This is a genomic window from Streptomyces sp. NPDC004609, assembly GCF_042873655.1.
GTDB lineage: Bacteria > Actinomycetota > Actinomycetes > Streptomycetales > Streptomycetaceae > Streptomyces.
The window spans coordinates 230687-287671 of sequence record NZ_JBIALS010000001.1; the positions used below are offsets into that span (position 1 = coordinate 230687).

Below are 56985 nucleotides of genomic sequence, written 5' to 3' on the forward strand. Positions count from 1 at the left end.
CACACGGCCGTGCAGAACGAGCTGTGGGTGCTCCAGCAGTACGCCCAGTCCCTGCGGAATCACGGCGCGAACGCTCTCTGAGCAGCGCCTTCGCCACCAGGGCGGACTCCGCCGTCCCGTACCGTGGCCAGCCGGCGACGGCGGTCGGCGCGGGCTCGCGACGACCTCCCGACCCGGACGCGCCCCCTCCGCCCCGCCCGAGCACGTCACCGCCCGACCCGCATACGCGTCCGCCGTCCGCCGTCCGCCCAGGGTCCGCCGTCCGCGCCGGGCGGGTGCTCCCGTTCCCTGGCGCGTCACCGCCCCGCCCCGGGCCGGGCACCTCCGGGCGTCCCGGAGCCGGGAGTTCTGTCCGGGGCGAGCCAGGCAGGAGGAATCCCGGCCGACGCGTACATCTGCGCGAGGGTAACCAGCCGGTCACGGACCGGACTCAAAAAAACACCGCACGCCCCTCGTGGTGGAGATGTGTCGTACCCCACACTGGGGGCGGTGCCTGAGTCCTCGGAGCGCGGCCGGTCCACCCACAGTGGGCCTCTCACCCCCGCGGATCCGTTCATCGTGTACGGGACGGACAGCGGCCCGGCCGCCCCCGTCCCGCTGCCGCACGCCCCCGAACCGGCAGCGATCACCCTGGAGGTCGCCCCCGTGCAGACCCAGACCCTGTCCGAGACCCTGACGGAACCCCCGCTCACCGCCGGTGCGCCGCACGAGCCCGAGGCCCCGGCGGGCGTCCCCGCACAAAGCATGCCGCCCCACCACCCCGAAGCCGTCCCCGAGCGTTCGCCCCGGGCCGTCCCCGACCCTCTGCCCGAAGCGGTGCCGGAGCATCTCGTCGAGGACGCGGCGGAACCCCCGGAACCCGCGCCCGCCACCCGCGGCGAGGGCGGCGGGCCGTCGTCCGACCTCTTCCGCCAGTATCTGCGCGAGATCGGCAGAATCCCCCTGCTCACGGCCGTCGAGGAAGTGGAACTGGCCCGCCGGGTCGAGGCCGGGCTCTTCGCCGAGGAGAAGCTCGGCAACACCCCCGACATCAACAACTCCCAGCTCGCCGTCGACCTCGACCGGCTCGTCGTCCTGGGCCGGATGGCCAAGCGCCGGCTGATCGAGGCCAACCTCCGGCTCGTGGTGTCCGTCGCGAAGCGCTACGTCGGCCGCGGGCTGACCATGCTGGACCTCGTGCAGGAGGGCAATCTCGGCCTGATCAGGGCGGTCGAGAAGTTCGACTACGCGCGCGGCTACAAGTTCTCGACGTACGCGACCTGGTGGATCCGCCAGGCCATGTCCCGCGCCCTCGCGGACCAGGCGCGCACGATCCGCGTCCCCGTCCATGTCGTCGAGCTGATCAACCGTGTCGTACGGGTGCAGCGCAGGATGCTCCAGGAACGCGGGTACGAACCGACTCCCGACGAGGTCGCGGCACAGCTCGATCTGCAGCCGGAGCGGGTCAGCGAGGTCCTGCGGCTCGCCCAGGAGCCGGTGTCGCTGCACGCCCCGGTCGGGGAGGAGGACGATGTCGCGCTCGGCGACCTCATAGAGGACGGCGACGCGACGTCCCCCGTCGAGTCCGCGGCCTTCCTGCTGCTGCGGGAGCACCTGGAGGCGGTCCTCTCCACCCTCGGCGAGCGCGAACGCAAGGTGGTCCAGCTGCGGTACGGGCTGGTCGACGGCAGGCCGCGCACCCTGGAGGAGATCGGCCGGATCTTCGGCGTGACCCGCGAACGCATCCGCCAGATCGAGTCCAAGACCCTCAACAAGCTGCGCGACCACGCCTTCGCGGACCAGCTGCGCGGCTATCTCGACTGATCCCGGCCGGGAGGGCCCACGCCGGGACCCCGTGCCCGGAAGGCCGGGAAGATCCGGAAGGCCCGGGGGACCGGGACGTGCGGACCGGGATCGGAGCCCGGAAACCCGTGCGGGGCCCGGGCAGCCCGTCCCACGCCGGGACCCGACCCCAACCCCGACCCCCGCATCGCGACCCTCGCCGGAGCCCGGAGCCCGGAGCCCGGAGCCCGGAGCCCGGAGCCCGGAGCCCGGAGCCCGGAGCCCGGAGCCCGGAAACGCCGTGCGGGGGCAGGGGCAGACCGCAGCCCGGAGACCGCCGCTCCCGGCCGGAGGTCAGTCCACCTCCACCACCGCCTGGGCGAACTGCGCCGAGTACAGCCGCGCGTACGCGCCCCCCGCCGCCAGCAGCTCGTCGTGCGTGCCCTGTTCGACGATCGCGCCGTTCTCCATCACCAGGATCACATCCGCGTCCCGGATGGTGGAGAGCCGGTGCGCGATGACGAAGCTCGTCCGACCGTGGGCGAGCCGCGCCATCGCCTTCTGGATCAGCACCTCGGTGCGGGTGTCGACCGAGCTGGTCGCCTCGTCCAGAACCAGGATCACCGGGTCGGACAGAAACGCCCGCGCGATGGTGATCAGCTGCTTCTCGCCCGCGCTGACGCCCGAGCCCTCGTCGTCGATCACGGTGTCGTAGCCGTCGGGCAGCGTCCGGATGAACCGGTCCGCGTGCGCGGCCCGCGCCGCCTCCTCGATCTCCTCGCGCGTGACCTCACGGGCGGCCCCGTACGCGATGTTCTCCGCGATCGTGCCGCCGAACAGCCAGGTGTCCTGGAGCACCATGCCGATGCCGGAGCGCAGTTCCTCCCTCGGCATCTTCGCGATGTCGACCCCGTCCAGACTGATCCGGCCGCCCGTGACCTCGTAGAACCGCATCAGCAGATTGACCAGCGTCGTCTTGCCCGCACCCGTCGGACCGACGATGGCGACCGTGTGGCCGGGCTCCACCGACAGGGACAGATCCTCGATGAGCGGCTTCTCCGGGTCGTAGCGGAACGCGACCTTCTCCAGCGAGACCTGTCCGACCGGCCGGCCCACCGGGCCCGTCGACGGGGCGTCCGCCTCCTGCTCCTGCGCGTCCAGGAGTTCGAAGACCCGCTCCGCGGAGGCGACGCCCGACTGCACCAGATTCGCCATCGAGGCGACCTGGGTCAGCGGCATGGAGAACTGCCGGGAGTACTGGATGAACGCCTGCACATCGCCGATCGACAGCGAACCCGACGCGACCCGCAGCCCGCCGACGACCGCCACCAGCACATAGTTCAGGTTCGAGACGAAGAACATCAGCGGCTGCATGATCCCGCTGTTGAACTGCGCTTTGAATCCCGCCTCGTACAGGGCCTCGTTCTGCTCGGCGAAGCCCTGCGCGGACTCCTCCTGCCGCCCGAAGACCTTCACCAGCGCATGGCCGGTGTACATCTCCTCGACATGGGCGTTCAGCTTGCCGGTCGACTTCCACTGCTGGACGAAGTGGGGCTGCGAGCGCTTGCCGACCTTCGTCGCCACGACGACCGACAGCGGGACCGTCACCAGCGCGACCAGCGCCAGCAGCGGGGAGATCCAGAACATCATCGCGAGCACACCCACGATGGTCAGCAGCGAGTTGATCAGCTGGCCCATCGTCTGCTGGAGGGTCTGCGCGATGTTGTCGATGTCATTGGTGACCCGGCTGAGGACCTCGCCGCGCTTGGCCCGGTCGAAGTACGACAGCGGCAGCCGCGACAGCTTGGCCTGCACGTCCTCGCGCATCCGGTACACGGCCCGGTTGATCACCTTGATCGACAGCCGGGAGGCGACCAGGGCCAGCACCCCGGAGACCACGAACAGGGCGAGCGCCAGCAGCAGCACCTCGCCGACGGCCGTGAAGTCGATGCCCCGGCCGGGGGCGAAGCCGACGCCCGAGAGCATGTCGGCGAGCCCGTCGTCCCCCTCGGCCCGCAGTCTCTCGATCGTCTGGGCCTTGCTCGCGCCCTCGGGCATGTTCCGGCCGACGACCCCGGCGAAGACCAGGTCGGTTGCCCGCCCCAGCACCATCGGCCCGACCACCGAGAACGCCACGCTCAGCACACCGGCCGCGAGCATCAGCCACAGCAGGCTCCGGTCCGGGGCCAGCTGCCTCAGCAGCCGTTTGCCCGAGCCCTTGAAGTCCATGGACCGCTCGACAGGGCCCATCATCATGCGTCCGCCCGGCCCGCTCATGCGGCCTCCGCCTCCGTCAGCTGCGAGAGCACGATCTCGCGGTAGGTCTCATTGCCCGCCATCAGCTCGTGGTGGGTCCCCGAGCCCACGACCCGCCCCTCGTCCAGGACCACGATCCGGTCGGCGTCGCGGATGGTGGACACCCGCTGGGCGACGATCACGACGGTCGCCTCGGCCGTCTCGTCGGACAGCGCCGCGCGCAGCGCCGCGTCCGTGGCGTAGTCGAGAGCCGAGAAGGAGTCGTCGAAGAGATAGATCTCCGGCCGCTGCACCAGCGTCCGCGCGATCGCGAGCCGCTGCCGCTGCCCACCGGAGACATTCGTTCCGCCCTGGGCGACGGGGGCGTCGAGCCCGCCCTCCAGCTCCCGTACGAAGTCGGCGGCCTGCGCCACCTCCAGCGCCTGCCACAGTTCCTCGTCGCTGGCGCCGGGCTTGCCGTACCGCAGATTCGTGGCCACCGTGCCGGAGAAGAGAAACGGCTTCTGGGGCACGAGCCCGACTGTCCGCGCCATCAGCGCCGGATCGAGGTCGCGCACGTCCACCCCGTTGACGAGCACCTCGCCGTCCGTGGCGTCGAACAGCCGCGGTACGAGTCCGAGCAGCGTGGACTTGCCGCTTCCGGTGGAGCCGATGATCGCGGTGGTCTCACCGGGGCGCGCCACCAGAGTGATACCGCGGAGTACGGACTCCTCGGCCCCCGGGTATCGGAACTCTGCGTTCCGTACCTCCAGGTGCCCATGGCGCTTCAGTTCCCGTACCGGCGCGAGCGGCGGCACCACGCTCGAATCCGTCGCCAGGACCTCCTCGATCCGCTCGGCGCAGACCTCGGCGCGCGGCACCATCATGAACATGAAGGTGGCCATCATCACGGCCATCACGATCTGCATCAGATACGCGAGGAACGCGGTCAGCGCGCCGATCTGGATGGCGCCGCTGTCGACCCGGTGCGCGCCGAACCAGATCACGACGACCGACGAGACATTGACGACCGTCAGCACGGTCGGGAACATCAGGGCCATCAGCCGCCCTGTGGCCATCGACACATCGGTCAGCCCGGTGTTGGCCTCACGGAAACGACCCTGCTCATACTCGTCGCGTACGAAGGCGCGGATGACGCGGTTGCCGGTGATCTGCTCCCGCAGCACCCGGTTCACGGTGTCGAGCCGCTCCTGCATGGTCCGGAACAGCGGACGCATCCTGATGACGATCACCGTCACCGCGATCCCGAGCACCGGTACGACGGCCAGCAGCACCGCGGAGAGCTTCACGTCCTGGCCGAGCGCCATGATGATGCCGCCGAAGCACATGATCGGCGCGGAGACCATCAGGGTGAACGCCATGAGGACCAGCATCTGCACCTGCTGGACGTCATTGGTGGTCCGGGTGATCAGGGACGGCGCGCCGAAGTGTCCGACCTCCCGTGCCGAGAAGCTCTGCACCCGGTCGAAGACGGCCGCGCGGACATCACGGCCGAGGGCGGCGGCGGTGCGGGCGCCGTAGTAGACGGCACCGATGTTGCAGATGACCTGCACCACACTGACGGCGATCATGACCGCGCCGAGCCGGAGGATGTAGCCCGTGTCCCCCTTGACCACGCCGTCGTCGATGATGTCGGCGTTGAGGGTGGGCAGATAGAGGGTGGCGCTGGTCTGGAGCAGTTGCAGCGTCACCAGCAGGGCGATGGGTTTTTTGTACGGACTCAGGTAGGTCCGCAGCAGTCGTATCAGCACGCGCTGTCTCTCGGGGTCGGCGAGGTCGGGGGCCGGGGGGCTTGCGAGCAGCATGCGGGCTCGACCTCGCTGAGAGGTCAAGCCCGCTTGAGGTCGATCCCGATCCGGAACGGGGGATACCCCGGTCCATCTTGCGGCACCGGGGCGCCCGGCCTCAGGAGAATTCTCCCCGGGGCCTCGGCGAGCGCGCACTTCCGGCCACGCGCACCGGGGCCGGCATCCGGCCTGTCAGCGGTCGGCCCCTGTCCGCCAGGGCGGGGCTGTCCCCCGGGCGGGGCTATCCCATAGGCCCGGGCGCTCCGGCGCCCGCCGCGCCCTCCGCACCACCCGGTGCCGCCGTGAACGCCCCGGGGTGAAGCTGGTCACGTGTCGCGCTGTACTGCTGGCGCACGGCCTGCCCCACCGCCGCGTCCTCGCCCGGCTCCAGCACCTGCACCGTCGCGGCCTGCCAGACGGGAGGGGCCGCGGGCGACAGGGTGCTCTGCGACACCCCGAGGGCCCACGCGGCCTGCCGGGCGGCGCCCAGAGCCGCGTAGTCGGCGGGCTGCGGTACGACGATCTGAGCGCCGAAGATGCCCGGCGCGGCGGACTGCACCGCGGGCAGCCCGGCGCTCGCCCCCAGCAGGAACACCCGGCGTACCTCCACGCCCCGGCCCCGCAGCACGTCCATCGCGTCGGCGAGCGAGCAGAGCATGCCCTCGAAGGCGGCCCGCGCCAGATGCTCGGGCTTCATCGACTCCCGGCGCAGCCCGCTCAGGGTTCCGGCGGTGTGGGGGAGCCGGGGAGTGCGCTCGCCCTCCAGATACGGCAGCAGCACCAGCCCCGACGAGCCCGGCGTGGACTTCATCGCCAGCTCGGAGAGCGCTTCCAGATCGTCGAGCCCGAGCAGCTCGGCCGCGCCGCGCAGGGCGCGTACCGCGTTCAGCGTGTGCACCACCGGCAGATGCATGCCGGTCGCGTCGGCGTACGAGGTGATCATCCCGCTCGGATCGGCGAGCGCCTCGTGGTGCACGGCCATCACGGAACCGGAGGCGCCCAGCGACACCACCGCGTCTCCCGCCCCGACCCCGAGCCCGAACGCCGCGGCCATGGTCTCGCCGGTCCCCGCCGAGATCAGCAGCCCCTCGGGCGTCGTCCCGGCGGCGTCGGCGGGACCGAGCACCTCGGGCAGCGCGCACTGGTGCCCGAGGGCCAGCTCCACGAGATCGGCCCGATAGGCACCGGTGCCCGCGGACCAGTACCCCGTGCCGGACGCACCGCCACGATCGGTCGTCTGCCGGGCGGGCCGCCCCAGCAACTGCCACACCAGCCAGTCGTGCGGCTGCAGCACCGCCGCGACCCGCTGTGCGGCCTGCGGCTCCGAGCGGGCCATCCACCGCAGTTTCGCCACCGGCAGCGCGGCCTGCGGCACCGATCCGACGGCCTCGGCCCACGCCTGCCGTCCGCCGAGCGCGTCGATCAGATCGGCCGCGGCGACCTGCGCCCGTTTGTCGTTGCCGAGCAGCGCCGGACGTACGAGCCCGCCCTGCTGGTCCAGCGGTACGAGCCCGTGCTGCTGCGCGGAGACCCCGATGGCCTGCACGCCTTCCAGCAGCCCGCCCGCCGCCGCCTCGCCCAGCGAGAGCAGCCACGCCTGCGGGTCGATCTCCGTGGCCTTCGGGTCCACGGGGTGCGGTGCGTATCCCTGACGCAGCACGGCACCCGAGTCCGTGTCACAGACAACGATCCGTGTGAACGCAGACGAACTGTCCAAGCCGGCGACTATCCCCATGGAGAGGGATTCTGCCGCACGCACGCGCCGGAGGCGTCATGTGTTGCTGGTTCCCCAGTCGTCCCCGCCGTTCGACGTGCGCTCCCGCAGGGACCGCACCCGCTCCGCGACGGACTCCGGCATCCGGTCGCCGACCTTGTCGCTGACGGCGTGGAACGCCTTGCCCGCTGCCTGCCGGCCGTTCTGCGCGGCGCTCTCGGCCGCGTTGCGCACGGCCGGATTCTGCGAGAACTGCCGGACGGACTTCTTCATCTGCTCGTAGCGCTCTCGACCGGCTCGTGTGCCGATCACATAGCCGACGGCCAGTCCGACGACGAACGTGAGCTTGTACCGCATGGCTCTGCCACCCTTCCCCGACGTACGTCGGTGCCTGCCCGCCTACCCGGTGCAACCCGTGATCACCCGGGACCATACCGATTGGCGGAGCACCCCCCTGCTTGCGCTAATGTATGTGTCGCAGCGAGCACACGCCTTCCGGGATGCCCCGGTCGGGTTGGTTCGGCGCACACGCAGCAATCCCCTGTAGCTCAATTGGCAGAGCAGCCGGCTGTTAACCGGCAGGTTACTGGTTCGAGTCCAGTCGGGGGAGCGCGATCCCCTGTAGCTCAATTGGCAGAGCATTCGGCTGTTAACCGGAGGGTTGCTGGTTCGAGTCCAGCCGGGGGAGCGGAACCGGAACAGGGCCCCTGGAGGGTCCTTTTTCGTGTGTTCGGGTGACTCCGGGAACCGGGCAGGGGTGGGCGCAGTCCTCATGGTTGAGCGTTGCCGACCATCCGAGGCAGGAGATCGTATGAGCGGCTATGCTGCGGCAGACGGCGCGCACATTTGTGCGCGACGCGCCGTTAGGGGCGGTAGCTCAGCCGGTTAGAGCAGCGGACTCATAATCCGTCGGCCGTGGGTTCGAGTCCCACCCGCCCCACCCAGCGCTACGCGTGCAGAATCGTTCTGACCAGGACGGGGGCGGTTCGGCCGGTGTGTCGGCCGCCGGAGTGGGAGCCGGGGCCCGACTCCGCTGGAACCGTACGCGGAGCGGCAGAGGGCCGGTCGCGGGCAGTACGGGCGCGGGGTCCCCTCGGGAACCGGCGGCTGCTGCGTTCCGGTCGTCCGGGGCCACCGCGCGGGACGGGGAACTCCATGCCGTACGCACCGCCCTTGTGGCCCGTCTCCGTCAAGGCGGTCGCTCTCGACTCCCGGGGCCGGGTCCTTCTGCTCAAGAACGGACGGTAGGAGTGGGAACTGCCCGGCGGCCGACTGGAGATCGGTGACCCGTCCGAAGGTGTTCCGCCGACGAGAGCCCCGAGCGCGCCGTGGAACGTGAGCTGCGCGAGGAGACCGGCTGGGAGGTCGAGGCCGGTCCTCTCATCGACGAGGGTGTCTGGATCTACGAGCCGGTCCCCGGACGGCGTGTACTGATCGTGACCTATTGCTGCCGCGTTCTGACGCCCGACCGGCCACCGGTCCGGAGTCATGAGTACAAGGAGATCGGGCTGTTCACCCCCGGTGAGGTGCCGGGCTGCACATGCCCGAGGGATACAAGGCGTCGATCAGAGCCTGGACCACACGCCGGTAGTCCATCGGTACCGCGCCGGCCGTCGCTGACGGCCTGGTGCGGATGGCCCCGGCTCCGCCCGGTGGCCCGTCGTCCGGGCCGCGCGCAGTGGCTCTCGGCTTCGGTCGCCGCCCGGGATCCGGCCTTGGTCCGGCGACGGCCGGTTCGGGCCGCGTGGGCACGACCGCTCCGGGAGGCGCTTCTCGTCGGAGGCCATGCGCCGCGTTCCGTCGGCACCGCGGGTGCCGTTTGCGAGGCGGTGGTGGGCAGCGCACCGGCGGCCTCGGTGGCCCGGCGCGCGGGAAGGGTGTACGCCCTCTTCGGCGTACCGGAGCGGGCGGCCCGCGGGCGCGCCGCACCGGTGGGGCCGCGGCCCGTGGCGCCTCGGGGTGGGCGGGGCGTTCCGGAGTGCGGCGCGGGGACCCGGTGGCCGGGAGGCAGGCGGGGATTCCCGCGAGGCGGACATCGGCGGCTGCCGGCGGAAGCGGCCACGGCGGGACTCGGCGAGCTCGTGTTCGACGGGGGCGGGACGCGTTGGTGGACATCGACCGGCGTGAGCACGGGCGCGCGACCGCGTGGCGAACGGGCGCCGGAGCCAGGGACTCGGACGATACCGCGCACGGGGTGGGTGCCGTCACGTCGTGGCGCACCAGCGTACCCACGCCCCTCGCGCGCCGACCCGTGTTTCACGGTGCACGGGTCGGCGTGAACCGGCCAACAGGAGGGGCGTGCCCGGCCGGGGCGGCGGGGCGGGCGCCCCGGAGCGGCGTGGTCGCGGCATCGGGTGCGGGGCCGTTCTCCCCGTACACGAACGCGAATCCGAATGGCGGGGGCATATGCCGGGTCGGGCGGCTTCCGCAGTGGGGCAACGGGTGCGGCGATACCCGCCGAGTACCTGGTCCGGGCTTTGCGCCCCGACATGTCGAATGGGGCCGGTGCATTCGGCGCACCGCCCCGACGGCCCGCCCGCGCGTGATGAGGTCGGTACTCCTCGATACGTACGGTCCGCCCTCGCGGGTATCCCGGTTCCGGTGCGTCGGTGTGGGTGCCATGCGTCCGCCTTCGAATATGACAACAACACATCCGATGGTTTCGCCCGATCGGGTCGGCGAGGTCGGGCCCATCGGTCGAAGGCCGGGACGGATCCAGGCGAGAGTCCTCCCGAATGCCATGATTCGGGTCGAAACAACCGGCAGGCGCTGGCCGTGACTTAACACACAGTGCAGAGTTCCTCCACACTCTCTGCACACCGCCGGGAGGCTCACCCGGGAGCCGCCGACCGCGTGCGCACCACCCGTCCTAGCTTGAGGTATGGGATCGCGCGGAGGTATTCCCCGGGGGCGCGGCGGTGGCCGCTTCTCGCCGTGATAGCCCGGGCTCCGCAGGTGAATCCTCGGAAAAGGCATCACTCGCGTCCGGAAAGTGGTTAGTTTGACGCCCCCACCCCACACACCCAGAGGCCGCTATGAAGAGAACTCTCCTCATCACACTCGGCATCACTCTCATCTCACTCGCCGTAGGCGGAATGCTCATGGCCGTCAACGCCAGCCTCGGCCCCGGATTCATCGCGGAAATCGTTGTCGCCGCGGCCCTTGCCACAGGTGCATGGGTCAGCCTGAGCGCCTCGACCAGGTAGCAGGCCGAAAGACTTCCCCGCCGCCCGAGGGGGGCGGCGGGGAACCCCCTGCCCGTCGGCCCCACCCGGCGGGTTCCCCTGAGGCTCCCGAAGCCGTGGCGGACGTCCCGGCCCAGGAGCAGGAACACAGGCGGCAGTTCGTCGCCGGCCGAGGGCGCGAGGGCAGGCGAGCCTCGGCCGAGCGGCCTCGTCGCCGCACTCGGCGACGAGGCCGGCGGTGCTCAACTCGTCGCAGAGTGCGGGCGGGTTGAGCACCGGTGAGCCATCCCTCCCGCCGCCGGTCTCCGCGGGGCCGGGCGACAGCGGCCCGGAGACGCCGGGACCGCGCCTTCGTCGGCCGGGAGCCGGCGGCCGCAGATCCCGCGCAGATCATCGGCGCAGGTCACCGCAGCTGTCGTGAGGCATCCCGGCCGACGCGCTCCGGGCGCCGTTCCTCGCGCCGGGAGCGGCTGTACGGATCCTCGCCCCGCCTTCCCCGACTGCCGGGGACGTACCGGCCCCTGGAACACGAGGCGGGCACGGCGCCTCCGGCGGCCGGGCCGGGCCGGAGTCCGGACCCGGCCGTCGGGGAGACCGGCGGACCGGCCGCCGTCGGACGGATCGGTCGGCACGGGCTCGCACCGAGCCCGGATCCGCGGCCGAACGCGCCGCCCCGAGCCCGGCTCCCGCACCCACCGGGCCCCGGCGCCTGGGCCGAGCCGGGTGACACTTCTTTTCGCCCGGTTCCGGGCCGTTGAACACGACCGAACCCACGCTTCCGCCTCCTGCCGGGCCCGTACAGCCATGGACGAAGCGGGCGCGGAAGCGCGGGGAACGGACTGGGCGTCAGGCGGCCCAGTACAGGCCGGACGCGACGCGGTGGAGGAGGGTGACCGGGCTGGCGTCCTTCGTGGTGGCGCGGACCTCGAAGCGGAGGTGGCGGCCCGCGGGGACGTGGCCGGAGAGGCGGAACTGGTGTCCGCCGGGGCCGCGGTGGGTGATGGGGAGGAACGCGGACGGGTCGCTGCCCTTGGTGTCGGTGAGGTAGAACCGGCCCTCGATCAGCGCGTCCTTGGGGGTCGTGTCGTCGAACAGCAGGTGGATCAGGGTGTCGTGGGTGCGGGAGCCCGCGTGCAGTACGGCGTCGGTGAAGGCGAGGGCTGTCCAGCGTCCGCTGCGCAGCGATGTGTCGACGGGGTTGGGCTCGTTGAGGATCAGGGGCGGCACGTCGGCCTCCTTGGCAGGCGGGGTGGGGGTGGTGGTTTTGCCGGTGGCGCGGGCGACGATCCCGGGGAAGACGACTTCGCGGAACTGCTTGACGCGGGCGTTGCCGGGGCAGGAGGTGCCGGAGACCGCCCAGGCGGCGTGGAGGCGGTGGTAGCCGTAGCCGGGGTCGGAGGCGCTGCGGCAGATGCGGAGCGGGATCTTGTGGCGCTGGTGCAGCCAGACGCCGAGGCGAATGAGTTGCTCGACCTGCTCAGGCGTCCACGGATCCGAGCCCTTCAGGTTCGACGCGGTCTCGATGGACACCGCTCCCGTGCCGTCCGGCCGTCGGTTGGCTCCGGCGTTGGCGTCGGCGCGGGTCTCGGTGCCGATGAACTGCCCGAGGTCGCCCTTGTATCCGAGGCCGAAATGCGACTCAAGGCTGGTCGAGTCCCGCCAGTACTCGTATGTCCGCTTCGCCGTCCAGGGGGCGATGATGCTGTGCACGATGAACTGGGTCGGCCTGATGGCGGGTTGGCTGTCGGACTCGGGTTGCAGCTCGTACTTGACGGCACCGGGATACCAGGCCATGAGCGCCTCCAGGGCAGCAAGACGCCTCGGCCGGTCGGCGCGGGGCGACGGGTGTGAGTGGTGCGAGCGGTCTTCGTGGCGGGTGCTCGGGGTATGAGCGCCGAAACGCGCGCAACCGCGCCTCGGTGTACCGGCCTTCCCGTGTGGCGGTGGCCGGGAACGGCAGGCACGAAGAGGTCTGTCGGCGGGGGTGACGTGCCCGAACACCCCCTGCGGGCAGGTCGATGGGATGGCCTGCCCGTTCGGCGGTGTCCGATTTTGTACGGTACACGAGCGCTGGGCGAGGGATACGGAGAGGTCGGAATCCGGAGCTGTGGGCGGGTGCGTACGGCAGCAACTGCCGCCCCCACGCGCCCCTTTCACTCCGGCGCCGTCGGGTGGCCTGGAAGCCGAGGGTCCGGCCGCGGTGACCGGCGAGTCCTCCGATGTCTCGCGACTACCCGTCCCGACGGGGCAAGTTGACCGACTGCTGCTCCAAGGCCGTCGAGAGCCACGGCCGTCGAAGGCAGGCCCCCCGCAGACGGCAGGTGCGCCTGGGCAGCGGGCGCGGGTAGGGAGCGACCGGCCGGACGGCCCGGGTTCAGTCGCCGCGCCTTCCCCACACATAGACCAGGTCGTCGAAGCGCAGAGCCCTCCACAGGCGCTTGGCGTCCTCGTACCGCAGATTGACGCACCCGTGCGAGCCGGGTTCCTCCCAGATGTTGCGGTAGCTGGCGTGGAGTGCCTGGCCGCCGTTGAAGAACTGGCTGAACGGCATCGGGCCCTCGTAGAGATCGGACCACTGGTCGATCACGCGGTCGTAGATCCGGTGGTGGCCCGTGCGGGTGGCGTATCCGGCCTTCCCGGTCCGTATCGGGACCGGGCCGAACGCCACCTGGTTTCCGTCCCAGACCCACAGCAGCTGGCGGGTGAGATCGATGCAGACGACGAGTTCCCCGTCGTACGGGCAGCCGGTGAGGCTCCCGGGGGCGGCGAGGGCCTGCTCGTACTGGATGATCCGCCAGGTCTCCACCCCGGAGTAGCCGTTCGCCGGGTCGAGGCCGTGTGCGGCCTGGAGGGTCTGGATCGCGGTGCAGTCGGCGGCGGACTGCGTCCCGTCCCGGGGCAGTCCGAGATGCCGCTCGGCCGCCGACTGGTAGGGGCCGGTGTCGGGGCTGCACGCCTCGGCGCGCGCGGCGGTGGTCGTGGCCGGGGGTCTGGTGGCCGCCCCGGCCGGCCCGGCCCCTGAGGCCACCAGGACCGGGCACAGGGCCGTGACACCCAGGAGCGCCGCGACGGCGGCCGGGCGGGGGAGACGGCGGGCGGATATCGAGCGTGTCTGCGGCATCGGGGCGCGTCCTTTCCTGACGGACGGTGGGCGGTGCGGGCTGTACACGGGTTCGGTGGTGCGGTGCGGTGTCCGGTCGGGCCGGGGTGGTGCGGAGGTGCGGGGCGCCGTGCGGGTGTGTACGCCGCGGGCCGTGCTGTCCGGTGCCGTGCCTGCCGCAGGGTGTCCGTACGACAGGGGCGGCGCCGCTACCGGTGGCGTACGGCCCGGCCGTCCGCACGCGGCGGGCGAGCACAGCACCGCACCGCGTGGTACCGCGGAGGGTCGACTCCACGATGAGCGGCTGTGGACGGGCCCGCTCCGGGAGCGATCCGCCGGACCCGGAGCCTGCGGAGCACGCCGGATCCCGGAGCGCACCCGGGTGGGTCCAGCGGAGTGGCCGGGGTTCACTCCGACGGGTCCGGGCCGTGCCGTCCGGGTGGCATCCGGCGGCCGACCCGTCCCGTACGGGGGAGGGGCGGCCGGTCTCCACCGGTGCGCGGAGGTTGCTCCGTGCGGGCGAACGCGAGGGCGTACGGACCGTCCGGGGACCGGTTCGGGGGCCGGCCGACCGCCCGTTGCGCCAACCGGATGCGGCCCAGGGGCTCCCGGAGTGACGCTCGGCCCCGTCTACGGCGGGCTCTGCCCGGTGCGCCCGCGGAATTGGTACTCCTGGCCCGGGGGGAACCCGATCCCGATGAACGGAGCACATGTCGACATGCGCGGTTCTCCCGGCAGAAGACGCCGCCTCGGCGCCCTTGCCTCCACCGCCCTCGTCCTCGCCGCCCAGGCGATCGCCCTGGGCACCGCCGTCCCGGCCGCACAGGCCACCACGCCCGGTACCCCGGGTCTTCCCCAGCCGCCGACCGTGGTCTACACCGAGGACTTCGAGAACGGCACCGGCCAGACCCCGATCCTGCTGCCCGCCTACACGGGCGCGCCGCCCGTCAACGCCAAGTACACCGCGGCGGCTCCCTGGCTGAGCGCGACGAACTGCAACGGGATCATCCTCAACCGCTCCGGCGCCAACCAGCCCGCCTGCCAGGCCCAGAGCGCGTTCGCCATGTCCGAGCTGAAGAACCTGGCCAGTGTGCTCGGCCAGGTCGGGGGTTCGGCGACCCCCAACAACAACCACGCGGTCGCGGCGTACACTGAGGGCGCGAACCCCGGCGCGAATCTGGTCGAGTTCCAGACGGTGAACCCGATCCCGCTGGCCTCGACGAACCGCTTCATCACCTTCTCGGTGGACGTGGCCGCGGTGAACTGCAATGTCTCCGCACCGCTGCTGAACTTCTTCCTGACGGGCGGCGGACCGGACATTCCGCTCACCAACGCGCCCATCAACCCGTGTACGGACCCGAGGGCCCAGACGTTCATGGTCGGACCGCGCCCGATCAAAGCGGGCTCGTTCCCCGCGGACAACTCGGTGCTGTTCACCGGCGCGGCGGCGGGCATCAAGATGACCAACGCCAACGGCAGCGGTCTGGGCAACGACCACGCGTTCGACAACATCAAGATCCTCGATGTGACGCCGCAGCTCGACAAGGAGTTCAGCCCGGCGTCGATCCCGCAGGGCGGCACGTCCGCCGTCACCTTCACGGTCACCAACACCACCGATCTGGCGGCGAAGAGCGGCTTCGGCTTCACCGACACGCTTCCGGCGGGGGTGACGGTCGCGGCGGTCCCCAACGCGTCGACGACCTGCGGTTCCGGCACGGTCAGCGCTGTCGCGGGCTCCGGCTCCATCGGCCTGACCGGGGGGAGCCTCGCCACCGGTGAGGCATCCTGTACGGTCACGGTCGACGTGACCTCCACCACCCTCGGCGCCCATGTCAACCAGCCCGGCGACCTGGTGCCGAACGGGGTCAACCCGCCAGGCCCGGCCACACTGACGGTCGTGGCCGTCGGCTCTCCGACAGTCGTCAAGACGGCGGACGCGTCCACCTTCACGCCCGGCCAGGTGATCAACTACACCTACACGGTGACCAACACGGCGACCACGCCGCTCACCAACCTCGTGGTCACGGACAGCGGTCCCGGCGCCCCGACCGTGACCTGTGTGGCGACCACGCTGGCCGCGGGTGCCTCGACGACCTGCACCTCGTCCTACACGGCCACCGTGGCCGATGCCGTCACCGGGACCATCACCAACTCGGCGCTGGCCACCGGAACGGTCAACGGGCAGACGGTCACCGGGACCAGCAACCAGTTGGTCATCCCGCTGCGTTCCCTCACGATCACCAAGTCCGCACAGCAGGCGAACTTCAGCGCGGCGGGCCAGGTGATCAACTACACCTACACGGTGACGAACGACGGCCGGGTCCCGCTGACGAACATCTCGGTGACCGACAACGGTCCGGGCAGTCCGCTCGTCAACTGCCCGGCGGGTCCGCTCGCTCCGGGTGACTCCATCGACTGCACCTCGAGCTACACCACGACGGCCACCGACGTCACCAACGGCAATGTCACCAACAGCGCCATGGCCACGGGCACGGCGCCCGACGGAGAGCCGGCCGACGACACCAGCAACACGGTCATCGTCCCCTTCGTGCCACCGGTGCAGGTGGACCTGGCGGCAAGCAAGACCGGACCGGCCACGGTCGGCCCCGGCGGCACCGTCACCTACACGATCACCATCACCAACAACGGCCCCGGCGACTCGACCGGTTACACGGTCACCGACGCCATCCCCGCCGGTCTGACGGGCGCCTCCACCCCCACCGCCGGCTGCGGCATCGGCTCCGGCACCCTCACCTGCACCGCCAGTTCGCTGGCCTCGGGCGCGAGCACCACGATCACGCTTACCGGTACGGCCGCGTCCGGCGCGACCAGCATCGTCAACACCGCGACGGTCACGGGCGAGGACCCGGATCCGAACCCGGACAACAACACCAGCACGATCAGGACGACGGTCACGCAGATCGAGGCCGATCTCGCGATGTCGAAGACCGGTCCGGCGAGTGTGAGCCCGGGTGGGACGGTCACGTACCAGCTGACCGTGACCAACAACGGGCCTGACGACTCCACCGGGTTCACCGTCACCGACACCATCCCCGCCGGTCTGACGGGCGCTACCACCAGTACTCCCGGCTGCGCCATCGCCGCCGGAGTCCTGACCTGCACCGGCGGAGCTCTCCCCGTGGGCGACAGCACGGTCATCACGCTGTCCGGCACCGCCGCCGCGGGCGCCACCAGCATCACCAACACCGCCAGGGTCACCGGGGACAACGACGACCCGAACCCCGGCAACAACACCAGTACGACCACGACCAGTGTGGCCTCGGTGACCATCACCAAGAAGCAGAACGGTCCGTCGACCGTCAAGCCCGGTGCCGTGGTTCCGTACACGATCACCGTCACCAACAACGGAGGAGCGCCCGTCAACGCGTCCTTCACGGACGATCTGTCCGGGCTGCTGGACGACGCGGTCTTCAACAACGACGCCACCGCCACCACCGGCAGCGTCAGCTTCTCCTCGCCGGATCTCAGCTGGTCCGGCACCCTGGCGCCCGGCGAGACCGCGACGATCACCTTCTCGGTCACCGTGCACAAGCGGCCGTTCGGCGATCTGCGCCTGAAGAACACCGTGGTCTCCACGACCCCCGGCAACAACTGTCCGGCGGGCAGCACCGACAGCCGCTGCACCACCAACGGCACGGTCAAGGTGAAGGACAAGGACAAGAAGACGGCGGGCCAGACGGCCCAGGGCGAGAAGTTCGGGAGCGACAAGGCCGAGGGGCAGAAGGCCCGCGGCGAGCAGCTGGACCGCGAGATGACGCAGGGCCGGCAGAAGGAGGCAGCCGGGAACCCAGGGCGGCACACGGACCGGATCTGATCCGGGCACTGCCACCCCGCCGCCGTCCCGGATGAGGGGCGCGCGGAACGGAACAGGACGGCCCCTCCCTCAGGGAGGGGCCGTCCTGCCGTGTTCCCGGGCACCGGCTTCCCCCGGGAATCCACCTGTCGGGAATCCCCCAGGGGGAGGGGTTGGCAAATGCTATGTAAAGAGCGAAAGTACCTTGTAAATGCAGGCTCTATCCGCCTACCGTAGCGCATATGCAGTCCTACACCATCGGTCAGGCCGCGCGTCTGCTGGGCGTGAGCCCCGATACCGCGCGCCGCTGGGCCGACGCCGGGAAGGTCGCGACCCACCGTGACGAGAGCGGGCGCCGGCTCATCGACGGCCGCGATCTGGCGGCCTTCTCGGTCGAGATCGCCCAGAACGGCACCGGGGAGGAGGAGCCCTCCGCCACCTCGGTGCGCAACGCGTTCCCCGGCATCGTCACCGCCGTGAAACTCGGCGACGTCGCCGCGCAGGTGGAGATCCAGGCCGGGCCGCACCGCCTGGTCTCCCTGCTGACCCGGGAAGCCGTGGAGGAACTGGGACTGGAGGTCGGTATGCAGGCCACCGCCCGGGTGAAGGCGACCAGTGTCCACGTCGACCGCTTCTGAACCGGACCTCCTCGTCCCCCCGGCCTCCTCCCGGCCCGGGGACCTCCCCGCCCGGCCGCCCGCGGACCCGGCGGTCTGCCCGCCCGGACCCCCGAGCCCGCCGCGTCCGCCCAGGCTTCTCAAGGAGTGCCCACGCATGTCCGCCGCGTCCTTCGCCCCCGGCCGCCGCCGGGCCGTCACCGCCGTGGTGACGGCCGCCCTTCTCGTACCGCTCGCCGCCTGCGGCAGTGACGACTCGAAGAAGGGCACCGGAAGCGGCGCCACCGCCTCCGGGAGTAAGCCGCCCCGGGCCGAACTGACCGTGCTGGCCGCCGCGTCGCTCACCGACGCGTTCACGACGGCGGGTGCCGCGTACGAGAAGGCGCACCCCGGTACCGAGGTGACGTTCTCCTTCGCCGGATCCCAGGAACTGGCCGCGCAGGTCCGGCAGGGCGCCCCCGCCGACGCCCTCGTCACGGCCGACACCAGGACCATGGACGGGCTGAAGGCCGACACCGGAACGCCCGCGGTCATCGCCAGGAATCGCCTCGTGATCGCGACCGAGGAGGGCAATCCGCGGAAGATCGACGACCTGAAGGATCTGGCCGATCCGAAGCTCAAGGTCGTGCTCGCCGCACCCGAGGTCCCCGTCGGCCGCTACAGCCGGCGGATCCTGGACGCCCGGAAGATCGTGGTGAAGCCGGTCTCGCAGGAGCCCAGCGTGCGGGCCGTGCTGAGCAAGGTCGAGCTGGGGGAGGCCGACGCCGGTCTCGTCTACAAGACCGACGCGGCCACCGCGCCCGGCAAGGTCGACGCGATCGAGATCCCGGACGCGCAGAACGCCATCGCCGAGTACCCGGCCGCCACCCTCAAGACGTCCCGGAACGCGGAGGCCGCCGCCGCGTTCGTGACCTGGCTCAGCGGCCCGGCGGCGCAGAAGATCCTCCGGGACGCGGGGTTCCAGCGGCCGTGACCCCGTACGGTGCCAGCCTCCCCGCCTCACCCGGCCCGCCGGTGGATCCGGTGAACCCCGGCAGAACCGGCCTCCCGGCGGATCAGATGACCCCATCGGGTCCGGCGAACCCGATGCGCCCGAAGGTCCTGATGAACCCCTGATGGAACACCGATGAACCGCCCCCGCTCCCGCATCCGTACGAGCGCCCGTGTGCCGGTGGCGCTCGCGCTGCCCGCGCTGCTCGCCGTCGCGTTTCTGCTGCTGCCCCTGATCGGCATCCTCGCCCGCACCCCGTGGGGCGAGATCGGTACGCACCTGGGCAGTCCGGGCGTCACCGAGGCGCTCCGGCTGTCGCTGGTCGTCTCCTTCTGGGCGCTCGGCCTCTCCCTGCTGCTGGGCGTGCCGCTCGCGTGGCTGCTGGCGCGGGTCCGCTTCCCCGGGAAGGCGCTCGTACGGTCGCTGGTGATGCTCCCCATGGTGCTGCCGCCCACGGTCGGCGGTGTGGCGCTGCTGCTCGGATTCGGCCGGCGGGGGCTCCTCGGCCCCTGGCTGGAGGACACCTTCGGGATCACACTGCCGTTCCACACCTCGGGCGCGGTGGTCGCGGCGACCTTCGTCGCGATGCCGTTCCTCGTCATCAGTCTCGAAGGCGCGCTGAACGGGCTGCGCCCCGGTTACGAGGAGACGGCCGCCTCGCTCGGTGCCCCACCCGTACGGGTGTTCTTCACGGTCACCCTGCCGATGGTGGCGCCCGGTCTGATCGCGGGAGCGGCGCTGACCTGGGCGAGGGCGCTGGGGGAGTTCGGGGCGACGATCACCTTCGCGGGGAACCTGCCCGGGGTCACCCAGACCCTGCCGCTCCAGGTGTATCTGCTCCTCCAGGAGGAGCCGGAGGCGGCCACCTCGGTGTCCCTGCTGCTGCTCGTCATCGCGATGGCGGTCCTGATCGCCCTGCGCGGCCGGTGGACCGGCGGCGCGACGGCGGACCGGAGGGAAGCGGACCGGCGGGGCGCCGCCTGGGACGAAGGGGAAGCCGGAGGGGGAACCGCAGGGGAAGAGGCGGCGGACCGGAAGGAAGCGGTCCGCGGCGACGAGGCCGACGGCGAACCGGCCCGCGGTGATCACATCCGCGGCCGTCACACCCCGGCACCCCCCTCCGCGCACCTCACCGGGCGATGGCCCCTCCACGCCGAGGTCACCGGTTTCACCCGCCTCACCCTCGACGCCGCCCCCGGCACCACCATCGCCGTCGTCGGCCCCAACGGCGCGGGCAAGACCACCCTCCTGCGCGCCCTCCTCGGCCTGACCCCGCGCGCCCACGCCGTACTCCGCCTCGGCGACGACGAGGTGACGGCACTGCCCCCGCACCGCAGGGGCGTCGCCTGGGTCCCGCAGAACGGCGCGCTGTTCCCGCATCTGAGCGCGCTCGGCAATACGGCGTACGGCCTGCGCGCCCACGGCGTACCGCGCGCGGAGGCCCGCCGCACCGCCCAGGAGTGGCTCGACCGGCTCGGGGTGGGCGGCCTCGGCGACCGCAGGCCCGCCCAGCTCTCGGGCGGCCAGGCCCAGCGGGTCGCCCTGGCCCGCGCCCTGGCCGCCCGCCCCCGGCTGCTGCTGCTCGACGAACCCCTCGCCGCGCTCGACCAGACCACCCGCGCCCGGGTACGGCACACCCTGCGGGGCCATCTCGACGGGTTCGGCGGGGTGTGTCTGATCGTCACGCACGACCCGGTGGAGGCGGTGTCGCTCGCCGACCGGGTGCTCGTGCTGGAGGGGGGCCGCGCCCTCCAGGACGCGCCGCCGATGGAGGTCACCCGGCATCCGCGCTCCCCGTGGGTGGCCCGCATGCTCGGCCGCAACGCCTGGCCCGGCATCGCGACGGAGAACGGACTGAGCCCGGCGGGCGGGGGACATCTCGTGGTCGCCGAGCCGCTGCCCGCCGGCACGGAGGCCCTCGCGGTCGTCGCTCCCGAGGCCGTCTCCGTACACACCGGGAGACCGGGCGGCAGCCCCCGCAATGTGTGGCCGGGAACGATCCGCGAGATCACCGCGACCGGAAGCAGGCTGCGCCTGCTGGTCACTTCCCGGGAGGCTCCCGATCTGGTGGCGGAGATCACCCCGCAGGCGGCGGCCGAACTGGGACTCGCGGAGGGGTCCGAGGTGTGGACCAGTGTGAAGGCGACGGAGGTCGTGATCGTCCCGCTCTGAGACGCGCGGTGAGCGGCGGTGAGCACCGGGAGCCGCGGTGATCGCCGTCAGCGCCGTGGGTCCGGGGCGACGGGCGGATACTCGCCGCGCTGGCCGGTGAACGGCCGTTGATTTCAAGGCAGTTGGCCAAAAGGGGGCGCGCGGTGCACTGTCCGACCGGTGTTCGTCGACTCGATGCTCGAACGGGGGCGGTCGTGCACGGTTGCGGCCCGCGACCAGTCAATTCCGTACAGGAACGGCGCGGTCGTATTCCGGGCCGGTGAGCCCCCTATTGCCCGGGCGGTCGGGGAACTCTTGTTCCGTGTGGGCGGGTTGTGCGAGGGTGAGCTTCCTCACGTCCGAACACGGGCGGTTTTGTTCAACCGTTCGAATTGAGAGCGGTACCGACCACGTGCGCGCGCTCCTTTCGACGACCACTCTGTGACCAGAATGCCCCGCCCGTTACCCGGGCCGGGCGACGGCACTGCTCAACCCCCCACCGCATTGCCCTGGATGGAAAGACGTCTCATGCAGAAGCCACACACTCAGGGTCCACTTCCCTCTCTCCGTACGGGCGCCGGTGCGCGCGCCCGATTCTCCGACGAGGCCGTGGCGACCGCGCTGCGGACCGGCGACACGGCGGACGAAGACCGTCCGACGGCGGAACTGCTCGCCAGACACTGGCAGTCGGTCTTCGACTACGCCTCGATCGGGACGCCGTCGGCGAAGGCCGCGTCCATGCTGACCACGGCGGCGTTCGGCAAGGTCCTGGAGAATCTCCGGCAGGCCCCCGCGGCCGTCGCGCTCCGTCCGCTTCTACTCATGACCGCCCGTCAGATCGCGATGGCGTGGGCCGCCGACGAGCGCGTCACCGCACTGCCCGATCTCCAGAATCCCGACACGGGTCGCACTGTCCCTGTCGACATGTTCACTCTGGCCGAGAATCGCGCCCTGGTCTCCCGGTCATTCCTCGCATTGCCCGGACCCGCCCAATGCCTGCTCTGGCATGCCGAGGTGGAAGGCGAGGGCATATCCGTACCAGCCGGTTTGCTGGCGATAGATCCGCGTTCCGCTTCCGCCCAGCTCGAACAGGCACGGGAGATTTTCCGGGCAGGTGTCCTCCGCTTCCATCTCGAACTCGCACCCGACCCGGAATGCCGTCACTACAACCGGCTGCTGGATGTATCCACGCGCCGTGGCGGCACCTTGATACCCGACATCCAGACGCATCTGGCGGGCTGTCGCCACTGCCGGTTCGCCGTCGAGCAACTCGACCACGGCGGTGGCCGGTCGGCCCTGCTGCTCGCCGAGGGGCTGCTCGGGCAGGCCGCCCCGCCCTATCTCGACTCCCGGCCCGCCCGCAATCGTGCGCGATTTCAGGCCATCGGCCCGGACTCCCAGCCGCGCCGGGCCGGACGGCACTCGCGCGGCGGGCGGACGAGGGCCACGCCCACGGCCGTGCGCGGCCGGAGGCTGTCCCGGCGCGGGCGGGCCGCCGTCGTCACCGGACTCGGTGTGGTCACGGGCCTGCTGGTCGTCGCGACCGTCGTCACCGAACTGTGGGCGGACGACGGCGCCGGCAGCGCGAGCCCGAGCCCGAGCGCCTCCGCCTCGAACGACCCGGGCGCCGGGGGGCCCGGCGCGCCCACCCCCCGGCCGACCGCGACCTCCGCCGACCACCCGGCCGGTCCCTTCAGCACCCACCTGCGCAACTCCGAGGCCGGTCTGTGCCTCGACGTCCGCGACCGCCGGGCGGAGCCCGGCGCGGAGGCGGTGATGGCCGCCTGCGCGGATACGCTCACCGAGGAGTGGACGTACGACGACGACGGGCTGCTGCACAGCGCCGCCGCTCCCGAACTCTGTCTGAACTCCCACCAGTTGGACGGAATCCTCCATCTGCGGCCCTGCGGGGAGGCAACCGCCGACGCGACCGACGTACGGTACGACCTGACCGTGCAGGGCACCCTGATCCCCCGCTGGAACGACCGGCTCGCGGTCGTCCCCAGCTCCTCCGGTTCCGGCGCTCCGGCCGTGGTCAAGGTCCGGGACGGCTCCCGCGAGCAGCGGTGGGAGACGGACAACGTTGCCGTCGGCCCCAAGCCCGGGCCGAGCGGCAACGCGCCCAACACCAAGGAGGTGAACGACTCTCCCAAGGGCACCGGCGCGGGCCAGGCGTCGGCGGCCACGCCGCCGCGGGGCGGAGTCTCCCGGACGCCCGGCCTGGTCCCGTCCGCGCAGGTGTCACGGCCGTCCGGCGTCCAGGACATCAGCGACCGGCGCGACGCGCGAGCCCTGGGCGCCGTCCCGCCCGGGCACCCGGACGGGACGGACATCGGCTGACCGGCCCACGGGGAGAGGACGCGGCGAGCCCGACGGGACGGGCGGGCCGCGAAGTACCTCGGGGCGGCCCGGTTCCGGCGCGTACCGGACCGGCGGACTCCTTACCCGCGGCGGCAGGCGCGCGTGCGGGCCGGACGGGACACGACGAGGTGTACGGGGCAGGGCCGTCACTCCCCGTCCCGTACACCCGTCCCGGACCGGCGTCGCCGGACGCCCGGCAGCGCCGGTCAGATGAAGGGCGGCACATCGCCCTCCCGTGTCTCCAGATCGATGACGGAGAACACCGCGCCCTGCTGGTCCAGGACCGTCGCGAACCGCCCGAAGGGGCTGTCCGTCGGCCCGAACACGGTCCTGCCGCCCAGCTTTCCGACGGTGGCGAGCGCGTCGTCCACCTGTGCCACGGAGAAGTAGACGTTGATGAACGGCGGCACCTCGTCGGGGAAGTCGCCCTCCGTCATCCTCATCCGCCCCGCCACCGGCTCGTCGCCGACGCTCCACAGACGGAAGTCGATGTCGTCGACGTCCATCCGCCGCACCCGGAAGGGGAAGACGGCGGGGAAGAAGGCGTCGGTCTTCTCCACATCGCGGCTCAGCAGATCGACCCAGGCGTACGCGCCGGGCTCACCGGTCTTCTCGAAACCCTCGTGGGCGGCCGCCTGCCAGGCGCTGAAGTACATGCCGCCCGGGTCCTGCGCGGTGACCATCGTGCCGAAGTCCCCGACGGTCATCGGGTCCGTCATCAGGGTCCCGCCGTTCTCACGGATCTTCACGGCCGTCGCGTCGGCGTCCGGGGTGGCGAAGTAGAGGTTCCAGGACGCGGGCACATTCTCCATGCCGGGCATCTGCGGGGAGATCGCGGCGACGGCCTTCCCGTCCACATACGCCTGGGTGTAGTCGCCGTACTCCACCGCGCTCTCGCCGTACGTCCAGCCGAGCAGCTCACCGTAGAAACGCTTGGCCGCCTCCAGGTCGGGAAACATCGCGTCCGCCCAGCACGGTGTGCCTTCCGGTCGTACAGCCATGGGAGCTCCGCCTCCGTCAGCTCGGTTCCGTGTCTTCCGCGTCCTCGTCCTCCGGGTTTCGGGGCCTTCCGTGTCGTCCGTGACGTCCGTTGCCGTGCCCCGGTGTCCTCCGGCCTCTTCCGGTCCCGGCCCCACCCCTCACGCTAGGCGGGTACGGACGTCGGCGCGCGCCGGACAAGGGAATCGAACAGAAATCGTACGGAGGTGCCGGGGAGGGGCACCGGCCCGGGGCGCCACGCTCGGACCGCCCTGACCGGGTGCCGTGGCCCCCGCCCGGACCCGGTGCCTCAGGCGTCGGCCCGGGCCCGGGGCCTCAGGCGCCGGCCCGGCCGGGGGGCCTCAGGGCACGCTTCATGATCTTGCCCATGTCGTTACGGGGGAGGGCGTCCAGGAAGCGGACCGTCCGGGGCCGCTTGTGCGGTGCCAGCTGTGCCGCGACATGCGAGGCCAGCGCCTCGGCGGACGGCGGGGACCCGGGGTCGGCCGGGACGACCCAGGCCACCACCCGTTCCCCCAGATCGGCGTCCGGCTCGCCGGTCACCGCCGCCTCCCGGACCCCCTCGTGCTCCAGCAGCGCGTTCTCGATCTCGCCCGCGCCGATCTTGTAGCCGCCGCTCTTGATGAGGTCCGTCGCCTTGCGGCCGACGATCCGGATCGAGCTGTCGGCGGCACGGACCGCCATGTCGCCGGTACGGAACCAGTCGCCGTCGAAAGCCTGGGCCGTCGCGTCCGGACGGTTCAGATACTCCGTGAAGAGATGGTCGCCGCGGACCTGGATCTCGCCGATCGTCTCCCCGTCGTACGCCGTCACCGGGGAGCCGTCCTCCTCGACGAGCCGCAGCTCCACGCCGCGCAGGGGTACCCCGACGGACCCGGGCAGCGGTTCGGCGTCGGCGCGGACACTCGTGTTCATCAGCGTCTCCGTCATGCCGTACCGCTCCACGACCGGGCGGCCGGTCGCCGCCGCGATGCGTTCGTGGTCGTGCACGGGCAGCGCGGCCGAGCCAGACACCAGCAGCCGCGCCCCCGCCAGCGCCTTCGTCAGCCCACGGTCGCCGGGGAGCGCCTCGGCCAGCCGGTGGTACATCGTCGGCACGCCGAACAGCATCGTCCCGCCGTCCGCCAGCTCACGGGTCACGCCCTCCACGGAGAACCGGCCGAGATGCCGCACCTGCCCGCCGCGCCGCAGCGGCCCGAGGACGCCCAGGATCAGCCCGTGGACATGGAACAGGGGCAGTCCGTGCACCAGGACGTCGTCCCCGGTCCACTGCCAGGCGTCCGCCAGCGCGTCCAGCGTCGTCGCGATCGCGCGCCGGGGCAGCACCGCGCCCTTCGGCGGACCGGTCGTGCCGGAGGTGTAGACGATCAGCGCGGGGGAGAGCGGTTCCATGTCCCGGGGCAGCGGACCGCGGGCGCCGGCCACCGGCACGTGCACCGGCACGTCCACGCGCTCCAGCCCGCCCAGCGCGCCCGGCAGTTCGTCCGCCGGACCGGCGAGCACCGCCGCCGGTGCGCTGTCCGCGACGATGTGCCCCGATTCCCGCTCGCCCGTCTTGGGATTCAGCGGCACCACGGGCACCCCGGCGAGCAGCGCGGCGACCGCGCCCACGGCGGTCTCCAGGGTGGGGGTCGCCCACAGTGCGACCCGGGACGCCCCGCCGATCCGTACGGCCAGGGAACCCGCGGCTCCCGCCAGCTCCCCGTAGGTCAGCGAGCGGTCGCCGAAGCGCAGGGCGGGCCGGTCCGCATCGGCGTGCAGGGCAGGGAAGAGGTCACTCACGCTCGTTGTCCTCCATCTGGTGTCGGCCCGGTGGTCCGAGCGGTCCCGACCGGTCCGGGCGGCTCCGGTGGGTCCCGGCGGTGTCACGGGCCCGGGGGCTCCGGGTCCGGGGTTCCGACGGGTCGGGCAGTGGTCGCAGTCCGTGCCGGTCCGTGCCGGTCCGTGCCGGTCCGTGCCGTGCCGTGCCGTGCCGTGCCGTGCCGGCGATCTTCCCATTCTCGCCCGTGCCGCGGGGAGGCGACTGCCCGGGCCGTACGGTGCGCGTCCGCCGTACCCGTACGCCCGCATCCCGCCCCACACGCCGGGGAGAGGCCCCGGAGCGGGGAGGGCGCGGGCGCTCCCCGACCGCCGTCAGTGGGGTGCCTGCCAGATCACGGTCGTCCCACGCGCCTCACCGGACTCGCTGTCTCCCGCCGCCGCTGCAGCCCGTGCTCCCGCCCGCCCGTGTCCTCCCGCTGCCTCGCCGCCCTCGTCGCTCCCCCTGACGCCGTCGTCCGTGACCGTCAGCCGGACCCCCGTCCGGCCGTCCTCGAACCGGGCCGCCGCGTCCACGACCACCGTGATCGCCGTGACGCCGGGCCGCCGGTGGGCCGCGGCGAGCGCCCCGCGCAGCGCCCCCAGCAACTGCTGATCCGCCGGTTCGCGTACGAGGGTGTCGACCGCGCCCCGGAACTGCACCGACGGCTGGAAGCCGAGCAGCGCCGCCGCGCCCGCCGTCTCCCGCAGCACCCGGCCGCGCAGGCCCGTCCCCGCCTCGGCGGGCGGCTGCTGGAGCGTGAAGATCGTGGTCCGTACCTCCTGGATCGTGGAGTCCAGCTCGTCCACGGCACGGCTCAGCAGTTCGTCCGCCTCACCCGCCGCCGCCCGTCTGCGGGTGGACTCCAGCATCATCTCCGTGGCGAACAGCCGCTGGACGACCAGATCGTGCAGATCGCGGGCGATCCGGTCGCGGTCCTCGTAGACCGCGAGCTGCTCGCGGTTGTGCTGGGCGTCCGCCAGCACCAGCGCGAGCGCGGCCTGGGACGCGAACTGCGAGGCCAGCAGCCGGTCGACCGCGGTGTACGGGCGGCCGTGGCGATTCCTCGGCAGCGCGAGCGTGCCGATCAGCCGGCCGCCGCTCTGCAGCGGCAGCATCATCGAGGGCCCGAACCGGGTGCGTACGTGTGTCGTCATCCGGGGATCGGTCGCCGAGTCCTCGATGAACACCGGCTCACCGCCGAGGAGCTGGACCAGTACGGGCGAGCCGGGCGCGATGGTCGTGCCGACGATGTCCCCCGGGTCGTCGACCGTGGACGCGGCGACGATCTCCATACCACCCTCCTCGGTGGGCTGGAGCACCACCCCGGCGGACGCGTCCGCGAGGACCCTGGCCCGTTCGGCGACCGTCATCAGTGCGTCCTCGGCGCTCTCACCGGTCAGCAGCGCGGTCGTGACCGCCGCCGCGCCCTCGATCCAGCGCTCGCGCTGGCGGGCGGCCTCGTACAGCCGGGCGTTGCCGATCGCGATACCCGCCTGGGAGGCGAGCACCTTCAGCAGCGCGAGGTCCTCCTCGGTGAAGGGACCACCGCGTTTCTCCGTGAGATACAGATTGCCGAAGACCTCGGTGTGGACCCTGACCGGTACGCCGATGAAGGTCCGCATCCGCGGATGGCCCTCGGGCACCCCGGACGAGCGGGGGTCCTCGCCCAGATCGTCGATCAGCAGCGGCTGCGGGTCCCGGATGAGCAGTCCGACGATCCCCGTGCCCCCGTCGGGCAGCCGGCCGATCCGCTCCCGCTCCTCCTCCGACATCCCGCAGGTGTACAGGTCGCTGAGCCGTCCGCGCTCGGGATCGATGACCCCGAGCGCGCCGTACCGGGCGTCGGCCAGGCCGGTCGCCGTGTCGACGATGTGCTGGAGCGTGGTGTCCAGTTCGAGGTCCGTCCCGACGCTGAGGACCGCTTCGAGGAGCATCGGCAGCCGGGGCCGGGCGGTGTCCGGCTCCGCGTCACTCACACGTGCTCATTCCGACCGCTCTCCTACTCCACCTCGGCCAGCGGGTTGAGGACCATCGGCTGGATCTTGCCCTCCAGCATCGCACCGAGGCCCAGAATGGCGCAGACGTCGGGCCGCTCGGCGATCTGCACCGGCATCCCGGTCGCGTCGCGCAGCATCTGGTCGAAGCCCGGCAGCAGCGCGCTGCCGCCCACCATCATGATGCCCCGGTCCGCGAGATCGGCGACCAGGTCGGGCGGGCAGTCCCGCAGTACCTTGCCGATGCCGTCGAGTACGGAGGTCAGGGGGGTGTGGATCGCGTTGCGCACGGCCGCGGTGTCCACGTGTACGGAACGGGCGAGGCCCGTCGCCACATCACGCCCGTGGATCTCGGTGGACTCCGGGCCGTGGGCGGTCAGCCCGTTGCCGTGCAGGGCGACCTGGAGCGGGCGTACCGACTGGCTGGGCAGCATCAACTCGTGCTGGGTGCGCAGATGCTGGATGACCGCGTGGTCGATGGCGTTGCCGCCGACGGGGATGCGCTCGGCGGTCACGATCGAACCGAGCGACAACACCGCGACCTGTGTCGTCGCCGCGCCGCACACCATGATCATCGTCGCCGTCGGCTGCTCCACGGGGAGCCCGCACCCCACGGCCGCCGCGATCAGCGTGTCCATCAGCTCCACCCGGCGGGCGCCGAGCCCGACCAGGGTCTCCACGGCGGCGCGCTGCGCCAGCGGGTCCGCGTCGTGCGGGGTACAGGCGGCGGCCCGCAGCCGCGGCTTGCGGCGCAGCTGCCGGCGCAGTTTCTCCCCGAGGAGGTTACGGAGCATCCGCTGCGCCATCTCGATGTCCACGACCGTGCCGCCGGACACGGGCCGCATGACCCGGATGTAGTGCGGCGTCCGGCCCGTCATCTGCTCGGCCAGCGCACCGACCGCGATGAGCGCGCCGGTCCTCGTGTTCACCGCCGCCACGCTCGGCTCGTCGACCACCAGCCCCGCGCCCTTGACGAAGACCCTCGTACGCGCCGCCCCGAGATCGACGGCGACATGGCAACGGCGCAACTGCTCAAGACTCACGGTCACGGCGGATCCTCCCGAATGCGGTACGTGTTCGCATCCTCGGCCCCCGCGCGTGCGCCCGCCCGCCGGGTGGTCCACATGGGCGTATCCGCCTGACGCCACACCAGTTTCCTTACGCCGTCGGGCTGACGGCCACCGGAATGACGCACGGCGGACGCGTCCGGGCTCTCGCCGCCGGCGGGGACGGCCGAGCCAGGGCCCCGGGGCCCTGGCGGGGCAGCGCCGGGGGTCCTCCCGGGCGCCCGGAGGCGTGGGGTCGCCGGGGTACGCCGCCGGGGACGGCGGGCCGGGCCGGGTACGCCCGATGCCTCAGGTCGCCCGGACGCGCCGATCGCGCTGGACGCGCCGGGCACCCCGCGTGTGCGTGGGGCACGGCCGGTGCGTCGGGTGCGCATGGTGCGTCCGGGTGCGTCGGGTGCGTCGGGTGCGTCGGGTGCGGGTTTCCGGCCCGACCGGCGTCCGGGACGGCGTGGCCGGAGCCATGCGCTCCGGGTGCGTGCGCGGAGGTCGGCGTACGGATACGGGTACGGATACGGGTACGGATACGGGTACGGATGCGGACCGGAGGGTTCCGGTCGGTCCGCGAGGCGGGCGGCGGGGCGGGCGCCGTGCTCCGGGCGCCTCCGTACCGCCCGTCGGGCCTTCGGGGGCTTCGAGTCCGGACCGGCCCCTACAGCGTCCGCTGGAGCAACCCCCAGCAGAACTCGGCCGTGCACCCCTGCCCGTCCGGCAGGGTCAGGGACAGCTGCAGGCGGGTGGGCGCCGAGCCCTCCTTCGGGACCGCGGGGGCGAAGGCCCGGGCCGCCTCGTCGACCGTGCAGGACCAGGGCACCAGGTCCCGCGCGGTATGCAGGGCCGGACCCGCGGCGCCCGGCGCGCGTACGAGCCATTCGTTCCAGACCGCCCCGCCCGCACGCACCGCGAGCACCTCGAAGCGGAGGTCCGGCCAGAGCGGCACCGGCCACAGATACGCGTCGCAGTCGAGATCGCCGACGCGCCGCGGGACCGTCCGCTCCGGCGCGCCCAGCACCGATCGGTAGCGGGACAGCGCTCCACGGGACCCACGCCCGCGCACCATCGCCTGCCAGCGCCGGTTCGCCTCGCGCATGTCCGCGACCGAGACGCCCAGCTCGCGCCGGGCGTCCTCGACGAGCACCGGTTGATGGTCGGCCATCCGGCGCAACAGCACCAGCTGGAATTCGAGAGGCCCGAAAGGAGCGGCAGCGGTCATGCCCGACATCCTGCCCGCCGCCGGGAGCCGACGGTCCGTCACCCCGTCAACTCATAAGACACCGTGTCACCCGGAGGTGGCGGTTCCACACAAGACCCTCACAGCGTCCTTCACCTCTCGCCCCTCCTGCCCCATAGCCTGCGGGCGCCATGGATTACTGCCTTCAGTGCCGACGACATCTCAACGGCGCCCTGGCCTGCGCGGGCTGCGGCACGCCGGCCGAGGAGCTGCGCCATCGCAGGCCGGGGCCGCCGGAGGGCGGGCCCGTGGACGAGTCGGACGAGATCACGGCCCCGCTGCCGGTCGTTCCCGGCGGCGCGGGCGGGCGTGCCGGGGCGGCGGCCTCCCGCCGCGCGGGCCGCACGATCCCCGGAGCCCGGCCCGCGGACCGCCGACCCCCTGGAGGAAAGCGCCGCAAGGCCGTGATCGGCGGCCTGGGCCTGGTGATCGTGGCCGGTGCGTTCGGTGTCGCGCAACTGCCTCTGAACGGCGACGACGGCCCCGCCACCTCGGTCAGGGAGGAGGCGGACACGGAGCCCGTCCCCGCGCCGGAGCCCACCGGCGCCGATACGCCCCCGGACGGCGCGGCCACGGTGAGCCAGCGGCCGGCCGGGACCTCCGGCTCCCGAGGTACGGCACGCCCCACGAGCACCCGCCCGGGCAAGGGAAAGACCAAGGGCAGGGGCAAGGGAACGGCCGCGCCGTCACCGGCGCGTCCGGCCGCCACCCCCGCCCCGTCCACGGGAGGGACCTCGGCCGCCCCCCGGCCCCGGCCCTCGTCGCACCGTCCGGCCGATCCGGAGGAGCCGGGTGATCCGGAGGAGCCCGGAGACCTCCCGGCGCCCTTGCTGTCGGCTCCCGTGCCCACCGAGACCTGCGGACCGTTCCTCTGGTGGTGTCTCTGAGACGCGCCCCGGACTCGTGCCCTGGACTACCGCCCCGATCCACCGCACCCCGCCTCCGGCCCGGCAGCCCAGCGGCCCGTCTCCGGCCCGGCGCCCGGAGGCCGGGCGTCCAGGACGCGGCCTCCGTGCCGCCCCGGCCCCCGCGAGCGCCGCTGTTACGCGTCCGCGCCCAGCATCCTTCTGAGGAGATCCCGCAGTACCGTCCGCTCCGTCACCGACAGTTCCGCCAGGGGCTCCCGCGCGAACTCCAGCGCGTCCCGCAGCCTCCGTACCGTGCTCGCCCCCTCCTCCGTGGGCGCGGCGAGCTTCACCCGCCGGTCGTGCGGGTCCGGCCGCCGCTCCACGAGGCCGCGGACCTCCAGCCGGTCCACGATCCCCGTGATGTTCGACGGCTCGCAGTTCAGCTTCTTCGCCACCTGCCGCATCGGCATCGGCTCCAGCGCCAGCAGCCCGAGCACCCTGGCCTGAGCGCCGGTCAGCGAGTGCTGGGCGGCTGCCTCCTCGTACTCCGCGTAGTAGCGCGCCACGACGGTCCCGATCAGCTCGACGACTTCGAGGGTCAGGGGGTCGGCACTTCGTTGAGTGGGCATGGCCACCAGCGTACTCCGATGCTTGACAACATGAAATATCAAGGCGCATCATTGTTTCAGGTCATGAAGTAAATCCGTGCCGTTCCCGGGACCGGGAACGGCACGAGGGCCGCACCCCCGCCGGGGTGCGGCCCTCGTCCTTCACCGTTCATCCGGCCGCCGTGGCCGCCGGTTCGCTACCGCCGGGCTACCACCCGAGCAGTGCCCGCGCGACCTGCGCGAACGAGCCCTTCGGATGGCTGCGGAACATCGGCTCCGTACCGAAGAGCACCACATTCCGGCCCATCTCCGAGTTGCCGCGGACGATCGACGGCTTGCCCGCCGCGTCCGCCGGTCCGCCCGTGCCGTTGGCGTTGGTCCGCCAGTGGCCCGACACCAGCGGGTTCCCGGTGGCGTACGACTGGTCGACCCGCACACCCGCGCCGAGGCCGGTGAACCACAGCGGGGAGTAGACGAACGAGTGGTCCGGGGCACCGCCCGTGATCGCCCCGCCCGCGTTGGTCACCCGCACCACGCCGTTGGCGTCGCCGTTGCCCGCCACCGCCGTGACGGGGAGCAGCCCGGCGGCGCTGTTGAACGCCGCACCGCCCGAGCCGCGGCCGACCACCGGCACGCCGCTCGCCTCGAAGGCCTCACGCGCGGCCGGGTTCAGCGCCGCGTGGCTCAGCCCGGTCGACACGTACAGCACATCGGCCCGGGACCAGTCGAAGCCCGCGTTGAGGATCGCGGTCGACACCGGGACCACCTCGAAGCCCATCTCCCGCAGGGCGAACTGCTCACCCGCGGTCACCGCGGCCGCCACCCTGACCTTCTGCACAAAGGCGACCCCGGTCTCCCGGGTCTCCGTGAACGTCACTCCGAGACGGTCCGCGAGCCGGACCGCCGCCTGGTGTGCCGACGCCGGCACGAGCGCGGCGCCGTCGTCCGAGCGCCGTACCCGAACACCCAGCCCGAGCAGCTCGTTCAGCGCGGCCAGTTCCTTCGGGTCGTCCAGCCGCAGCTTCAAATGGGCGCGCCGGTCCACCGTGGGCGGCGCATAGCCGGTCGGCGCCGCCGCGTTGACCGGCCGGCTCAGCACGCGCAGCTCGCCGCGCTCGGCCCGCTCCACGGTCGCACCCCACAGCCGGCCCAGGCTCCAGCCCGAGATGTCGTACATCGCCGACACATCCGCGCTGATGTCCCGGCCGTCGGCCAGGATCACATTGGCGATACCGCGCTTGGGCTGCTTCATGTCGACGACGTACGAACCGGCCGGATAGGTCTTCCCGGCGAGCCGGAACGACCACAGGGCCCGCTCGACGCGTACGTCGTTGGCGAGGAGATGGTCCACCAGCCGGCCCGCGGCGACCTTGCTGCGCTGCCCCGACCCGGCCGGGATGACGTACGCCCGGGGGAAGGTGGTCGTGTACACATCCTCCGGACCGATCCCGGGCACGCCCGGCACCGTCTCCTCCGAGATCGGACGCTGTGCCTCACCGGCGGCTCCGCGCCGGAACGTCTCGATCTGGTCGGCGATCACCCGGGTGCGGTTGGTGTTCGTGTAGTCGAGGGTCGCGCGCATCGCCGCGCCCGCGATCGCCGTGTTGATCGAGGAACGCCTGCGCAGCTCCTCCACCGGAAGGGTGTCGTACGACCGGTTGTTGACGGTCATCGGGAACTCGATGGTGTGCGAGGCCACCGCGCCCTGGAACGGCATGTACTGCGGGGTGAAGATCGGCGGCCAGTCGTCCCAGCCCTCGGCCTGGTCACGGAAGGGGATCTCGGCGGGCCGCACCCCGTCCTTCTCCAGGGTGTAGCCGAGCCCGTTGACCGCCTTCTCCATGCCGAGCGCGTTGGCGTACGCGTTCTTCAGGAACAGGTCGTACTCGTAGTTCTCGCCGTGCGGCGGGGTCGTCGGCTCGATGAGGGTGCCGTTGACGTAACCGTGCAGATCGAGCATGACCGCGGGCTGCTTGTCGATGGCGATCTGCCGCATCGCCCGGACCTCGGGCTGCGAGGCGGTGATGAAGTCCCGGTTCAGGTCGAAGCCGTTGGAGTTGGCGCGCGTCCCGGCGATCCGGCCGTCGGGGTTGGCCGTCACATTGAGATAGATGCGGTTCTTCGCCAGCAGGCCGACGGTCTTGGCGTCCTTGGCCTTCGCCAGCTCCTCGATGAGCTTGAGGGCCGCGTCCGTGCCCTCCCACTCATTGCCGTGGATGTTGTTGTTGATGAAGACCGGGGTCTTGTAGGCGGACTTGATGTGCTTGTCCCGGGCGGCCGAGGCCGGGGAGTTCTCTATTCGCTCCCTCATCCGCTCCTGCTCGCGCGTCTCACGGGAGCTCTCCGGAGCGGTCACGGTGACGAGATACAGATCGTGGCCTGCCGCCGACTGTCCGGCGACCTCCACACTGACGCGGTCGCCGAGCCGCTGGAGCTCGTTCAGCCGCGGGGCTATGGAGTGGTACGGAGCGAGCCCGAGCTTGATCGACTTGTCGGCCGGGTTCTCGGCGGGCGCGTCCAGGACGGTACGGCGCGGATAGCCGCCGGGCCGGTGGAACGAGGGGGCATGCCGCTCCAGCGCGTTGAGCGCGGAGGACAGCGGGGCCTTGGAGAGGGCGGAGTCGGTGATGCCCTCCTCCCGTACGGGGTCCGGGGTGTCACGGCCGGGTGCTGCGGCCGGACTGTCCGGCGTACCGGGCAGCGCCGTCGCGGGGACGGGTGAGAGGAGCACGGCGGCGGCGAGCGCGGCGGTGGTGACCAGAACGGGTCTGGGAATGCCCATGCGTAGATGCCTCCGGGGTTCGGGGGTCGACCGACGTGACGAGTCACGACAATCGGTACGCAGGGTCTACCTGTTCACCTCCGCAACATTCAAGAGGTGTAACGGGACGGATCTGTTCCGGATGCCTTCCCGGATCGCCCTCACGGCCCGCCCGCGGCCCCCGGATAGGGTGGTGGCATGCGTGATCTCGCCGTCGGCTTCGGCTACCTGATGAAGGGCCAGCGCTGGGTCCTCGGCCACGGCCGCTGGTTCGGCTTCGGGCTGCTCCCCGGCCTGCTGACGCTGGTGCTGTACGTGGGCGCGCTCATCGGTCTCGGCTACGGCGCGGACGATCTGGTGGAGTGGTCGACGTCCTCCTTCGCCGACGACTGGCCCTCACCGTGGCTCGGGATCTTCCACGGCGTCCTGACCGCGCTGACCTTCACCTTCGGGCTGTTCGTCGCGGTCGTCACCTTCACCGCCGTCACCCTGCTGATCGGCCAGCCCTTCTACGAGTCGCTGTCCGAGCAGGTGGACCGCAGCGAGGGCGGCCGGGTGCCCCGCTCCGGGCTCCCCCTCTGGCGCGAACTGTGGATCTCCGCCCGCGACTCCCTGCGGGTCGTCGCCCGGGTGGTGCTGTACGGCGCCCTCCTCTTCCTGCTCGGCTTCGTGCCCGTCGTCGGCCAGACGGTGATCCCGGTCGTCGGCTTCTGCGTCTCCGGTTTTTTCCTCGCCGAGGAGCTGACCGCCGTCGCCCTCCAGCGCAGGGGCGTCGAACTGAAGGAGCGGCTGGTCCTGCTGAAGGGCCGCCGGACGCTGGTCCTCGGCTTCGGCGTCCCGCTCACGCTCGCGTTCATCGTGCCGTTCGTGGCGGTGCTGCTGATGCCCGGAGCGGTGGCGGGCGCCACCCTGATGGTGCGGGACATCGCCCCCGTACCGGAGGAGGCGCTGCCCGGTGACGGGACGCCGGGCCACGAACCGCCGACCCCGCCGGCACCCGGGCCGTACGACACCCGCAAGAGCTGACCGAAGCGGCCGACAGCACCGGAAGAAGCGGCCCCAGGCGCCGGTCACCGCGGCGGAGACACCTGTTCAGCGCGGCGGGGACGCCTGGCCGGAGCTGTCCGGGGCGGGGGAGGGTCCGGCCGGAGCATGAGCTCGGCCACCGCGAGACCCGGTGACTCCTGCCCCGCCGTGGCGAGCACCGAGCCGTCCGGCCCCCATACGGCGCTGTTCCCGCGGCAGTCCCCGACGTCGTTGACGCCCGTCGCGTTGGCGAGCACCACGTACAGGCCGTTGTCCCGCGCCCGTACGGGGTACACCGCGTCGAACGAGTCGTTGCCGCTCTCCAGCGCCGAACTGGCCGCGTACACGGCGCAGCCGTCCGCGCGGGCGCGCTCGGCGACGGCCGGGACGCGGTTGTCGTAACAGACCGCCAGGGCGAAGCGGACACCGTCGAGGGTGAACCGGCCGTCCCGGGTGCCCGCGGTGAACAGATCGACCTCCGGGCCGTGCGGATACCGCTTGTCGTAGCGGGTGAGCAGGTCTCCGCCCGGCCCGATCACCAGCGAGGTGATCGCGGGCCGGCCGCCCCCGGTCCGTACCGCACCGTTGACGACCGCCGCCGTGCCGGTCTCCCGGCACGCCTCGCGCACCGGACCGAGCCGTGGGTCGTCCTCCGAGACAACCACCGAGGGATCCCGGGCGATCAGCCCGAGGGCGTATCCCGTGAGCCCCAGTTCCGGGAAGACGGTCAGCCGGGCACCCCGCCCGGCCGCGGTGCCGATCAGATCCCGCATGACACCGGCGTTGGCCTCGACATCACCGGGCACGGGCGTGAACTGCGCCGCCGCGATTCTCATACGTCCATCATGGCCGCCCGCGCCGCCCGCCGGATGCCGAGGGCTCCCCGGCGCCTCTCCGCGCGTGGCGGGTCACACCACGGCGGGCGGCCGTGACATGACCCGCGCCCACGCTCACACGGGCGGTTTCGCCGCCGTGACGTTCCGGTACGCGATCTCCGCGAGCCTGCTCTGTCCGTCCTTGTTCGGATGGAACCAGTCCCAGCGGCTCAGCGCCTCGTTCCCGAACCGGTAGTCGAACACCGCCCCGCCGTCGTAGCGGCAGCGCTGATCCTTCCCGCACACGTCCTTCAGCACGGCGTTGTACGCCACCACCCGGTCCTGCACCTGGTCCCGCCGCGCATGGGCCCTGGTGCTCAGATCCTCCGCGTCGTCCAGCATCGTGGCGCAGATGCCGAGCTTCCAGATCTGCCGGCTGAGCGGGTTGTCCCGCCCGGTCGACCAGAGCCGTTTGAGGTCCGGCACGCTCGACACGTACACCTGGGCCTTGGGCGCCGTACGGCGCAGCTCCCGCAGCGCGCTCGTGAACGACTGCCGGAAGTCCTCGACCGGGGTCATCAGCTCGGTGGAGTCCGCGCAGGCGTCGTTCGCGCCGACCATCACCGTCACCAGCTCCGGCTTTCTGGCGGCGGCCTTGGTCATCTGCGCGGGCAGATCGGCGACCTCCGCCCCGGTGCGCGCGTAGTTCCACGTCCGTCCGGCCAGCACCGTCGGCTCGCCGATCAGCCGCTGCGCCAGGCTCCGCACCTCGGTGTCGGTGCCGGTCGACCACGACACCTCCGGGCAGTCCGACAGCACCACACAGGCGTCGAACCCCCGGGTGATGGAGTCGCCGACGGCCGCGATCGAGTCCGGGCTGCGGTCCCAGACCACCGGAGGCGGCAGTTTGCGCGCGGGCGCCCCCTTGGTCTGGGTGTCCGACGACGACTCGCACGCGGTGAGCGTGCCGGTCAGGAGAAGCGCGGCGGCCGTGGTCAGGGCCGCCGCGACGGTGCGGGTACGTGGTGGGCGGGTGGTCGTGTGCCTCTCGTGCCTCGCATGCCTCGTGCGCTGCTCGCGCATCCCGGATTCCCCTCCGTCTCGACTGCCCCCGAGGTCCTGCCGAGTGAAAGCTTGGTGTGTACAGCCCTCAGGACCGACATTACGACACCCCATGGCCACCCGCGCACGGTAGCTTTTCCCCGTCGGCCCTGAGGCACCGCCGCCATCGGCTCCGGTAAATTACATCACGTCACATACTGTCCCTTTTGTGGAGATTCACTCCTGATGCTGTTTACTGAGACCGCTGGGAAGGCGATCCTCGTCCCACACTGGAGGTCCCGGTGACGACACGCGGCGTTCTGTATGTCCACTCCGCTCCACGCGCGCTGTGCCCGCACGTCGAATGGGCGGTCGCGGGTGTGCTCGGAGTACGGGTCCAGCTCGACTGGATCCGCCAGCCCGCGTCACCCGGCACCTGGAGAGCCGAGTTCTCCTGGCGCGGCGAGGCGGGCGCCGCGTCCAAGCTCGCGTCCGCCCTGCGCGGCTGGCAGATGCTCCGCTTCGAGGTGACGGCCGAGCCCAGCGCGGCGGCCGAGGGCGAGCGCTACAGCGCCACGCCCGACCTCGGCATCTTCCACGCGGTGACCGGCATCCACGGCGACATCCTCATCCCGGAGGACCGTCTGCGGGCCGCGCTCGCCCGCTCCGTCCAGGGCGAGACCGACCTGGAGGCGGAGATCGCCAAACTGCTGGGCAAGCCCTGGGACGACGAGTTGGAGCCGTTCCGCTACGCGGGCGAGGGCGCGCCGGTGCGCTGGCTCCACCAGGTGGTCTGAGGGACCGGCCCGGCCGGGTGCCCGTACCGCTCAGCCGGTGCCGTCCGCCTCGCCGGGACCGCTCCCGCGCGCCGCTTCACCCGGTGAGACCAGCCCCGTCTCATAGGCGAGGACCACGGCCTGGGCGCGGTCGCGCAGGGTGAGCTTGGCGAAGATCCGCGCGACGTGCGTCTTCACCGTGGCCTCGCTGAGGGTCAGCTCCACGGCCAGTTCGTTGTTGGACAGCCCGTGGCCCATCAGCGTCAGCACCTCGCGCTCGCGGGGCGTCAGCACGGCGAGATCCCGGTGCACGGCACCCGGGCGCGGCTCCGCGAACCGCTGGACCAGACGCCGGGTGATCGACGGCGCGAGCAGCGCGTCCCCCGTGTCGACCAGACGCACCGCCCGCGCCAGATGCCCGGGAGTGACGTCCTTGAGCAGAAAGCCGCTGGCCCCGATGGACAGCGCCGCGTACACATAGCGGTCGAGGTCGAACGTGGTCAGCATGAGTACCCGGCACCTCGGCAACTCGCCCAGGATGCGCCGGGTGGCCTCCAGCCCGTCCATCACCGGCATCCGGATGTCCATCAGCACCACGTCCGGCCGCAGCGCCCGGGCCGCCGTCACCGCCTGTGCCCCGTCGGCCGCCTCGCCCGCCACCTCGATGCCCCGCGCGGTGAGGATGAGCCGGAAGCCGGTGCGGACCAGGGCCTGGTCGTCGGCGATCAGCACCCGGGGCGCGGGCCCGGCCGCGGCGTCGGCCCCGCCCGCCCCGGTCACGGCGCGTCCAGGGGGATCCGGGCCCGGACACGGTAGCCGCCGCCCAGCCGGCGCCGGGCGTCCAGATCGCCCCCGTAGACCGCGACCCGCTCCCGCAGCCCCAGCAGCCCTCGGCCCGTGCCGTCACCGGAGTCCGGAGCCCCCGACGGCGGCGACGGCGCACCACCGTCCCCCGTCAGTACGCTCGGCCCGCTGTTCAGCACCTCCACCCGCAGCGAGCGGTCGGCGTAGCGCACGGTCACCTCGGCCTTCCGTCCCTCTCCGTGCCTGAGCGCGTTGGTCAGCGCCTCCTGCACGATCCGGTACGCGGTCACATCGACGCCCGCCGGAAGCGGGCGCGGCTCCCCGGCGATCCGCACCTCCACCTGGAGCCCGGCGAACACGACCCGGTCGATCAGGGAACTCAGCCGGCTCAGACTCGGCTGCGGCGCCAGCCCCGTCCCGTACGCCTCGTCGTCGCCGTTCTGCGAGGGCGCCAGCAGGCCGAGGAGATGCCGCAGTTCGGTCATCGCTCCCCGGCCCGCGCTCTCGACGGCCCCGAGCGCGGTGGCGGCCTCGTCGGGCATCGTCCCCAGCACCTCACGGGCGGCCCCCGCCTGAACCACCATCAGGCTCACATGGTGGCTCACGATGTCGTGCAGCTCCCGGGCGATACGCGCCCGCTCGTCGTCCACCGCCGTACGGGCCGCGCTCTCACGCTCCCGCTCCAGCAGCCAGCCCCGCTCCTCCAGCGCCCCGCGGTGCAGCCGGCGCGCCCGCCTCAGCGCCACCGCCAGCCAACCCGCCACCGCGCACACCGCCACCAGGGCGGCGAGCAGCCAGGGCGTACCGGAACTCCACACGGGAACACTGTCGCAAATCAGGAGGCCGTCCGCATCGTTCCGCCGATGCACCGCCGTACATCCCCGGGATGACCCGCCCGCCGTCCTGCATCCCCGGACCGATGCCCGGCGGCCTCGTCCGCTCTAGCGTCACCGCCATGACCAGTGAAGAACAGGACCGGACGGTACAGACGGTCGTACGCCTCGACGGCGTACGGAAGGAGTACGGCGACGCACGCGCGCTCGACGACGTGACCCTGGAGATCCGGGCGGGCGAGGCGGTCGCCGTGATGGGCCCCTCGGGCTGCGGAAAGTCCACCCTGCTGAACATGATCGCCGGGCTCGACCGGCCGAGCTCGGGGACCGTGACCGTGCACGGTGAGGACCTCGGCGCCCTCAACGAGACCGGGCTCGCCCTCTTCCGGAGCCGCCGGATCGGCATGATCTTCCAGTTCTTCAATCTCATCGACGATCTCACCGCCCTCGACAACGTCGCCCTCGCCGCACAGCTGACCGGCTCCCCGGCCGCCCAGGCCCGGCGCCGCGCCCTCGAACTCTCGTGCCGGGGCTCGTCGGCTGCGCCCTCGGCACCGCCGTCGGCGGCATCGCGACGGTGCCCCTGCTGGACCAGCTCTTCCGGGGGATGGGGACCGAGGACCTCGCCGTCGGGGTGAGCCCCTGGGTGTACGCCGTCACCCTGCTGGGCATCCCCGCCGTCGTCGCCCTCGTCGCCCTCGTCGCCCTCGTCGCCCTCGTCGCCCTCGCCGCGCTCGTCCCGGCCCTGCGCGCCCACGGCCTGTCGGCGGCCCAGGCGCTCAGCGCGGGCAGCGCACCGCGTTCCGCCCGGGGCCGCCGGGTCCAGCGCGGGCTCAGCGGGACCCGGCTGCCGCGCTCCGTCAGCCTCGGCCTCGGGATGCCGTTCACCCGGCCCGGGCGCACCGCCCTGACCCTGTTCGCCGTCGTCCTCGGGGTCACCACGGTGACCCTGGCGACCGGGATCTCCCGCACCGTCACCGCGTACGACGAGGCGAGCCGGGGCGCCGGGAACGAGGACACCGTCGTCCACACCGGCAATTCCGCCTTCGGCGAGAAGGCGCCCCGGCGCGACGACGCCGGGATCGAGTCCCTGCTGCGGTCCCTGCCGGGGGTGGAGGACGTCGTCGCCGACTCCTGGATCGAGCTGCACATCGCCGGATCCCCGCAGCGCGTCCAGGGGCAGTTCTACCGCGGGGGCACCGCGCGCCTCGGCAGGACGCTGGTGCAGGGCCGCTGGGCGACGGGGCCCGGCGAGATCGTCGTGTCCCCGCTCTTCCTGGACAAACGCGGTCTGTCCGTCGGCGACCGCCTCACCCTCGCCCTCAAGGGGAAGCAGGCCCCCGTCACCGTCGTCGGCAAGACGATGGACGGCGACCCCGACCGCTTCCAGTCGGGGTGGCCGACGCTCGGCATGCTCGATCCCGGCCGGAGTGCAACCAGTACGAGGTGTGGCTGAAGCCCGGCACGGACGCGGACGCGTTCGGCACGTCCGTCACCCGCGCGGATCCCGGGCTCTACCCGATGCCGGCCTCCGGCATCGGCTCCGACACCGTCCTCATCGTCGGGGTCGCCTCGGTCCTCACACTGCTGCTCGGCACCGTCGCGGCGCTGGGGGTGTTCAACACCGTCGTCCTCGATACGCGGGAACGCCGCAGGGACCTCGGCATGCTGAAGTCCATCGGTATGACACCACGTCAGGTGATGGTCATGGTGGTGACGTCCATGACCGCGCTGGGGGCCGTCGGCGGGGTGCTCGGTGTGCCGCTCGGCATCGCCGCGCACAGGATCGTGATACCCGCGATGGCGGACTCGGCCGGACTCGCCCTCCCGGCGTCCATGACCGGCGACTGGCCCGTCGCCCTGCTGGGTGCCCTCGTACTCGCGGGAGCCACCCTCGCGTTCCTCGGCGCGGCGCTTCCGGCGAGGTCGGCCGCGCGGCTGACGATCGCGAAGGTCCTCCACAACGAGTAGCCCCACCGGGGCGGCTCCGCTCCGGCCCGCTCCGGGCCGTGGGCGGGTCGTCCCGGCCGATCGCGCGCCCGGAGCCGTCGCGGGGCGCTGCCGCCCGCCCTCGCAGAGCTGGTACGGAGGCCGGATTCCGCCGGATGACCAGGCGTTTCCGGCGCGGGGGCGTCCGGGAGGCGAACCGCGGATGTCACATTCGCCGGTCCCGCGGTGTCCTCATGGGGAACAGCCAGACCCAGGAGGACATCATGGCGCCACGTGTTCCGAAGGCGGAGCTCGCCCCCGAGCCCGGCGACATCGTGATCGAGCAGTTGCCCGAACCCGTGGAGGTGATGCGGCACGACCCCGCCGTCGCGATACCGCTCGCCGCGCGTCCTGACCGGTCCGGCGTAACGTCGACAGCATGACCGAGGACCCGTTCGTCGTCCATCGCAGCCTGCTGTTCACGGTCGCCTACGAGATGCTCGGGTCGGCGGCCGACGCGGAGGACGTGCTGCAGGAGTCCTGGCTGCGGTGGGCCGCCGTCGAACAGTCGCAGGTGCGGGCCCCGCGCGCGTACCTCGTTCGGCTCGTCACCCGGCAAGCGCTCAACCGCCTGCGATCGTTGTCGCGCAGCCGGGAGGAGTACATCGGCGAGTGGCTGCCGGAACCGCTGTTGACCAGCCCTGACGTCGCCGAGGACGTCGAACTCGCGGAGAGCGTCTCGATCGCGATGCTGACCGTGCTGGAAACGCTCGGGCCGGTGGAGCGGGCGGTGTTCGTGCTCCGCGAGGTCTTCGAGACGCCGTACGGCGAGATCGCCGGGGCCACCGGCAAGTCCGAGGCCGCGGTGCGGCAGATCGCGCGGCGGGCACGCGAGCATGTGGCGGCCCGGCGGCCGAGGGTGCGGGTGAGCCGGTCGGAGCAGCGGGCCGTGGTGGAGCGGTTCCTCCTCGCGTTGCGGACCGGGCAGTTGCAGGAGCTGATGGAGGTCATGGCGCCGGACGTGGTCCTGATCACCGACGGCGGCGGGCTCGCGGCCGCCTCTCTGGTTCCGATCCACGGGGTCGAACCGGTGGCGAAGCTGCTCGCGCGCGCGAACCAGGTGCTGGCCGTGTTGAAGACGACGACCGTATGGCTCAACGGTGCTCCCGCGGGCCGGGTCGAGCTCGACGGCGAGCCGTCCGCGGTGAGCCTCGTGGTGGAGAACGGGCAGGTCACCCGGGTCTACGTGATGAGAAACCCGCGGAAGCTGACGCGACTCGACGAACCGGCCGAGCTCACCCGGTAGACACCTTGAGCGGCGCCCGTCGCCGACGACGGCCGGTGCCGCGCCGGTGGAGTACGGTCCTGCCCCGGGCCGTCCGTACTCCACCGGCGTACGGCCTTGCCCCGGTCCCGCACCCGTCCTGCCCCGACCGTGGTTCCGCGCGGCCCGCCGGGGCGGAGGCCGGCCCGGCGCCCGAGGAGACGGGCTTCTCCGGCCCGTCCGGTATCCGGGGACACGCCCGCGCCCCGGGCCGCGGGGAGTGAACCCGGGCCCGGGGCGCGTGACGAGCCGATCCGGTCCGACGCTCGGCCGGGCAAGGATCCGTGACCGGGGACGGACCCTCGGACGAGGACGGACCCTCGGATCAGGAAACCGTCATCCGGTCACCGTACGGAACGCGAGCACGACATTGTGCCCACCGAACCCGAACGAGTTGTTGATCGCCGCGATCGTGCCCTCGGGCAGCGCCCGCGGCTCGTCGCGCACGATGTCCGCGTCGATGTCCTCGTCGAGGTTGTCGACATTGATCGTGGGCGGCGCGACCCGGTGGTACAGCGCCAGCACCGTCGCGACGGTCTCGATACCGCCCGCCCCACCCAGCAGATGGCCCGTCATCGACTTGGTCGCCGACACGGCGACATGGTCGAGGTCGTCGCCCAGGACCTGCCGCAGCGCCTTGACCTCGGCGATGTCACCCAGAGGGGTGGATGTCGCATGCGCGTTCAGGTGGACGACCTCCTCGGGCTTGAGGTCCGTCGTCTCCAGCAGATTGCGCATCGCGGCCGCGATACCGCGCCCCGTCGGCTCGGGCTGCGCGATGTGGTGGCTGTCCGCGGACAGGCCCTGGCCCAGGACCTCGCAGTACACCTTCGCGCCCCGCCGCTCCGCGTGCTCCGCCGACTCCAGCACCACCACGCCCGCGCCCTCACCGAGGACGAAGCCGTCACGGGCCGTGTCATAGGGCCGGGACGCCCTCTCGGGCTCGTCGTTGTTCTTCGACATCGCCATCATGTTGGCGAACGCGGCCACCGGCAGCGGGTGGATCGCCGCCTCGGTCCCGCCGGCGAGGACCACATCGGCACGGCCGGTGCGGATCATCTCGACGGCGTAACCGATCGCCTCCGCGCCCGACGCGCACGCGGAGACCGGAGTGTGCACGCCCGCCCGGGCGTTCACCTCCAGGCCGACGTTGGCCGACGGGCCGTTCGGCATGAGCATGGGCACCGTGTGCGGGGAGACCCGGCGCGGCCCCTTCTCCTTCAGTACGTCGAACTGGTCGAGGAGAGTCGTTACGCCACCGATGCCGGACGCGATGACCGTGCCCAGCCGCTCCGGCACGACCGCGGTGTCCTCCCCGGCGGGACCGGTGTAACCGGCGTCCGCCCAGGCTTCCTTCGCGGCGATCAGCGCGAACTGGGCCGAACGGTCCAGCTTGCGGGCGACCGGGCGCGGCAGGACCTCGCCCGGGTCGACCGCCGCGGGCGCGGCGATACGGACCGAGAGTTCGGCGAAACGCTCACCTTCGAGGGCCTTCGCTCCCGAACGCCCGGCGAGCAGACCCTCCCAGGTCGATGCGCTGTCGCCACCCAACGGTGTGGTTGCGCCGATACCGGTGACGACCACGGTGCGATTGGTCGAGTTCACAGGAATTCTTTCTCCACGTGTAGGGGGTGCTGAATGTTCACGGCGCCACCGCCGGGTGGCGACAAGCGCGCCCGGAACCGGGCCTGTTACTTGGCGACCTGGTGCTTCGCGATGTAGTCCGCGGCGTCACCGACGGTCTTGAGGTTCTTGACGTCCTCGTCCGGGATCTTGACGTCGAAGCGCTCTTCGGCGGCGACGACGACCTCGACCATGGACAGGGAGTCGACGTCCAGGTCGTCGGTGAAGGACTTGTCCAGCTGGACGTCCTCGACCGGGATGCCGGCGATCTCGTTCACGATCTCCGCGAGACCTTCGACGATCTCTTCCTGCGTGGCGGCCATGTGGCGCTCCTTCGATTCTGTATCAGAGGGTGTGGCGTCCGGATTGTCCGGCTGCCGGTCCGGAGGATCCGGTTGCCTAGGGGAGGGTAACGACAGTGGCTGCGTAGACGAGACCCGCCCCGAAGCCGATGACGAGCGCCGTGTCGCCGCTCTTGGCCTGCCCGGTCGCCAGAAGCCGCTCCATCGCGAGCGGGATCGAGGCGGCCGAGGTGTTGCCGGTGGTCTCCACGTCCCGGGCGACCGTGACGTGCTCCGGCAGTTTGAGTGTCTTCGCCATCGAGTCGATGATCCGCATATTGGCCTGGTGCGGGATGAAGACGTCCAGGTCGTCCGCGGTGATCCCGGCCGCGTCCAGCGCCTGCTGGGCGACCTTCGCCATCTCGAACACGGCCCAGCGGAAGACCGCCTGGCCCTCCTGGGTGATCGCGGGGAACTTCTCCACCGTGCCGTCGCGGTAGTCCGTCCACGGCACGGTCTGCTTGATGGTGTCCGACTTGTCGCCCTCGGAGCCCCATACCGTCGGGCCGATGTGCGGCTCGCTCGCGGGGCCCACGACCACGGCACCGGCCCCGTCGCCGAACAGGAAGGCCGTCGCCCGGTCCTCCAGATCGGTCAGCTCACTCAGCCGCTCCACACCGATCACCAGCACGTACTCAGCCGAGCCGTCGACGACCATGCCCTTGGCGAGGGTGAGCGCGTAGCCGAAGCCCGCGCAGCCGGCGGAGATGTCGAACGCCGCCGGCTTGACCGCGCCGATCCTGTCCGCGATCTCGGTGGCCACCGCGGGGGTCTGCTTGAAGTGCGACACGGTGGAGACGATCACGCCGCCGATCTGCTGCGGGGTGATCCCCGCGTCGGCGATCGCCTTGCCCGCGGCCTCGACGGACATCGCGGCCACGGTCTCCTCGGGGGAGGCCCAGTGACGGGTGGCGATGCCCGAGCGGGAGCGGATCCACTCGTCGGAGGAGTCGATCGTCTCCAGGATGACCTCGTTCGGCACGACCCGGGTGGGCCGATAGCCGCCGACACCCTTGATGCGAGCGTGCGGAGCGCCCTTGCTGGGCTTGAGTTTCGCCATCTGTACGGCTCTCCTTGTCCGGGCTGCGTCAGGCTGCTGAGTGCTCGGCGTACTCGGCGGCAAGGGCGCGGGCCGCTTCGAGATCGTCCGGGGTCTTGAGCGCGAGGGTCTTCACGCCGGGCAGGGCGCGCCGGGCGAGCCCGGTGAGAGTGCCGCCGGGGCAGACCTCGATCAGGGCGGTGACGCCCCGCTCCTGGAACGTCTCCATGCACCGGTCCCAGCGGACCGGGTTGGCCACCTGGCCGACGAGCCGGGCGATGACCTCCTCGCCGCCGGTGACGACCGCGCCGTCCTTGTTCGATACGTACGGCAGCACGGGGTCGGCGACCGTGAGCCGTCCGGCCGCCGTCTCCAGCGCCCCGACCGCGGGCGCCATGTGGTGGGTGTGGAACGCGCCCGCCACCTTCAGCGCGATGACCCGCGCCTTCTCCGGCCGGTTCGCGTCCAGCGCGGCGAGCTGCTCGGCGGTGCCGGCGGCGACGATCTGGCCGGCGCCGTTCACATTCGCCGGGGTCAGCCCGAGCCCTTCGAGATGGCCCATGACCTGGTCCGGGTCGCCGCCCATGACGGCCGCCATCCCGGTCTCGGTCACGGCCGCCGCCTCGGCCATCGCGAGACCGCGCGTACGGACGAACCCGAGCGCGGCGGTGTCGTCCAGCACACCGGCGAGCACGGCGGCGGTGATCTCACCGACGCTGTGACCCGCGACGGCGCCGGGCCCGAGGTCGCCGAGCGCGGACGCGGACAGCAGGCCGGCGGCCACCAGCAGCGGCTGGGCCACGGCCGTGTCCCGGATCTCGTCCGCGTCGGCCTTGGTGCCGTAGTGGGCGAGGTCCAGTCCGATGGCGTCCGACCAGCCCGCGACGCGGTCGGCCGCGCCGGGGAGTTCGAGCCAGGGAGTCAGAAAGCCGGGCGTCTGAGCGCCTTGGCCGGGAGCGACGAGTACGAGCACCCTCACACTCTCTCTTGTATACGGCCCCTGACGCCCGTGGGGACAGGGACGAAGAACTATGGGGGGAATTGTTGGTGTCCGACAAAAGTCTAGGACTGCGGATCTCCGTCGGCCAGGCGCCCGAGGATGAGGGCGATTCGCAGCGTAAAGGCTGAGCGCACATCGGAGGGTGACCAACCGGTGACGTCTGTCACACGTCGCAGCCGGTAGCGCACGGTGTTTGGGTGGACAAAGAGCATGCGCGCCGCGCCTTCGAGACTGCTGGCCTGTTCCAGATAGACACTGAGAGTTTCGAGAAGCGCCGATCCCGCCTCTTCCAGTGGTCTGTAGATCTCCTCCACCAACTGCTCGCGGGCGGCGGGGTCCGCGGCGATGGCGCGCTCCGGGAGGAGGTCGTCCGCCAGCACCGGGCGTGGCGCGTCCTGCCAGGCGGAACACGCCTTCAGGCCCGCGGCCGCGGCCTGCGCGGATCTGGTGGCGGCCAGCAGATCGGGCACCACGGGCCCCGCGACCACCGGCCCCGCCGCATACGGGCCGATCAGCGCCTTCGCGACCTGGAGCGGATTGTCGCTGCCGCCCGCGATGACGACGAGCCGGTCACCGAGGACGCCCGTGAGCACCTGGAGCTTGGCGTGCCGGGCGGCGCGGCGGATCGCCTCCACCGTCAGCTCGCTGTCGCCGTCGGGGGCGGTGCCGAGGATGACGCACACGTGCTCCGGCGAGTTCCAGCCGAGCGCGGCGGCGCGGGACACGGCGCCCTCGTCGGCCTCGCCCGACAGCACGGCGTTCACCACCAGTGACTCCAGGCGCGCGTCCCAGGCACCGCGGGCCTCGGCGGCCTGCGCGTAGACCTGGGCGGTCGCGAACGCGATCTCCCGCGCGTACACCAGCAGGGCCTCGCGCAGCACCGCCTCGTCACCGGGCGCGGCGACCTCCTCGATCGCCGACTCCATCACCTCGATGGTCGTCCGCACCATCTCCACGGTCTGGCGCAGGGTGATCGCGCGGGTCAGCTCGCGCGGAGCCGTACCGAAGACATCGGTCGAGATGGCCTGCGGGGTCTCCGGATGCCGGAACCACTCCGTGAACGCCGCGATACCGGCCTGGGCGACCAGACCGATCCACGACCGGTTCTCCGGGGGCATCGCGCGGTACCACGGCAGTGACTCGTCCATGCGCGCGATGGCGTTCGCGGCGAGCCGGCCGGCTGACTGCTCCAGGCGTCGCAGGGTCGCGGGATGCGGGTGGGCGTCGTTCGCTGCAGGTTCGGGCACGGGACAAGACTGCCTTATCGGGAGGCCGGAACCCATTGGCGGGGTTCCTGCGCGATCTTCCGCGGGGCGGGGGTGGGGGGTGGGGTGGCCCTCGCCCGGGCCGGGTTTCGGGGGGGGGGGGGGCGCGGGGGGGGGGGGGTGGTGGGGGGGGGGGGGGGGGGGGGGGGGGGCCCCCCCGGGGGGGGGGGGGGGGGGGGGGGCCCCCCCCCCCCCCCGGCCCCCCCCCGCGCCGGCCCCCCCCCCCCCGCCCCGCCGGCCCCCCCCCCCCCCCCCCCCCGGCCCTCGCCCGGGCCGGGTTTCGTCCTCAAGCGCCGGACGGGCTGGGTTTGGTGCTCCGGCGTGTGGTGCTTGCCGGGTGGCCCCTGCCCGGGCCGGGTTTCGTCCTCAAGCGCCGGACGGGCTGGGTTTGGTTGCCCTTGCCCGGGCCGGGTTTCGTCCTCAAGCGCCGGACGGGCTGGGTGGTGTGGGGACGGGCTGGGTGGTGTGGGGACGGGCTGGGTGGTGTGAGAACGGGCTGAGGTGGTCTGGGGACGGGCTGGGTGGTGTGAGGACGGGCTGGGGTGGTCTGGGGACGGGCTGGGTGGTGTGAGGACGGGCAGGGTGGTGTGAGAACGGGCTGAGGTGGTCTGGGGACGAGCAGGGTGGTGTCAGGGTGGTGTGAGGACGGGCTGGGGGTGTGGGGGGTTCTCGGGTGCCGGGTGGGGAGGGGTAGCGTGAGGGGGTGATCGGAGTGCGGCGGGCGGGGGAGCGGTACCGGGGCGGGGACCCGCAGGCCGGCATCGAGACCCGGCACGCCTTCTCGTTCGGGCCCCACTACGACCCCGACCACCTCCGTTTCGCCGCCCTCCTCGCCTGCAACGAGGAGCGGCTCGCCCCCGGCGCCGGGTTCGACGAGCACCCCCACAGCCATACGGAGATCGTGACCTGGGTCGTGGAGGGCGAGCTGACGCACCGGGACTCCACCGGCCACGCGACCGTCGTACGGCCGGGGGACGTCCAGCGGCTCAGCTCGGCGGGCGGGGTACGGCACTCCGAGCGCAACGACGCCGCCGGGCCCCTGGTGTTCGTACAGATGTGGCTCGCGCCGCTGGAGCCCGGCGGTGACCCCTCGTACGAGGTCGTCCGGGGGATCGCCGACTCGACCCCGTACGCGCTCCCCGAGGCCGGTGCGATGCTCCACGTCCGCCGGCTCGCGCCCGGGGAGCGCACCGCGGTTCCGGACGCGAAGGCGGCGTACGTCCATGTCGTACGGGGCGAAGTGGTGCTCGGGGGCGAGGAACTGGGCCCCGGGGACGCCGCGCGGGTCACGGACGGCGAGGGACTGGAGCTGGCGGCGGGCCGTGCCCCCGCCGAGGTGCTGGTCTGGGAGATGTCAGGCTGAGCCGCGCAGTTCGGCGAGCACCGCGTCCGTGAAGGCGGGCCACGCCTCGATCGCCCAGGGCCCGAACGCCCGGTCCGTGAGCGCGACGCACGCCGCGCCCGCGTCCGGGTCGATCCACAGGAACGTGCCCGACTGCCCGAAGTGCCCGAAGGTACGCGGTGAGGACGAGGAGCCCGTCCAGTGCGGCGACTTGGCGTCGCGGATCTCGAAACCGAGGCCCCAGTCGTTCGGGGTCTGGCGGCCGTACCCCGGCAGCAGCCCCGCCAGACCGGGATGGACGACCGTCATCGCGTCGAGGACGGTGCGCGGGTCCAGCAGCCGGGGCGCCTGCACCTCCGCCGCGAACCGCGCCAGGTCGTCCACGGTCGACACCGCGTCCTTCGCCGGGGAGCCCTCCAGCGCGGTCGCCGTCATGCCCAGCGGCTCCAGCACCGCCTGGCGCAGATACTGCTCGAAGGGGATCTCCGTCGCCTTGGCCACATGGTCCGCGAGCACCTCGAAACCGGCGTTCGAGTAGATCCGGCGGGTACCCGGGCCGGCGCTGACCCGGTGCTCGTCGAAGGCGAGCCCCGAGGTGTGCGCCAGGAGATGGCGGACCGTGGACCCCTCGGGCCCGGCGGGCTCGTCGAGTTCGACCGCGCCCTCCTCGTACGCCACCAGCGCCGCGTACGCCGTCAGCGGCTTGGTCACCGAGGCGAGGGGGAACGGCCGGGAGACCGGCCCGCGGGTGCCGGCGACGGTGCCGTCCGCCCGTACGACGGCCGCCGCTGCGGTCGGCACGGGCCAGTTCTCGATCAACGCCAGGCTCTGCATGCGTCCGAGCCTATGCGACGGCCCCGGGCGCTCAGAGGGCGAGGCGCATCGCGGGTTGACGGGTGCGGACGAAGCCGAGGGACGCGTACAGCGGCTCCCCCTCCGGCGAGGCCCGGAGATCGACCTTGGGCACCTCACGCTCCCGGAACCACTCGACCAGCGCCTCCATACAGGCCCGGGAGTGCCCCCGGCGGCGCATGTCCGGGTCGGTGGCGACGCTGAAGACATGGCCCACCACCCCCCGGGGATTGCCGGGAGCGGGCAGCGGCCGCTCGATGGAGCCGATGGCGCAGGAGGCCAGCCCTCCGGGTCTGTCCACCACGAACGCGGTCAGATTCCCGTCCGGGTCGGCGAGCCTCTCCCGCAGCGCGGCGACCGCGAGCGGCTGCCAGCTGACATCCGGATCCGGGTCGGAGCACGCGTCCAGCATGATCTTCCGCAGACGGACCAGTTCTTCGGCGTCCTTCGGGGTGGCACGGCGTACGCGAGTCATATCCCGGGAGGTTAGGAGCGCCCGGGACGGGATTCCAGTCCTTTCCCTTGCTTGGAGTGCACTCCAGGGTTTTAGCGTGGAAGGCATGACGCTGACCCGGAGCAGCTCCCCGGAGACGGACCTCTGCCAGCCGGCACCCCCCGCTCCTCCCGCACATCCACGGCCCGAAGGGCAGGACCGCTACACGATCAGCGAGGTCGCCGCCCGGACCGGGCTCTCGGCGCACACCCTGCGCTGGTACGAGCGGATCGGGCTGATGCCGCACGTCGACCGGTCGCACACCGGGCAGCGGCGCTTCACCAACCGCGATCTGGACTGGCTCGCGCTCGTGGGCAAGCTCCGGCTGACCGGAATGCCGGTCGCGGACATGGTCCGCTACGCCCAGCTCGTACGGGCGGGCGCGGACACCGTCGGGGAGCGGCGGGACCTGCTGGAGCGGACCCGGCGCGATGTTCTCGCGCGTCTCGCGGAGCTCCAGGACACCCTGGCCGTACTGGACCACAAGATCGAGCACTACACGGGCCGCACGGACTGATCGGCCGCCGCGGCGGCCGGAGAGGGACTGAACCCTTATGGGACACGGAGAGACCACACGTATCGCCCAGGTACGCCTCGGGGCCGGAGGGCCGCTGGTCGGTGTGCAGGGCCTGGGATGCATGGGCATGAGCGAGTTCTACGGCGAGACGGACGACTCGGCCGCCCGCCAGACCCTGGAGGCGGCGCTGGAGGCCGGGGTCACCCTGTTCGACACGGCCGACGCGTACGGGCGGGGCGCCAATGAGCGCTTCCTCGCCCCGTTCTTCGGGCGCCACCGCGACGAGATCACCGTCGCGACCAAGTTCGGCATCGAGCGGACCGACGACGATCGGTACCGGGGCGTGCGCAACGACCCCGCGTACATCCGCCGGTCGGTCGACGCGAGCCTCCGGCGGCTCGGCATCGACACCGTCGACCTCTACTACATGCACCGCCGCGACCCGGGCGTGCCGCTCGCCGAGTCCGTCGGAGCGATGGCCGAACTGGTCTCGGCGGGCAAGGTGCGCCACCTCGGTCTGAGCGAGGTCACCGGCCCCGAACTGCGCGAGGCGCACGCGGTGCACCCCATCGCCGCCCTCCAGTCGGAGTGGTCGCTGTTCAGCCGGGACGTGGAGCGCAGCGCGGTGGGCGCGGCGGCGGAGCTGGGCGTCGCCCTGGTCCCGTACTCACCGCTCGGCCGCGGCTTTCTGACCGGGGCCTTCGCCGATGCCGCGAAGGATCTGCCGCAGGGCGACTTCCGCGCGCACCAGCCGCGTTTCACCGGCGACAACGCGCGGACGAACAGCGCGCTGCTCGCCCCGGTGCGCAAGGTCGCGGACGCGCACGGTGCGACACCGGCCCAGATCGCCCTGGCGTGGGTGCAGCAGCGGGCTCGGGTCCACTCGCTGCCCGTGGTGCCGATTCCCGGTACGCGCAGGGTGAGCCGGCTGCGGGAGAACACCGCCGCGACCCGGCTGACGCTCACCCCGGACGACCTGGCCCTGCTGGATCCGATCGCCGCGCAGGTGGCGGGGGACCGGTATCCGGACATGTCGGCGACGGCGACGGCGCGGGAGTAGCGCCCGCCGGGGCACGGCACCCGGCGCGGAGTCCGGAGTCCGGCGCGTGACCGGCGGGTCGGCCGGGCCGGCATCGCGCCGGGCGGCGTGGGTCCGGGCGCCGCTGGCCGGGCTGCTGGAGCCGGGGGACCCTCTCTCGCCGAATGGAACGTTCACTACAATTCATGTCAGTCCCAGGGCGAAGACCGCGAAGCCCGCCGCGAGCACTCCCGCGATCGCGCGGCGTGCCGTCGCGGCCCCCGTGCCCGTGGCCCACGGGGACTCGAAGTCCTGCGCACGGCGCCCGATCAGCACCAGCAGCCCGGCGAACAGCGGCAGCCACGCGATCCGGGCCGCCACCCAGCCGAGGGTGTCGGGCGCGGTGGTCAGCCCGGGGACCGCGCCCGCGAACGACGCCGGTACGGCCGCCGCCAGCATCGCCGTCTGGTGCCAGCACAGGATCGTCATCGCGGACAGATTGATCACGACCACCGGAGCCCACAGCACCGGCCTCTTGAGGAGGTTCGCGAGGCGGTCGCGCAGCAGGATCGCCGCACCGCTCTGCGCGGCCGCGAGGGCCAGGACGAGCAGGGACGGGGGATGGGAGTTCGTACGGGCCTCTCCCGGCACACCCACCATCGAGGCCGGGTAGTCGAAGACGGTGACGAGCAGCGCGAACAGGGCCGTACCGCCGATGAGCAGCGCGCGGCCGTATCTCCTCCAGAGCACCGCCCGCGACGGGGAGGGGTCCCCGCCGCCGGGCGCGAGGCGGCTCTCGCCCCAGGAGACGCCGAGCTGATACGCGAACAGCCAGCCGGGCAGGATGTTCAGCACGCTCAGCCAGGACGGCATGGCGTCCGCGTAGGGGCCGTAGCGCAGGAGGTCGACCACCGCCACCGAACCGAGCAGGGGAGCGGCGGCCCAGACGCCCAGCCGGCGGGCGGCGCGGACGCAGCAGGGGGTGAGCGCTGTGACGACCGTGTACACGCCGACGAACCACAGGGGCTGGACGACCAGCGTCGATCCCGTGCGCAGGGTGGTGCCGGGCACCCCGAGCGCGTACAGCACCGGGATCAGCACCGCCCAGACTGCGGTGACACCGAGTACGGGCCTGCCGAGGCGGGCGACGCGCTGCCTCAGCCACTGGGCGGTGGTTCCCCCGCGGCGGTGGTAGGAGTGGACGGAGGCGCAGCCGCCGACCAGGAAGAAGATCCCCAGCATCTGGAGCACCCAGCTCACGGGGGCGAAGAAGCCGAAGGCGGAGAGCGGGCTGGCGTTGCGCAGCGCCCCGTCCGAGCCCAGCTCGAAGCCGCCGAGGAGCCAGTGCCCGAGGGGCACGGCGAGAAGCGCGAGGGCACGGAGTCCGTCGACGGCGCGGTCGCGGTGGGCGGGCGTACCCGCTTCGATCCTGTCGGCGAGTTTCACTGGACTTCCCCCTGGGCGATGGCGGCGAAGGTGTGGAGCGAGTCGGTCCCGGGGGCGAAGTAGCCGGTATGGCCCTGGGCCCGCTCGGCCGGGACCCGCTGGGCGCCGAAGCCCGGCGCGGCGGGGTCGTTGCCGTGACCGAGCCCGAGGAGCCGGACGTTCGGCACCTTGGAGATCCAGTCCGACGGGTCCTTGGCGGCCCAGACCCGGGCGTCCGTCCGCAGGTCGGCCACGGAGCCCGCGCGCATGCCGGGGGAGCCGAGGACGACGATGTCGGACGCCTCGACGTCGTCGGCGGCGAGGCCGCAGACGACGGAGCCGTAGCTGTGGCAGAACAGGCTCGGCCTGGGGGTTCCCCGTGCCGCGAGGCCCTCGGTGAAGCGGGTGAGCCGCTCGGCGCCCGCCTCGGCGAGATCCCCCTGGGCCGCGTCCAGGCCGAGTCCGACCGGGGTGGTGTATCCGGTCCAGGCGATGACGGCGGTGGGACTCCCGGCGGCGGCCCGCAGGGACTTCGCCATGCCGGCCGGGGTGCCGTACGGGTCGTCGGCGCGGTCGAAGGTCCGGGCGTCGATGTCGGCCCCCGGGACGACGACGGCCACATGCCGTGCCCGCTCCAGGTCCCCGTACACCTCGACGACCTGGCCCCGGCCACGGGGGTCGAAGGCGAGGATCTGCCGTCCGGGCCGTGCCAGCCGCTCGTGGGGTGTGCCCCGGAGCGCGAGGGAGTTGGCCCGGTAGCGGAGCTTCACGGGTACGCCGTCGAGGTTCCCGACGACGAGCGGGTGCCGGCGGACGAGGTCCTGCCGGGCCCCCGGGCTCAGGGTGGCGAAGAAGTCGGCCACCCGGCCCGGCGCGGTGGTCGCGGGGTCGGGCAGCGCCCGGCCGAGAGAGCGGTCGCCGACCCAGGCGGCCGTGCCGGGCGGTGGTCCGGTCACCGGACGCTGGGAGTTGCCCGACGCCCATCCGGTGACCCCGGTGACGGCGGTCGTCGCGAACGCGAGCCCGACGACGGTCCTCTTGTAACGGCGCATGCCGTGCCCCTCCCTCTCGCCCTCGGCGTGACGAGGGGAAGGTAGGGAGAGGACCTGCCCGCGCACGTCACGCCGGAGAGCCGGGTCGGGAGTGCTACCGGGGTAGGGGGTGGGTTACGGACGGGGGCCCGTGACGTCCGGAGGGCGGGCCCGCGGGTGTGGGTGAGGGGCGGGGCCCTTGAGGTCCGGGGCTGAGGTCCGAGGGCCGGGCACGCGGCTGGGTGACGGGCAGGTGGGATACGTCGGCGGCGGGGCGCGCGTGCCGGTGAGGGGAGGGGCCCTTGACGTCCGGGGTGGGCGCGGGGGTGGGTCACGTCCGGGTGGGATACGTCGGCGGCGGGGCGCGCGTGCGGGTGAGGGGAGGGGCCCTTGACGTCCGGCGGCCGGGCACGCGGGTAGGGCACGTCCGGGTGGGATACGTCCCCGGGCCGGGGCCCGCGGGTGGGTGACGGGAGGGGGCCCTGACGTCCGCGGGCGGGTCACGTCCGGGCATGTGGGCGGACCGCTGTCGTTCCCGGCCCGGCGGCCACCACCGGCTGAACCGGGGGCTCCGGACACCCGTGGCCGGGCAGAGGCCCGGAGACCGCGAGGCCCCGCCGGGGGAGACGCACGCCGTGCGGAGGAGTCCGGCCTCGTGCGGGAGGAGCCGCTACGCCGTGCCGGGGCGTACCAGCCCCGACTCGTACGCGAAGATCACCGCCTGCGCCCGGTCCCGCAGGTCCAGCTTCGCCAGGACCCGCCCGATATGCGTCTTGACGGTCTGTTCCGCGACGACCAGGTGCTCCGCGATCTCCTGGTTCGACAGCCCCCGCGCGATCAGCTCCAGCACCTCCGTCTCCCGCGGCGTGAGCCCCTTCAGCCGCAGCGACGGGTCCTTGCGGGGCGCCGGGCGCTGGGCCGCGAAGTCCGCGATCAGACGGCGTGTCACGGACGGCGCCAGCAGCGCCTCGCCCGCCGCGACCACCCGGACCGCCGCGATCAGATCCGCCGGGGGCGCGTCCTTCAGCAGAAAGCCCGAGGCGCCCGCGCGGAGTGCCTCGTACACATAGTCGTCCACGTCGAAGGTGGTCAGCATCAGGACCTTCGGGACGTGCACGACTCCCGGCGGAGGCCGCAGGATCGCCCGCGCCGCCGCGAGCCCGTCCATCTCCGGCATCCGGACGTCCATCAGGACCACGTCCGGGTGGGTGGACCGCGCCACCTCCACGCCCGCCCGTCCGTCCGGTGCCTCGCCGACCACATCGATGTCCGTCTGGGCCGAGAGCAGCGCGGCGAAGCCCGCCCGCACCATGGCCTGGTCGTCGACGATGTTCACGCGGATCGTCACTCGTCATCCTCCATAGAGGTCGAGGTCGGGTTCGAGGCAGGGGGCGGGGGCGTGGTCAGCGGCAGGCGCGCGGCCACCCGGAAGCCGCCGTCCGGCAGCG

At 72.4% G+C, this 56985-nt stretch carries 48 protein-coding genes and 3 tRNA genes (2 of these 51 only partly in view); 23 read left to right on the forward strand and 28 right to left on the reverse strand.

The features are described 5' to 3' along the window. Together dnaG and ACFYT4_RS00900 are read left to right on the forward strand one after the other, a co-directional pair. Window positions 1-81, forward strand: partial view of a DNA primase gene (gene dnaG / locus ACFYT4_RS00895; RefSeq protein ID WP_389263903.1) — the 3' portion only. It extends 1830 nt beyond the left edge of the window; the window shows 81 of its 1911 coding nt (coding positions 1831-1911); the start codon falls outside the window, past its left edge; it ends in the stop codon at window positions 79-81. A gap of 408 nt (window positions 82-489) precedes the next feature. Beyond that, the gene (locus ACFYT4_RS00900) at window positions 490-1803 is read left to right on the forward strand and encodes a sigma-70 family RNA polymerase sigma factor (RefSeq protein ID WP_389263904.1); all 1314 of its coding nucleotides are present in this window, start codon (window positions 490-492) and stop codon (window positions 1801-1803) included. A gap of 312 nt (window positions 1804-2115) precedes the next feature. Here ACFYT4_RS00900 and ACFYT4_RS00905 read toward each other — a convergent pair whose 3' ends face one another. The 4 genes from ACFYT4_RS00905 to ACFYT4_RS00920 all read right to left on the reverse strand — a co-directional run bounded on the left by ACFYT4_RS00905 (window position 2116) and on the right by ACFYT4_RS00920 (window position 7875). Beyond that, window positions 2116-4038, reverse strand: a complete 1923-nt coding sequence (locus ACFYT4_RS00905; RefSeq protein WP_389263906.1) for an ABC transporter ATP-binding protein — start codon at window positions 4036-4038, stop codon at window positions 2116-2118. After that, on the reverse strand, window positions 4035-5768 hold the full coding sequence (locus tag ACFYT4_RS00910; RefSeq protein WP_389264242.1) for an ABC transporter ATP-binding protein: 1734 nt from the start codon (window positions 5766-5768) through the stop codon (window positions 4035-4037). Before ACFYT4_RS00910 ends, ACFYT4_RS00905 begins: the two co-directional genes overlap by 4 nt. 277 nt (window positions 5769-6045) lie before the next feature. Continuing rightward, window positions 6046-7539, reverse strand: a complete 1494-nt coding sequence (locus ACFYT4_RS00915) for an FGGY family carbohydrate kinase (protein WP_389263908.1) — start codon at window positions 7537-7539, stop codon at window positions 6046-6048. 36 nt (window positions 7540-7575) lie between these two features. Further along, window positions 7576-7875: a YtxH domain-containing protein gene (locus ACFYT4_RS00920; protein WP_389263910.1), complete on the reverse strand. Its 300-nt coding sequence runs from the start codon at window positions 7873-7875 to the stop codon at window positions 7576-7578. Between the two features lie 180 nt (window positions 7876-8055). On the opposite strand from ACFYT4_RS00920, the gene ACFYT4_RS00925 reads away from it, so the two are divergent. The 5 genes from ACFYT4_RS00925 (at window position 8056) to ACFYT4_RS00945 (ending at window position 10724) form a co-directional block, all read left to right on the forward strand. Next, window positions 8056-8128 (forward strand) — tRNA-Asn (locus tag ACFYT4_RS00925). 5 nt (window positions 8129-8133) lie between these two features. Next, window positions 8134-8206 (forward strand) — tRNA-Asn (locus ACFYT4_RS00930). A 178-nt stretch (window positions 8207-8384) separates the two neighbouring features. Beyond that, a tRNA-Ile gene (locus tag ACFYT4_RS00935) sits at window positions 8385-8458 on the forward strand. A 388-nt stretch (window positions 8459-8846) separates the two neighbouring features. Then, window positions 8847-9797 carry a hypothetical protein gene (locus tag ACFYT4_RS00940; protein WP_389263911.1) on the forward strand — a complete coding sequence of 317 codons (951 nt, stop codon included), beginning with the start codon at window positions 8847-8849 and terminating at the stop codon, window positions 9795-9797. A 756-nt stretch (window positions 9798-10553) separates the two neighbouring features. Next, the gene (locus ACFYT4_RS00945) at window positions 10554-10724 is read left to right on the forward strand and encodes a hypothetical protein (protein WP_389263913.1); all 171 of its coding nucleotides are present in this window, start codon (window positions 10554-10556) and stop codon (window positions 10722-10724) included. Between the two features lie 825 nt (window positions 10725-11549). On the opposite strand, the gene ACFYT4_RS00950 is transcribed toward ACFYT4_RS00945, so the two are convergent. Beyond that, on the reverse strand, window positions 11550-12497 hold the full coding sequence (locus ACFYT4_RS00950; protein ID WP_389263915.1) for an N-acetylmuramoyl-L-alanine amidase: 948 nt from the start codon (window positions 12495-12497) through the stop codon (window positions 11550-11552). A gap of 580 nt (window positions 12498-13077) precedes the next feature. Continuing rightward, on the reverse strand, window positions 13078-13824 hold the full coding sequence (locus ACFYT4_RS00955) for a L,D-transpeptidase (protein ID WP_389263916.1): 747 nt from the start codon (window positions 13822-13824) through the stop codon (window positions 13078-13080). Between the two features lie 676 nt (window positions 13825-14500). Between ACFYT4_RS00955 and ACFYT4_RS00960 the strand changes: the two genes are divergently transcribed. The 5 genes from ACFYT4_RS00960 to ACFYT4_RS00980 all read left to right on the forward strand — a co-directional run bounded on the left by ACFYT4_RS00960 (window position 14501) and on the right by ACFYT4_RS00980 (window position 23716). Beyond that, a complete protein-coding gene (locus ACFYT4_RS00960) occupies window positions 14501-17638 on the forward strand; it encodes a hypothetical protein (protein ID WP_389263918.1) in 3138 nt (1045 codons plus the stop codon). Window positions 17639-17859: 221 nt separating this feature from the next. After that, on the forward strand, window positions 17860-18255 hold the full coding sequence (locus ACFYT4_RS00965; RefSeq protein ID WP_389263920.1) for a molybdopterin-binding protein: 396 nt from the start codon (window positions 17860-17862) through the stop codon (window positions 18253-18255). A 136-nt stretch (window positions 18256-18391) separates the two neighbouring features. Further along, the gene (gene modA, locus ACFYT4_RS00970; protein WP_389263922.1) at window positions 18392-19207 is read left to right on the forward strand and encodes a molybdate ABC transporter substrate-binding protein; all 816 of its coding nucleotides are present in this window, start codon (window positions 18392-18394) and stop codon (window positions 19205-19207) included. A gap of 153 nt (window positions 19208-19360) precedes the next feature. Further along, window positions 19361-21397, forward strand: a complete 2037-nt coding sequence (locus ACFYT4_RS00975) for an ABC transporter permease (protein ID WP_389263923.1) — start codon at window positions 19361-19363, stop codon at window positions 21395-21397. Between the two features lie 507 nt (window positions 21398-21904). Beyond that, window positions 21905-23716: a ricin-type beta-trefoil lectin domain protein gene (locus tag ACFYT4_RS00980; RefSeq protein WP_389263925.1), complete on the forward strand. Its 1812-nt coding sequence runs from the start codon at window positions 21905-21907 to the stop codon at window positions 23714-23716. Between the two features lie 227 nt (window positions 23717-23943). Here the strand turns inward: ACFYT4_RS00980 and ACFYT4_RS00985 are convergent, their stop codons facing one another. From ACFYT4_RS00985 to ACFYT4_RS01005, 5 genes are all read right to left on the reverse strand, one after another. Next, a complete protein-coding gene (locus ACFYT4_RS00985) occupies window positions 23944-24738 on the reverse strand; it encodes a VOC family protein (protein WP_389263927.1) in 795 nt (264 codons plus the stop codon). Between the two features lie 313 nt (window positions 24739-25051). After that, window positions 25052-26518, reverse strand: a complete 1467-nt coding sequence (locus ACFYT4_RS00990; RefSeq protein ID WP_389263928.1) for an acyl-CoA synthetase — start codon at window positions 26516-26518, stop codon at window positions 25052-25054. 351 nt (window positions 26519-26869) lie between these two features. After that, window positions 26870-28471 (reverse strand): GAF domain-containing protein, encoded by a 1602-nt coding sequence (locus ACFYT4_RS00995; RefSeq protein ID WP_389264244.1) that lies wholly within the window; start codon window positions 28469-28471, stop codon window positions 26870-26872. Window positions 28472-28536: 65 nt separating this feature from the next. Then, window positions 28537-29580, reverse strand: coding sequence for a rod shape-determining protein (locus tag ACFYT4_RS01000; RefSeq protein WP_389263930.1), 1044 nt, complete (start codon window positions 29578-29580; stop codon window positions 28537-28539). 667 nt (window positions 29581-30247) lie between these two features. After that, the gene (locus ACFYT4_RS01005; protein ID WP_389264246.1) at window positions 30248-30817 is read right to left on the reverse strand and encodes a hypothetical protein; all 570 of its coding nucleotides are present in this window, start codon (window positions 30815-30817) and stop codon (window positions 30248-30250) included. Window positions 30818-30957: 140 nt separating this feature from the next. Here ACFYT4_RS01005 and ACFYT4_RS01010 point away from each other — a divergent pair, with 140 nt between their 5' ends. Further along, window positions 30958-31713, forward strand: coding sequence for a hypothetical protein (locus ACFYT4_RS01010; RefSeq protein WP_389263932.1), 756 nt, complete (start codon window positions 30958-30960; stop codon window positions 31711-31713). Between the two features lie 155 nt (window positions 31714-31868). On the opposite strand, the gene ACFYT4_RS01015 is transcribed toward ACFYT4_RS01010, so the two are convergent. Both ACFYT4_RS01015 and ACFYT4_RS01020 read right to left on the reverse strand, forming a co-directional pair. Next, entirely contained in the window at window positions 31869-32303 is a 435-nt protein-coding gene (locus tag ACFYT4_RS01015) for a MarR family winged helix-turn-helix transcriptional regulator (RefSeq protein ID WP_389263934.1), read from the reverse strand. Between the two features lie 187 nt (window positions 32304-32490). Next, the gene (locus ACFYT4_RS01020) at window positions 32491-35064 is read right to left on the reverse strand and encodes a M14 family zinc carboxypeptidase (protein ID WP_389263936.1); all 2574 of its coding nucleotides are present in this window, start codon (window positions 35062-35064) and stop codon (window positions 32491-32493) included. Window positions 35065-35241: 177 nt separating this feature from the next. On the opposite strand from ACFYT4_RS01020, the gene ACFYT4_RS01025 reads away from it, so the two are divergent. After that, entirely contained in the window at window positions 35242-36069 is an 828-nt protein-coding gene (locus ACFYT4_RS01025; RefSeq protein WP_389263938.1) for an EI24 domain-containing protein, read from the forward strand. A 44-nt stretch (window positions 36070-36113) separates the two neighbouring features. Here ACFYT4_RS01025 and ACFYT4_RS01030 read toward each other — a convergent pair whose 3' ends face one another. Next, the gene (locus tag ACFYT4_RS01030) at window positions 36114-36905 is read right to left on the reverse strand and encodes a carbon-nitrogen hydrolase family protein (RefSeq protein WP_389263940.1); all 792 of its coding nucleotides are present in this window, start codon (window positions 36903-36905) and stop codon (window positions 36114-36116) included. 114 nt (window positions 36906-37019) lie between these two features. Beyond that, complete coding sequence (locus ACFYT4_RS01035) at window positions 37020-37967, reverse strand: SGNH/GDSL hydrolase family protein (protein ID WP_389263942.1); 948 nt, start codon at window positions 37965-37967, stop codon at window positions 37020-37022. A gap of 260 nt (window positions 37968-38227) precedes the next feature. Between ACFYT4_RS01035 and ACFYT4_RS01040 the strand changes: the two genes are divergently transcribed. Next, window positions 38228-38722: a DUF3145 domain-containing protein gene (locus tag ACFYT4_RS01040; RefSeq protein ID WP_389263944.1), complete on the forward strand. Its 495-nt coding sequence runs from the start codon at window positions 38228-38230 to the stop codon at window positions 38720-38722. A gap of 30 nt (window positions 38723-38752) precedes the next feature. On the opposite strand, the gene ACFYT4_RS01045 is transcribed toward ACFYT4_RS01040, so the two are convergent. Both ACFYT4_RS01045 and ACFYT4_RS01050 read right to left on the reverse strand, forming a co-directional pair. Continuing rightward, the gene (locus ACFYT4_RS01045) at window positions 38753-39481 is read right to left on the reverse strand and encodes a response regulator (RefSeq protein ID WP_389263946.1); all 729 of its coding nucleotides are present in this window, start codon (window positions 39479-39481) and stop codon (window positions 38753-38755) included. Further along, complete coding sequence (locus tag ACFYT4_RS01050; protein WP_389263948.1) at window positions 39478-40323, reverse strand: sensor histidine kinase; 846 nt, start codon at window positions 40321-40323, stop codon at window positions 39478-39480. The genes ACFYT4_RS01045 and ACFYT4_RS01050 overlap by 4 nt, the downstream gene beginning before the upstream one ends. Before the next feature lie 137 nt (window positions 40324-40460). On the opposite strand from ACFYT4_RS01050, the gene ACFYT4_RS01055 reads away from it, so the two are divergent. From ACFYT4_RS01055 to ACFYT4_RS01075, 5 genes are all read left to right on the forward strand, one after another. Beyond that, window positions 40461-40976 carry an ABC transporter ATP-binding protein gene (locus tag ACFYT4_RS01055; protein WP_389263950.1) on the forward strand — a complete coding sequence of 172 codons (516 nt, stop codon included), beginning with the start codon at window positions 40461-40463 and terminating at the stop codon, window positions 40974-40976. Then, window positions 40862-41794 (forward strand): ABC transporter permease, encoded by a 933-nt coding sequence (locus ACFYT4_RS01060; protein ID WP_389263952.1) that lies wholly within the window; start codon window positions 40862-40864, stop codon window positions 41792-41794. The genes ACFYT4_RS01055 and ACFYT4_RS01060 overlap by 115 nt, the downstream gene beginning before the upstream one ends. Next, on the forward strand, window positions 41785-42309 hold the full coding sequence (locus ACFYT4_RS01065) for an ABC transporter permease (RefSeq protein WP_389263954.1): 525 nt from the start codon (window positions 41785-41787) through the stop codon (window positions 42307-42309). The genes ACFYT4_RS01060 and ACFYT4_RS01065 overlap by 10 nt, the downstream gene beginning before the upstream one ends. A gap of 242 nt (window positions 42310-42551) precedes the next feature. After that, window positions 42552-42710 (forward strand): hypothetical protein, encoded by a 159-nt coding sequence (locus tag ACFYT4_RS01070; protein ID WP_389263956.1) that lies wholly within the window; start codon window positions 42552-42554, stop codon window positions 42708-42710. Continuing rightward, entirely contained in the window at window positions 42707-43573 is an 867-nt protein-coding gene (locus tag ACFYT4_RS01075; RefSeq protein ID WP_389263958.1) for an RNA polymerase sigma-70 factor, read from the forward strand. The genes ACFYT4_RS01070 and ACFYT4_RS01075 overlap by 4 nt, the downstream gene beginning before the upstream one ends. 354 nt (window positions 43574-43927) lie before the next feature. Here ACFYT4_RS01075 and fabF read toward each other — a convergent pair whose 3' ends face one another. The 5 genes from fabF to ACFYT4_RS01100 form a co-directional block, all read right to left on the reverse strand. Beyond that, a complete protein-coding gene (gene fabF, locus ACFYT4_RS01080; RefSeq protein ID WP_389263960.1) occupies window positions 43928-45196 on the reverse strand; it encodes a beta-ketoacyl-ACP synthase II in 1269 nt (422 codons plus the stop codon). An 86-nt stretch (window positions 45197-45282) separates the two neighbouring features. Further along, window positions 45283-45537 (reverse strand): acyl carrier protein, encoded by a 255-nt coding sequence (locus ACFYT4_RS01085; protein WP_389263962.1) that lies wholly within the window; start codon window positions 45535-45537, stop codon window positions 45283-45285. A 76-nt stretch (window positions 45538-45613) separates the two neighbouring features. Next, a complete protein-coding gene (locus tag ACFYT4_RS01090) occupies window positions 45614-46615 on the reverse strand; it encodes a ketoacyl-ACP synthase III (RefSeq protein ID WP_389263964.1) in 1002 nt (333 codons plus the stop codon). A 28-nt stretch (window positions 46616-46643) separates the two neighbouring features. Then, entirely contained in the window at window positions 46644-47567 is a 924-nt protein-coding gene (locus tag ACFYT4_RS01095) for an ACP S-malonyltransferase (RefSeq protein ID WP_389264248.1), read from the reverse strand. A gap of 89 nt (window positions 47568-47656) precedes the next feature. Continuing rightward, complete coding sequence (locus tag ACFYT4_RS01100) at window positions 47657-48877, reverse strand: PucR family transcriptional regulator (RefSeq protein ID WP_389263966.1); 1221 nt, start codon at window positions 48875-48877, stop codon at window positions 47657-47659. 688 nt (window positions 48878-49565) lie between these two features. On the opposite strand from ACFYT4_RS01100, the gene ACFYT4_RS01105 reads away from it, so the two are divergent. Continuing rightward, window positions 49566-50222, forward strand: coding sequence for a pirin family protein (locus tag ACFYT4_RS01105; RefSeq protein ID WP_389264250.1), 657 nt, complete (start codon window positions 49566-49568; stop codon window positions 50220-50222). On the opposite strand, the gene ACFYT4_RS01110 is transcribed toward ACFYT4_RS01105, so the two are convergent. Together ACFYT4_RS01110 and ACFYT4_RS01115 are read right to left on the reverse strand one after the other, a co-directional pair. Beyond that, complete coding sequence (locus ACFYT4_RS01110; RefSeq protein WP_389263967.1) at window positions 50214-51035, reverse strand: serine hydrolase domain-containing protein; 822 nt, start codon at window positions 51033-51035, stop codon at window positions 50214-50216. The genes ACFYT4_RS01105 and ACFYT4_RS01110 overlap by 9 nt on opposite strands. A gap of 31 nt (window positions 51036-51066) precedes the next feature. Then, on the reverse strand, window positions 51067-51528 hold the full coding sequence (locus ACFYT4_RS01115; RefSeq protein WP_389263969.1) for a GNAT family N-acetyltransferase: 462 nt from the start codon (window positions 51526-51528) through the stop codon (window positions 51067-51069). 85 nt (window positions 51529-51613) lie between these two features. On the opposite strand from ACFYT4_RS01115, the gene ACFYT4_RS01120 reads away from it, so the two are divergent. Together ACFYT4_RS01120 and ACFYT4_RS01125 are read left to right on the forward strand one after the other, a co-directional pair. Beyond that, window positions 51614-52063 (forward strand): MerR family transcriptional regulator, encoded by a 450-nt coding sequence (locus tag ACFYT4_RS01120; RefSeq protein WP_389263971.1) that lies wholly within the window; start codon window positions 51614-51616, stop codon window positions 52061-52063. A gap of 37 nt (window positions 52064-52100) precedes the next feature. Then, window positions 52101-53123, forward strand: a complete 1023-nt coding sequence (locus ACFYT4_RS01125; RefSeq protein WP_389263973.1) for an aldo/keto reductase — start codon at window positions 52101-52103, stop codon at window positions 53121-53123. A 162-nt stretch (window positions 53124-53285) separates the two neighbouring features. Here the strand turns inward: ACFYT4_RS01125 and ACFYT4_RS01130 are convergent, their stop codons facing one another. The 4 genes from ACFYT4_RS01130 to ACFYT4_RS01145 form a co-directional block, all read right to left on the reverse strand. Further along, on the reverse strand, window positions 53286-54527 hold the full coding sequence (locus ACFYT4_RS01130) for an acyltransferase (RefSeq protein ID WP_389263975.1): 1242 nt from the start codon (window positions 54525-54527) through the stop codon (window positions 53286-53288). Next, window positions 54524-55558: an alpha/beta hydrolase gene (locus ACFYT4_RS01135; protein ID WP_389263977.1), complete on the reverse strand. Its 1035-nt coding sequence runs from the start codon at window positions 55556-55558 to the stop codon at window positions 54524-54526. The genes ACFYT4_RS01130 and ACFYT4_RS01135 overlap by 4 nt, the downstream gene beginning before the upstream one ends. Before the next feature lie 649 nt (window positions 55559-56207). Continuing rightward, window positions 56208-56885 carry a response regulator gene (locus tag ACFYT4_RS01140; protein ID WP_389263978.1) on the reverse strand — a complete coding sequence of 226 codons (678 nt, stop codon included), beginning with the start codon at window positions 56883-56885 and terminating at the stop codon, window positions 56208-56210. Beyond that, window positions 56882-56985 carry the end of a sensor histidine kinase gene (locus ACFYT4_RS01145; RefSeq protein ID WP_389263982.1) on the reverse strand. Its footprint extends 1234 nt past the window's final position, so only the last 104 of its 1338 coding nucleotides appear in the window; its start codon lies beyond the right edge, outside the window; the stop codon is at window positions 56882-56884. The genes ACFYT4_RS01140 and ACFYT4_RS01145 overlap by 4 nt, the downstream gene beginning before the upstream one ends.

What these genes read in the sequence shown, in the direction of transcription:
- ACFYT4_RS01035 (WP_389263942.1), bottom strand. Translation starts at nt 37,967, where the DNA reads ATGCGCGAGCAGCGCACGAGGCATGCGAGGCACGAGAGGCACACGACC.
- ACFYT4_RS01010 (WP_389263932.1), top strand. Translation starts at nt 30,958, where the DNA reads ATGGATTACTGCCTTCAGTGCCGACGACATCTCAACGGCGCCCTGGCC.
- ACFYT4_RS00955 (WP_389263916.1), bottom strand. Translation starts at nt 13,824, where the DNA reads ATGCCGCAGACACGCTCGATATCCGCCCGCCGTCTCCCCCGCCCGGCC.
- ACFYT4_RS01025 (WP_389263938.1), top strand. Translation starts at nt 35,242, where the DNA reads ATGCGTGATCTCGCCGTCGGCTTCGGCTACCTGATGAAGGGCCAGCGC.
- ACFYT4_RS00945 (WP_389263913.1), top strand. Translation starts at nt 10,554, where the DNA reads ATGAAGAGAACTCTCCTCATCACACTCGGCATCACTCTCATCTCACTC.
- ACFYT4_RS01055 (WP_389263950.1), top strand. Translation starts at nt 40,461, where the DNA reads ATGACCAGTGAAGAACAGGACCGGACGGTACAGACGGTCGTACGCCTC.
- ACFYT4_RS01085 (WP_389263962.1), bottom strand. Translation starts at nt 45,537, where the DNA reads ATGGCCGCCACGCAGGAAGAGATCGTCGAAGGTCTCGCGGAGATCGTG.
- ACFYT4_RS00915 (WP_389263908.1), bottom strand. Translation starts at nt 7,539, where the DNA reads ATGGGGATAGTCGCCGGCTTGGACAGTTCGTCTGCGTTCACACGGATC.
- ACFYT4_RS00980 (WP_389263925.1), top strand. Translation starts at nt 21,905, where the DNA reads ATGCAGAAGCCACACACTCAGGGTCCACTTCCCTCTCTCCGTACGGGC.
- ACFYT4_RS00975 (WP_389263923.1), top strand. Translation starts at nt 19,361, where the DNA reads ATGAACCGCCCCCGCTCCCGCATCCGTACGAGCGCCCGTGTGCCGGTG.
- ACFYT4_RS01030 (WP_389263940.1), bottom strand. Translation starts at nt 36,905, where the DNA reads ATGAGAATCGCGGCGGCGCAGTTCACGCCCGTGCCCGGTGATGTCGAG.
- ACFYT4_RS01020 (WP_389263936.1), bottom strand. Translation starts at nt 35,064, where the DNA reads ATGGGCATTCCCAGACCCGTTCTGGTCACCACCGCCGCGCTCGCCGCC.
- ACFYT4_RS00960 (WP_389263918.1), top strand. Translation starts at nt 14,501, where the DNA reads ATGAACGGAGCACATGTCGACATGCGCGGTTCTCCCGGCAGAAGACGC.
- ACFYT4_RS00920 (WP_389263910.1), bottom strand. Translation starts at nt 7,875, where the DNA reads ATGCGGTACAAGCTCACGTTCGTCGTCGGACTGGCCGTCGGCTATGTG.
- ACFYT4_RS01125 (WP_389263973.1), top strand. Translation starts at nt 52,101, where the DNA reads ATGGGACACGGAGAGACCACACGTATCGCCCAGGTACGCCTCGGGGCC.
- ACFYT4_RS01090 (WP_389263964.1), bottom strand. Translation starts at nt 46,615, where the DNA reads ATGGCGAAACTCAAGCCCAGCAAGGGCGCTCCGCACGCTCGCATCAAG.
- ACFYT4_RS00950 (WP_389263915.1), bottom strand. Translation starts at nt 12,497, where the DNA reads ATGGCCTGGTATCCCGGTGCCGTCAAGTACGAGCTGCAACCCGAGTCC.
- ACFYT4_RS00965 (WP_389263920.1), top strand. Translation starts at nt 17,860, where the DNA reads ATGCAGTCCTACACCATCGGTCAGGCCGCGCGTCTGCTGGGCGTGAGC.
- ACFYT4_RS01120 (WP_389263971.1), top strand. Translation starts at nt 51,614, where the DNA reads ATGACGCTGACCCGGAGCAGCTCCCCGGAGACGGACCTCTGCCAGCCG.
- ACFYT4_RS01100 (WP_389263966.1), bottom strand. Translation starts at nt 48,877, where the DNA reads ATGGGTTCCGGCCTCCCGATAAGGCAGTCTTGTCCCGTGCCCGAACCT.
- ACFYT4_RS00905 (WP_389263906.1), bottom strand. Translation starts at nt 4,038, where the DNA reads ATGAGCGGGCCGGGCGGACGCATGATGATGGGCCCTGTCGAGCGGTCC.
- modA (WP_389263922.1), top strand. Translation starts at nt 18,392, where the DNA reads ATGTCCGCCGCGTCCTTCGCCCCCGGCCGCCGCCGGGCCGTCACCGCC.
- ACFYT4_RS01110 (WP_389263967.1), bottom strand. Translation starts at nt 51,035, where the DNA reads ATGCAGAGCCTGGCGTTGATCGAGAACTGGCCCGTGCCGACCGCAGCG.
- ACFYT4_RS01015 (WP_389263934.1), bottom strand. Translation starts at nt 32,303, where the DNA reads ATGCCCACTCAACGAAGTGCCGACCCCCTGACCCTCGAAGTCGTCGAG.
- ACFYT4_RS01005 (WP_389264246.1), bottom strand. Translation starts at nt 30,817, where the DNA reads ATGTCGGGCATGACCGCTGCCGCTCCTTTCGGGCCTCTCGAATTCCAG.
- ACFYT4_RS01135 (WP_389263977.1), bottom strand. Translation starts at nt 55,558, where the DNA reads ATGCGCCGTTACAAGAGGACCGTCGTCGGGCTCGCGTTCGCGACGACC.
- ACFYT4_RS00985 (WP_389263927.1), bottom strand. Translation starts at nt 24,738, where the DNA reads ATGGCTGTACGACCGGAAGGCACACCGTGCTGGGCGGACGCGATGTTT.
- ACFYT4_RS00995 (WP_389264244.1), bottom strand. Translation starts at nt 28,471, where the DNA reads ATGCTCCTCGAAGCGGTCCTCAGCGTCGGGACGGACCTCGAACTGGAC.
- ACFYT4_RS01115 (WP_389263969.1), bottom strand. Translation starts at nt 51,528, where the DNA reads ATGACTCGCGTACGCCGTGCCACCCCGAAGGACGCCGAAGAACTGGTC.
- ACFYT4_RS01075 (WP_389263958.1), top strand. Translation starts at nt 42,707, where the DNA reads ATGACCGAGGACCCGTTCGTCGTCCATCGCAGCCTGCTGTTCACGGTC.
- ACFYT4_RS01070 (WP_389263956.1), top strand. Translation starts at nt 42,552, where the DNA reads ATGGCGCCACGTGTTCCGAAGGCGGAGCTCGCCCCCGAGCCCGGCGAC.